This window comes from Paraburkholderia sp. J8-2, from assembly GCF_905220195.1.
Classification (GTDB): Bacteria; Pseudomonadota; Gammaproteobacteria; order Burkholderiales; family Burkholderiaceae; genus Paraburkholderia.
Genome location: NZ_CAJMZA010000042.1, coordinates 1 through 50871 on the forward strand (window position 1 = coordinate 1; position 50871 = coordinate 50871).

The following is a 50871-nucleotide window of genomic DNA, read 5'->3' on the forward strand; positions in this document are numbered from 1 at the left end:
CTTCGGGCGTTCGCGTAGGCCAGTAGTCGGCCAGGAGCGAACGCCTGGAAGGAGTTCACTTCACCTCGGGATTCTTGGTTCCATCTTCGGCCATGCCGCCATGGTCTATCGCATCTTCTTTCATCCCGTCTTTGGCCATGCTGTCGACACTCATCGCGTCTGATTCCGTTGCACTCTTTGCGGTGGTCTCCTGACTCGTCGCGTCTTCGGAATTCGCGTCGGTTGACGCACTATCAGCAGCGAAGGCGCCCGCAGCGGCGAACGACACGCAGCTGGCAAGAATGGTGGCAGTGAGCTTGTTCATGATGTGATCCCTCAGCGAACTGACGACGAAGCTGAAAATCTAGAGGAAAGTCGCTCGACGATGGGAACCCGGTCCTGCCGCGAACCCGTGGCGGGCATGGCACCTCCCGGCACTCTCGCTCGGCGACTGCCATGTCATTCTTTGCCTGGACGGATAGGAAAGGGAGTCGGCATGCACTCCAAACGGCCTGGGTAAAGTCCCCACATGCAAGCGAATCACTGGGGAGTGACGGTAAGTAGGGGCTGAAGGTCGCCCGGACGGTCCACCGACCGCGGCGATAAGGCAATGGCCACTGTACCTTCGAGAGGGGTCATCGCGGCAGCGGATGATCGAACGACGGCAGTGGGTCTGACGTGCGCCGCAGACTCCCAAAACAAAGAGGAAGAGCCGCAGCTCTTCCTCTCGTATTGCGCTCGACCCAAACCAATCAGTCGTAAAGCACCGCAGCGATCTTCGGGTCGCTCATATTGGTTTTGTCGTACCAGTAAAAGCCCGTGTCGATTTTCTTCGGCAGCGTTTCGCCCTTCAACGCCTTCGCCGCAGAATCGACCACACACTTGCCGATACCGACCGGGTTCTGCGTGATCGCGCCCGCCATCAGGCCGGACATGATCGCTTCCTTTTGCTCCTTGCCCGAGTCGAAGCCGATCAGCACCAGTTTCTTGCCCGACTCCTTCACGCCAATCGCCGCGCCTTCCGCCGAGCCCTCATTGGCGCCGAAAATGCCCTTGAGGTTCGGGTTCGCCTGAATCATGGCCTTGGCGATTTCCGCCGACTTCAGGTGGTCCCCCGCGCCGTACTGCACGGAAACGATCTTGATGCCCGGGTGCTTCGTCTTCATCTCGTTGAGGAAGCCGTCGCGCCGGTCGATACCCGTGCGGCTCGTCTGGTCATGCACGATCACGCCGACTTCGCCTGCGTTGCCGATCATCTCCGCCATTTTGTCGGCGGCGAGCGCGGCGGCGGCGAGGTTATCCGTGGCGCAGGTCGTGAGCGGAATATCGCTGTCGACGCCGGAGTCGAACGCGATCACGGGGATCTTGCTGGACTGCGCGCGTTTGAGCAGCGGAACGGCGGCCTTGCTGTCGAGCGCGGCAATGCCGAGCGCCTGCGGTTTCTTGGCGAGCGCGGCAGAGAGCATGTCGATCTGCTTGTCGACCATGGCCTCGGTTTCAGGGCCTTCGAACGTGATCCGGACGTTGTTCGCCTTCGCCGACTGTTCCGCGCCGGACTTCACGGCTTGCCAGAACTGATGCTGGAAGCCTTTCGAAATAATCGGAATGTAGGGTTCCTCAGCATAGGTCAGGCTCGACGCGCCCACGAGCGCGCCCACTCCGATTACGGCACTGATGAGTTTTCTTTTCAACATGACGTTTCTCCTCCTAAGGTGGGCCATAGACCTCCAGCCGTTGAGGGAGTCTTGTTTTACTCCCCGTTCTTTCCGTGCTTCTTCCGTCTCCTCTTTCAACGCTTCTTGCGCCGCAAGATATCCGCATACACCGCGAGAATGATGATGAGCCCCGTTACCACGATCTGCCATTCCTGCGCGACCGACATGATGCGCAGGCCGTTCGTCAGCACGCTCATGATGAACGCGCCGATGATGGTGCCGAGTATCGTGCCCGACCCGCCGCTCAGCGACGTACCGCCGATCACGACCGCCGCGATGGCCTCCAGCTCGTAACCCTGGCCGAGCGCCGGCTGTGCAGAATTCAGGCGCGAGGCGATCAGCAGCCCTGCAATGCCGCAAATCGCGCCCCCAAGGCCATAGATCGCGATCTTCCAGCGATCGACATTCACGCCCGAAAGTCGCACGGCCTCTTCATTGCTGCCGAGCGCGAACGTATAACGGCCAAGCGCCGTGCGGTTCAGCGTGATCGAACTCGCAATCGCGAGCACGAACAAAATCAGCACCGCGTTTGGCACGGGCACGCTGGGCAGGAAATAGCCGATCAGCGAGTCCTGCGAAATCATGTAGAAGTTTTCGGTGTCGGTGAAATAGATGGGCTTGTCCGACGAGACCACGAGCGAGAGCCCCTTGAGCAGCAGCATCATGCCCAGCGTGGCGATGAACGGCGGGATTTTCATCTTCGCCGTGAGCGTGCCCGAAATGGTTCCGCACAGCGCGCCCGTTACGATTGCGGCGAGCACGCCGATCCACATCGGCAAATGCCAATAGGTCAGGAATACGCCGCAAATCACGGCCGTAAACGTCATCAACGTGCCAACGGACAAATCGATGCCGCCCGTGATGATGACGAACGTGCTGGCAATGGCGAGCACGCCGTTCACAGCCGTTGCCTGCAGAATGCCGAGGATATTGTCCATCTGCATGAATGCAGGCGAAGCGAAGCTGAAAAAGATCAGCAGCAGGATCAAGCTGGCGAACGCGAGCATTTTCTGCAGCGCGGTAGGCGAGAAAATGCGCGCCTTTAAACCGGCCGACCGTTTCTGATCCGCCAGTGCTGCAGTATCCGATTGCATAGTCATGGATTCGACCTCTTGAGGCTCATGCCGCTTGCAAGGTTTCGCGCTGGGTCGCGAGATGCATGATGCGCTCCTGGCTCGCCTCGCTGGCGGAGAGTTCGCCAGTGATACGGCCTTCGCACATCACTACGATCCGGTCGCTCATGCGCAGGATTTCCGGGAGTTCCGACGAGATCATCACAATCGCCTTGCCTTGTTCCGCGAGCGCGCGCAACAGTTTGTAGATCTCGCTTTTCGCGCCAACGTCGATGCCGCGCGTGGGCTCGTCGAAGAACAGCACATCGCAGTTGCGCTCCAGCCACTTCGCAATGACGATCTTCTGCTGGTTGCCGCCCGAGAGCAGGCGCACCGGCTGCGTGGGGGAAGGCGTGCGAATGGCGAGGAGGCTGATGAAATGCGCCGCCGTCTTGCGTATCTGCATGCGGCGTAAAAACAGATTCAGCGAGAGGAATTTGCCGAGATTGGACATCACGATGTTCGATTCGACGTCCATGCCGGTCGCAAGGCCAAAGCGCTTGCGGTCCTCGGAGAGATACCCGATGCTGTGCGCGACCGCGTCGCTCGGCGTTTTGATCGACGCCTTTGCGCCTTTCACGAAGATCTCGCCGGATTCGACCGGGTCCGCACCGAACACCGCCCGCGCGACTTCGGTTCGGCCCGCGCCCATGAGTCCCGCAAACCCGAGTATTTCGCCTTTGCGCAACGTGAAACTCACGTCCTTCACGAGCGGGCCCGCGTTCAAATGCTTCACTTCGAGCGCGACTTCGCCCTGCTGCGCCGGCCCCTGATACGGCGCGACGTCGGCGAGCGTTCTGCCGACCATCATGCCGATGATGGCCTGCACGCTCGTATCGGCGGCGCCGACAGTGGCCACGTATTCGCCGTCGCGCAGCACGGTGACGCGATCGGCAATCTGCTTGAGCTCATCCATCTTGTGCGAGATGTAGACGACTCCCACGCCCCGCTCTTTCAACTGGCGAATGATGCGGAAAAGCTCGGCGATTTCCGCGTCGTTGAGCGCGGAAGTCGGCTCGTCCATGATGAGCACGCGCGAATCGTACGACAGCGCCTTGGCGATCTCGACCATCTGCTGGCTCGCGACGGTGAGCGAGCCGACCACGGTGCGCGGGTCGAGCTGCACGTGCATGCGCGCGAGAATCGCGCGCGCCTGCGCATTGAGTTTGTCTTCGTCGAGAAAGAGCCCAAGACGGCCGCGCGGCTCGCGGCCAATGAACATGTTCTGCGCGACGGTCAAATGATTCATCAGCTGGAGTTCCTGATGAATGATGCCGACGCCCACAGCCTGCGCCTCGCGCGGGCTTGCAAACGCGACATGCTGGCCATCGTAGAGAATGTCGCCCGAGTCGCGCGTATAGACGCCCGCGAGAATCTTCATCAAGGTCGACTTGCCCGCGCCGTTCTCGCCCATCAACGCGTGCACTTCGCCCGCCATGAGCTCGAATTGCACTTCGTGCAGCGCTCTCACGCCAGGAAAGCTCTTGCTCAGCTTGCTAACGGAAATGAGCGGCGTCATGGCGCAAATCCGCAAAGAAAAGCCAGACACATTACCGGGGCCCCTTGATTCCGTGCGCGGCGAAGCTTCCGGCGCTGCACGAAGGTGGTTGAAGTACGGTCGTTGCTTGACGTAAGGCCAGGCTGCTTAGGGTACGCAGGTACTTAAGGTGCTTATGGCGCAAAGAGATCCGGCCGTGCTTTCGCCGACCGGCGCAACTCCTCGATCACCTGATCGAGATGGTCGTGCATGGCTTTCGCCGCCGCGTCGGCACGGCCGGCGCGAATGGCCTCGAAAATCCGTTCGTGTTCGTCTAGCGTATGAGCGAGACGCTCCGGGCTCGCCAACAATTGCCTTGCGCGATCGAGCGCGTTGCGCGACACCGCGACGATCTCCTTCACGCGCGGCAGGTTCACCGCGTCGAGCAGGATTTCATGAAACGCGAGATCGAGCTCATGAAACACGAGTCGCTGACCGTTTCCCGCGACCTTGCGCTGCTCGTCGAGATTGGCGGCCAGTGCGTCGATCGTGGCGCTATTCTTCATGCGCGCGACACCGCGCACCGTTTCGACTTCGAGCGCGCTGCGAATGAACAGATGCTGGCGAATATCGTCGAGCGCGATCGGCTTCACGCGCGTACCGCGCTGCGGCAAAACTTCGACGAGCCCCGCGTGCGCGAGCTTCGCCAGCGCGGCGGAAACCGGAAAGCGCGACACGCCCATGCGTTCGCAGACCGCCATCTTGTCGATCATCATTCCGGGTTCCAGCGCGAGCGTCACAATCGCTTCTCTGAGCGCCTGCTCGACCGCGTCAGTCAGACTGCCGCGCTCGCCGCCCCTGATCTTTTGCAGTGCGACATAAGGATTGCCGGCGACACTCGCCACTTCGGATGAAGAGTTCACGGCGCGCTTGATTTTGAGAAGACATGCTAGCATGCTAGGTAGCAGATTCAGCGTTGTCAACGCGTGCAAACGCCTGGTTTTCCCCTACCCGAAAGCCGTCCCTTCCATAGGGAGTTCGAATGACCACGATCAGCAAGCTTTCCGTTCGCGACATCCGCTTTCCCACTTCGCGCTCGCTCGACGGTTCCGACGCCATGAACGCCGCGCCGGACTACTCCGCCACCTACGTCACGCTCGAAACCGATTCTCCTGACAAATTCACCGGGCACGGCCTCACGTTCACCATCGGCCGCGGCAATGAAATTTGCGTGACAGCCGTGAACGCGCTCGCGCCTCTGATTGTCGGCAAGCGGCTCGAAGACATCACCGCGAATATGGGCGCATTCTGGCGCGCATTTACTTCGGATAGCCAATTACGCTGGATCGGCCCGGACAAGGGCGCGATCCATCTCGCTACGGCGGCGGTCGTCAATGCGGTATGGGATCTGTGGGCCAAATCGGTTGGCAAGCCGGTCTGGAAACTGCTCGCCGACATGAGCCCCGAGGAACTCGTGCGGTGCCTCGATTTTCGCTATGTGACCGATGCGATCACGCCTTACGAAGCGTTAGCCATTTTGCACCGTCACGCGAAGACGAAGGGCGCGCGCGAAGCGGAAATGCTCGCACAGGGCTACCCTGCCTATACCACCTCGGCGGGCTGGCTAGGCTACGACGACGACAAGATTCGCCGCCTCGCGCGCGAAGGCGTCGCGCTGGGCTGGACGCATTTCAAGCAGAAAGTGGGCGGTAATCTCGACGAAGACGTCCGGCGCGCACGCATCCTGCGCGAGGAAATCGGCGAGAACCTGAAGCTGATGATGGACGCCAACCAGGTGTGGGACGTGGACGAAGCCGTGGCGAACATGCGGCGTCTCGCGGAATTCGACCCGTGGTGGATCGAGGAGCCGACGAGCCCCGACGATATTCTCGGCCACGCGGAGATTCGCCGGCGTTTGGGGTCGATTGGGGTCGCGACGGGCGAGCATTGTCACAATCGCGTGATGTTCAAGCAACTGCTGCAGGCGCAGGCGATCGATTTTTGCCAGGTCGATGCCTGCCGCTTAGGTGGACTGAACGAAGTGATCGTCGTGCTTTTGATGGCGGCGAAGTTCGGCATTCCAGTGTGCCCGCATGCGGGCGGAGTGGGATTGTGCGAGTACGTGCAGCATATTTCGTTGTTCGACTATCTGTGCGTTTCGGCTTCGCTGGAGAACCGGGTGCTCGAGTATGTCGATCATTTGCATGAGCATTTTGTCGATCCGGTCGTGATCCGCAATGGGCGGTATATGCCGCCGCAGCGGCCTGGCTACAGCATCGAAATGAAGCCGGAGTCGCTCGAGAAATATACGTTCCCTGATGGTGAGGGGTGGCGGCCTTAAAGACCTTTACTCGCTCTCTGGCAGCAACCCAAGCGCCGCCCCCAGCGCTCTGCCCCGCTCACCTGCCATCAACTCGGCCAGAAGCTCCGGCAGCGGCTTGCCGCCCCAATCGAGCGCCCGCTTGAGCATATAGGGCACCGGGCTGTGCGGCTCGTAGCGCATGAGGTAGTCCGCAACAACGGCCAGCAGCCTGTACGCCTCGTCGCGCGACTGAGGCGCATCGAGCCTTTTCGGCCCCGTCGGCTCCTGCGCCGCGCCAGCCGAAGCAACCTGAATCGCTGCGGGCTCGAGCGCCGCCGGTTCCTGAATCGATGCGGCCTCAACCATTGGTACGTCCTCCCATGCGGGATGCTTCGTGAGCCAGTCGCGCAACACGCCCTCCATGCGCTCCAGCGTGTCCACCACCGCCCCGAACGACGGCGCTTCCGCGCCGAGCCGCTGCGTGCACCACGCGTCCAGCTTCGCAATTGGCGCGCGGGCCGAGCGCAGCGCCTGCAACTGGTCGCGCAGCGCGGCGGGCGCCGCTTCGTGCGCGGCCTGCGTCAGCGCCTGCGCCAACCGTGCGGCTTCCTCGCGCTTCGCCGCAGGCACGTCCTTGCGGTCTTTCACCGCAACGGCCTCGCGCTGCGCGCCCTGCCAGCGCGCAAGCGTCAGTGGCGAGCCATCGGGCCCCGCGCACAGCGCAATACGCCCGGCGAGCAAGGTCGGGAACTGCTGGGCAACCCATGCGAGCGGCGCGGCACGAAAACCCATGTCGCCATCGCGCGGCAGCGGATGGATGTCGTCCGAATAGCGCGCACACAATTCGCTCAGCAATGCGAAGCAAGCCGGCAACGCAACACTGCCATAGCGTTGCAGCCAGCTTTCGCCGAGCCATGCGGCAAGCGTCAGATCCTTGCTCCGCCGTGCCAGGAGGTCCTCGCAGCCCGCTTCGACCGCAGCCCAGTCCGCGACCTTGAGCGTGGTTTGCCAGATACCCGCGGGCAGTGCCGGATCGTCCTCGCGGCGCGCCGCCTTGATCGCGTCGAACGCGGCATCGTGCAGCAGCGAGACGCCGGCGGGCGCATCGCCCGGTATGGGTTGAACGAGTGCTTCGATGTCGAATGCCGGGTTCATCCGTGCCCCGCCTGGGTGGTCGAGTTGCTCGACGGATACGGTCCATAAGTGACCGCAGGCGTGCCGTACACGCTGTAGCCCGGCGCCGCGTATGGCAGGTCGGGCCACGTGAGCGCCGTTTTCGCTGCGCCCGTCATGCCCACGCGCATGAACATGCGCGCGGTTTGCGTGCCGCCGTTGCGGTCGCGCACCGGCACGCTCAGCACCATGCGCGCGCTTCCCGCTCCGGCTCCCGTGCCGCCATCCGGGCCATCGTCCGGCACCACGTGCAGGCGCACGAGGCGCAACAGCGCCCATGTGTCGTTTGCCGCCCAGGTGGCGGCTTCGCCATCGACGGAAAGCGTCGGCTGCGAAGCGTCCTGCATCGGCCGCCACGGGCCGTCCTTCGCCCAGCGCAGGCTCAGCGCGGCGGGCTGGCCCGGCGCCCAGCGCAGCGGCGTGCCGGCTACAGCGGGCCAGGCGAGCGTCTGGCTGCCGCTTGCGAGCGACCACTGGATCACCTGGTCCGCGCCGGCTTCGTCCGCGCGGTCGATGCGCCAGTCCACCGCCACGTCCACGCCCACGAGCGCGCCGTCCGCGCCGCGCGCCACCAGCGCGTCGAGCCAGGGCTTCGCGCGCGCGAGCTTCGCGAGAAACTGCTGCGCGCCCGCTTGCTGGCCGCCGCTCGCCGCCGCGGCGCTCATGCCGCGTTGCGCGTCCGCGAGTTTCGCGTCGAGCAGCGCCACGAACGCCGCCGTCTGGCGCAGGTCGGCGGCCTGCGCATTCGCGTCCGCCGAGAACGGGAAGCGCCCGGCCAGATACCGCGCGAAATAGCCGCGCAACTGTTCATAGGCCTCGCCGCCGGTGCCGATCTGCAGCCGGTAGCAGCGCTCGCGCGCGGATGAGACGAGCCGCATGCCCGCGCTCGAGACGATGTCGCCCGCGCCCGGCACATCGACCTGCGCTAGCGAGGCGCTGCACGTGTCGAGGTCCATCTTGTCGAGCTGGTTCGAGATGATCGACGGCACCGCCACCAGCGCGCTGGCCGGGCTGCGCGCGCGGTATTGCGCGAGGTCCGCGAAGAGCGCCTTCCAGCGCGCAACGAGCCGCGCATCCGCCGTGGAGAGCGGCGGGTTCTGCGCCGTGAGCCAGTCGAGCGCGCTCGACGCGAGCGTGGCCGTGTCGGCCACCGCGCCCGCCTGGGCGGCGAGATAGGTTTGCAGCGCTTCGGGCGTCGCGGCCCCAAACGCGCGCATCGACCCGCCCGCGTTGCCGTTCCAGGCCGAGAAGTCGCCGCGCACGGGCCGGAACGGTTCGAGCGATTGCAACTGCGCATCGGTCGCGCGCAGCACGTCCAGCGCGGCGTCGCTCACGCGCAGGGCGACCGCCTGTGCGAGATCGGGGCGGCCGAGCGAGTCGAACGCTTCCACGAGATCGGTCGCGTTCTTGCGCAGCGTGTCGAACGGTGCGCCTTGCGTTTGCGGCGCATACGCGACGTTGCGCGCCCCATTCGGCGCCGCGGGCGCCGACAGCGCGGCGACCATGCTGTGCACGGTCGCGTTGCCTGCCGCAGCGAGGAGCGGCCCGCGCCACGCTTCGGGTGCCTGCGCCAGAAGTCCCGCTGAATATTGCTTGTAGGCCGGCAGGACTGCCAGCGCGCGCTGCGCCGAGTCCGCATCCACGCCGCGAATTTCGGCCATTGCACTGCCCGCGCCCGCAACGAACGACTGGCCGAGCAACGTGCGCAGCGCATCGCGCAGCGGCAGCAGGTCCGCCGCCAGTTGCAGCCCCGTGGCGGGATTGGAGACCAGCACGCCGGGCAGGTTGCCGCTTGCGAGCCAGCGTGCCGCGAATGCGCTTTGTTCGCTTTGCTCGTGCTCGAGCACGCTCGCCACCGGTGTCGCGCCGATCAGGCGCAGGCCTTTTGCCGTGTCGAAGGTCGCCGTGAGTCCCGGCACGAGTTCCTGGCCGTGGGTGCCCGCCCAGCCGTGGTCGGCGGTATCGACCTGGGTGGCGAGCGTGTCGATGCGCGTGGCCAGTTCGGAGAGCGAAGCGGTGGTGGGAACCGCGCCAGGCGCCTTGAGATCGGCGAGCATGGTCTGGATTTGCGCAGCGTTCGTCGTGAGCGAGGAGTCCTGATAAATGTCGTCGAACCAGCGGTCGAAGGTCTCCTCGAAGCACACGCTCGCCCGCGCTTGCGCGGCGCGCGCCTCGGTGCCGTCGAACGGCAGTTGGCCGCCTTCCACGGCGCTCGCGCGCACCGCGTCGTCGAGCCCAGCGCGGTCGGCCACATGATCGGGCGAAAAGCTCACGCCTACCGCCCCGCGCATGAGCTGCGCGAGCATGACGGTGTTGCCCGAGTCGCGCTCCACCAGCTCGTTGTAGTTTGTGATGAGCCGCTCGGTCTGCGCTGCGTTCGTGACGAGCCGCGTGCCCTGCGTATATTCGGGCAGGTCCTGGGGACGCCGCGCGGCGGCCGCGAGGCTCGCGTTGACGTCCGACCCAACGGGGGCGCCGGCGCAGTTCAGATCGGCGAGACGGCTGATGAGCCGCGTGCGCAGCGGTGTAAATACGAGCCCGCTCAGCACGTGGTATTGCGCTTCGTCGAGCCGCCGCCGCAGGCCGAAATACGACAGCGGCATGAACGGCGTGGCGAGTTGCCAGCGCGGCACCTTGACGAAGGCGTTCGCGGCGCTGCCCAGTGCGCCTGCCGCCGCCGCTTCGCCACCGCTCGCGCCCGTTTCGTGCCAGGCGGCGCTCGCGAGCGCCAGCGCGTCGTAGCTGCTGGCGAGCGCACGCGCGTCGCTGCGCACGTGCCACGTGGTCACGCCAAGCCCCACGCACCAGCACACGCCCAGCGCAATCGCGGCGAACGTGGCGATGCGGTAGCGGCGCATGCGCAGCGCGAGCACGCGCGGGATGGCGAGCGCGAGTCCCTGCCCCGGCATCAGCACGTCGTGCCACAGGCGCGACGCGAAGGCCGGTGCATCCTTGCGCGCCGCATTCGTGATGGCGGGCTCTTCGCGCTCCTGCGCCTGCGGCATCGCGCCCACGCACCAGATGCCGCGCAGGAGCGGCGCGGTGCCGTCGGCGGCGCCGCGCAAGGTCGGTTCGATGTGCTCGCGCAATGGCTCGCGCAGCGTGTCGATGCGCTGCGGCAGCAGGAACACGTCGCCGTCCAACGCGCCGTCGAGCGTACCCATTTCGGTGACAGTCGCCGCGAGCGCGCGGCTCATGTCCGCGAACGCTTCGTCTACCCAGGCGGGCTCGAAGGCGCGCCGCGGCGCATAGGGCGAGGCCCAGCCCAGCGGCGTTTCGATGCGCTCGCGACGCAGGCGTGCCGCGAGCGCGTCGAAGCCCGGCAGCGCGTCGCAGCCCGTGACCACCACGTAGAGCGGCAGCATCTGCCCGAGCTGCCGTTGCAGCGCGAGCACCGTGCGCGACGCTTCGAGCGCGGCATCGGTATCCGCACGCGCCGTGCCGTTTTCGTCGATGAGCGTATCGAGCGCGATCACCCACACGAGCGCGTCGAGCGGCCGCCCCGGCCGGTTGCGCAACAAGCCGCGCAGCAAACGCCCGCCGGTCGCGCCGCGCCGGCGCTCGGCGGCCGCGCGCGCGCCGAGCGAGTCGCCCGGCTCGGCAATCAGAATGCCTTCTGCGTCGTGCCAGAGCCTGCCGAACCAGGCCGGCTCGCCCACGCTCGCAAGGCGCCAGCCGCGTGCCAGCGCGTCGAGCGCCGCCGGTGTGCCCGTGGCCAGCACGCGCGGCACCGAGTACGGGTCGCGCACGCCCATCGCGTTGTGCGCCGCGCGCATCATGGCGGTGAAATTGCGCAGCGGCCTGCGTTCGTCGCGCGCGCGCACCCAGCGCACGACGAGCGCAGCCACGAGCCCCACGATCAACAGTGCGATCAGGACGATCAGGATAACGATGAGTGTGCTCGTCATGGACGGGCTCCCCGTGGCGCGCCGTCCGTGTTTTCTTCACTGGCTTCGTCGGCGCTTTGCACGCTCACCGGGACGATGCGGCGCGCCGCGAGCGCGAGCGTCGAGGGCGTCGAGAGCGGCGAAGTGGAAACCGTCTGCGCCGCGGGGGTGTCCTGCGTTTGCGGCGCGAGTTGCTGGTTGGCGGGCGGAGCCAGCGGCCGCAGTCTGCGGATCGTCCTCGCGTGCGGCAGCACCATGCCGGTGGTGCTCGTATGGTTGATCTGCGACGGACGCCCTTGCATCATCGACACGGTTTCGAACTGTTCGAGCGATGGACGCACAGGCGCTGTCGCGTAGAGCCACAGCAGTTGCGACACGCCGAGCAGCACCGCGAATCCGCCGCCCGCGAACAGCGCGAGGCGTGCGCGGTCTGGAAACATCTGCGTGAGCGGCCGGGTTTCGCGCGGCGCCAGCGCGGCGCGTTCGAGCGGCGCGCCAAGCCGGTTGGGCTCAGGGTCGCGCTGCATGGCGAAGGCGAACAGCGCATGGCGCAACTGGTCGTGGCGCAACGCGCCCGCTTCGCCGCGCAGGCGGCCTCGAAAGCCTAACGTGAGGCAGGCGAGATAGACATTGGCAAGATCGCGCTGCGCCGGATCGCGTTGCGCGAGCAGCGTTTCAATGGCGGCCGGAATGCGCTCGCCTGCCGCGCGCGTGCCGAAAATGCGCGCTTCGAGCGGCCATGCCTCCCATGCGCTCGCGCCATTCCACGCGGAAAACAGCAGCAATTCGTCGAGCAGCGCGACATAGGCGTATTGCGCGGCGGCAATGTCCGCTTCGCCGGCCGCGCCGGTCCACGCCATGGCGTCGCGCGCGAGCTTGCGCGTGGCGGACTGCAACTGCGTGGCAAGCGTGTCGGCCTCGCGCTGGGGATCGGCCGGTGGTTCGGCGTTGGCGGCGTTTGCTGCATTCGCCGTGCTCGCGGCCTGGGCCACGGCGCGCAGGCGCGCGTTCTCCGCAAAAGCGAACGCCACGACGAATGCGCGCATGAGCGGCAGGCGCTCGTCGTTCGGGTCGCCGGTGTCAAGCATTGTCGGCTCCCGTGGGGCGCGCGTCGTCGTCGGCGTCGCCCGTGGGTGTGAAAAGCTGCACGGCCCAGGGCGCGCGGCCTGGCACGCTCGTGCGCACCTCGATGCACAGCGGCTGCGCGCGGTCGAACCAGGCGTCCTCCACGCCCACCGCGAAGAGCGTGGTGTCGTCTCCGGTCGCGTAGGCGGCGCGCTCCTCGCGCGCGAGGCGGCGGCGCGCGAGCCCCCGCATGCGCTGCCGCGCGAGCGTGGGCACGTAGGGCCGCGACGCGACAACGGCATGATCGAGCCACACGCTCGCGTCGTGCTCGCCGGCGTCGGGCGGCATGCGCAAACCGATCACGAGTTCGCGCGCAACGTTGCCGCCGCTTTCGAATGGCGGTGCGATCCAGAAGCTGCCGCCCTCCTCGGTGAACGCACGTACGCGATAGCCCTGGCGGATCGTTGCGAGCGCTTCATCCGCCCATTCGAGCAGCGGATCGAACGACGCGAGCAGCGCCATGTAATCGAACGTCGCGAAGGCGGGCACCCCGCGCTCCGGGCGCAACGCCGCGAGCGCGCCCGTCATGCCGGCAACGGCGCGATACAGCTCGGCCGGGTGCGCGATGCCGGTGACGAGCGTCGCCTCCACTTCGGGCAGGCGGCTCCAGAGTGCGCAGAGCTGGCGCTCGATCTGCGCGGTGTCGTCGCGCTCCTCCGCACGCTGCGCCGCCTGCAGCCGCCCGGCCAGGAACACGCATTTCTCGCGTACGCGCAGCAGCAGCCGCATCACGCGCTGACCGAGCACCGAGTCGGCGCGCACGAACGGACACGGCGGCGCGTAGTCCGCAATCGCCACGCCGCCACCCTGCTGCCTCACACACATGAGCGGCAAGCGGTCGAATTCGTGACGGCCGAGATCGGTCATGAGGTGCAGGCGCGGCGACCATGTCGTGATCGAAGCGGGCTCGCCGCCCGAGACAAGATCGGGAACATCCGGACTCTCGCGCTGGGTGTAGCGCCCGGTCTGCGGATCGAGCTGCCCGCCGCGGTATAGCGGCGGCACCGCGAGATAGATCGTGACCGCTTCATCCGGCGCGCTGAACGCGTGGCTCACGTCGATCTCCAGCACCGGGTCGTGCGGCGTGTGGCGAATGGCGAGACCGTCGGCCATGATCGCCTCCAGCGCGCTGATGCGCACGAGCCCCTGGGCAAGCCCCGCGGCGTCGTGCTCGAGTGAAAGCACGCCCCAGTAATGCGCGCGTGCGGCGCTGGCCAGCAGCGCGGCGTGCCCCGCCGCGTGCAGCGCCTGAGTCTGGAAATGCTGCGGCAGCAAGGGCATGCCGTCGAACCAGCAGACCGGATCGGGAAACGAAGTTCGCATGATGTGTTTGCTTTCTATTGCTAAACGTTCCGTCGTTCAGTGTTGCCGCACCATTGCGCGACACCTTTACATGACACATTGGCGTCACATCAATGCGAGGCCTGCACGCTCAGATCCTGGTCGCCGAGCAGCAGCAGCGCGTGAGCGGGCCCCGTGTCGAGCCTCACGCGGTGCGCGCCCGGTGTCTGGTAGTCCGCGAACACCACGACGCCAGCGCCACGCTTGCCGCCAAACGGAAACGGCGCCGCGGCGATCTGCTGACCCGGCACCACTTCGAACGACACGACCGTAATGTCCTCGGGGTGATCGCGGCGCCATTGATCGCGCTGCGCGAACCACTTCGCCGAAGGCAGACCGAGCAGCGCGTCGAGCAACTGGGGATTGCGCACGAGCACGGCGTCCACGGCAATGGGCGTGTCCTGATTCGCTTGAATGGAAACGGCAATGGCCAGGGTATCCACCTGTACCTTGGGCAGCGACGAGCACGCCGCGAGCCACTGCGCGAGCGCAAGCAGCACGAGCGTGGCGGCGCGCCAGCCGTGCGGCTGCGCGGCGCGCGACGCGCCCGCGAATAACGTGGTGATCACTGCGCAATCCCCATTGTTTGCGTCGCCTCTTGTCTGCGATGCCTCCTGCCCGCGCGCAGGAGAATTCATGCTAGTTCGTATTTCTAATCAAGACGCATGTTCTGCTGCGCAAGGTGTTTTGCGCGTAGTCTACAAGCGCCCCACTTGTCATTGCAATAACGATTTTCTAATCGACCAATTCAAAAAGAATAAGTAAATAAACTTGAAAGGAATCCTGTATATGCGCCGTAAATATACTTTGAATTTCCCCGTTTACTGTTCTAAAGTCCTGACCGTCTATCTTCACGTCTCGCGCGACGAAGGACAAGCTGAGAACCAGGCAGCGCGACGCTTAGTGCCGTGAATGCTCTCGTCTGACGAATCCGGGGGCATGCTTTAGCTGTGCTTTTTTCTGAAGGACCGGGAGTGGATCGCGCAATCGTTTAATTACGTTTTGCGGCCCATTGTCGTCTTAAAGAAAATGCATCATGAAAAAGGCAGATTGACGACAAACGCGCATCTCCTCCCGTTGCACAACGCATTAGAAGAACGACCGCCACCGAGGTGACCATGGCCGACAGTACCCAGCACTGGTTCGAACGGAACCGACCGCCGCGTGTCCAGATCACGTACGACGTCGAAACGGGCAACGCCATCGAAAAGCGCGAGCTGCCGCTCGTCGTGGGCATTCTTGCCGACCTGTCCGGCAAGCCCGTCGAGCCGTTGCCGAAAATGACGGAGCGCCGCTTCGTCGACATCGACCGCGACAACTTCAACGACGTGATGAAGTCGATCGGGCCGCGCGTGACGCTGCAGGTCGACAACACGCTCGCCGCCGACGGCAGCAAGATCAACGTCGAGTTGAAGTTCGAGCATATCGACGACTTCGATCCCGTGAGCATCGTTCAGCAGATCGGCCCGCTCAAACAGCTTTACGACGCGCGGCTGCGCCTGCGCGACCTCCTCACCAAGCTCGACGGCAACGACGAACTGGACAAGCTCCTCCAGGAAGTGGTGCACGACCCGAAGGGGTTGAGCGAAATCCGCTCGGCGCACCCGCAGGACACGCCCACTGCGCAGTTGCCGCCGCCGGAGCCAGGCGACGCCCCTGCCCCTGCCAGCGACACGCCGGCGAGCTAAGCCCAACACGAGGAGACGATCATGTCCGACATTCAGGCCGCCGCGACCGCGCAGGCGGGTACGGTCACGCTGCTCGACCGCATCGTGCACGAAGGGCGCATGGCGCAATATGAGGAACAGCAGCAGCACGCGCGCGAGCTGCTCGCCGAGTTCGCCCTGCAGGTGCTCGACAAGAACATGACCATCAGCCGCGACACCGTGGCGATGATCAACGACCACATCCGCAAGATCGACGAACTGATCAGCGAGCAGCTCAATGAAGTGCTGCACCACCCCGACATGCAGGCGCTGGAGTCGTCGTGGCGCGGCCTGCACTTTCTCGTGAAAGGCTCGGAAACGGGCACGCGCCTGAAGCTGCGCCTCCTGAACGCTTCGAAGAAAGATCTGCAGAACGATCTCGAGAAGGCCATCGACGTCGACACCAGTGCGCTATTCAAGAAGATCTACGAAGAGGAATACGGCACCTTCGGCGGCTTTCCGTTCAGCGTGCTCGTGGGCGACTACTACTTCACGCGCCAGACACCCGACGTGAGCCTGCTCGAAAAACTCGCCTCCGTGGCCGCCGCCGCGCATGCGCCGTTCATTTCGGCGGCGCACCCGCAGCTCTTCGACATGTCGAGCTTTACGGAGCTGGGCGTGCCGCGCGATCTCTCCAAGGTCTTCGAGACGATCGACATGGCCCGCTGGCGCGAATTCCGCAAGAGCGAAGACTCGCGTTATGTCGCGCTCACGCTCCCGCACATCTTGATGCGGCGTCCTTATCATCCGGACAGCAACCCGGTTGAGGGCATGAACTTCTTCGAAGACGTCGACGGCACGGACCACTCGAAGTATCTATGGGGCAACTCCGCGTACGCGCTTGCGCAGCGCATTACCAACGCATTCGCCCAATACAGCTGGTGCGCGGCGATTCGCGGCGTGGAAGGCGGCGGCGCCGTCGAGCGCTTGCCGGACCATATCTTCCAGACGGCCTCGGGCGACAAAGCCATGAAGTGCCCCACGGAAGTGGCGATCACCGACCGCCGCGAAAAGGAGCTCGACTCGCTCGGCTTCATCGCGCTCGTGCACAAGAAGAACGAGGGCATGGCCGTGTTCTTCGGCGGCCAGACCGCCTGCAAGCCGGCGCTCTACAACACGCCCGAGGCCACGGCGAACGCGCGCATTTCGGCCATGCTGCCGTATATCCTCGCGGCTTCGCGCTTTGCGCACTACATCAAGGCGATCATGCGCGACAAGGTCGGCAGCTTCATGACGCGCGATAACGTGCGCAGCTACCTCAACACGTGGATTGCCGACTACGTGCTCGTGAACGACAACGCGCCGCAGGAAATCAAGGCGCAGTATCCGCTGCGCGAGGCGCGTGTGGACGTGACCGAGGTGCCCGGCAAGCCTGGTGCTTACCGCGCGACGGTGTTCCTGCGGCCGCATTTCCAGCTCGAGGAACTCACTGCGTCGATCCGGCTCGTGGCGACGTTGCCGCCGCCGGCTGCCGCCTGATCCAGCAGCGACGACAAACGATTCGATGAAGACACGACGGCCAGGCGGCGCATGAGCGCCCCTGGTCCCTGAACGCGCCTGGCGCCGCGCACGCGGCCCGTGTGTTCCTTTACTGCTTCGGGAGCAGCAAACCATGGATTCGATCATTCTCGACCTGGGCGCCGATATCAAAGGCGAGTGCACGCTGGAAGGCTATGCCGACAAGATCGAGCTGATGTCGTACAGCCACAATGTGGCGATGCAGGTGACGAACGACGTCAGCAATTCGGAGCGCACGTCGGGCAAGCCCCATATCGGCGAATTCACCGTGACGAAGTTCGTTGACGTCGCCACGCCCACGCTCAACGAATATTGCTGCTCGGGCAAACCCATTGCCAGCGCGTCCGTCGTAGTGGGCCGCAACGCCGCCGAAAGCGACGGCAAGGTCATGCCGTTCATCACCTATACGCTGAACAATGTCGTGCTGAGCAACGTGAGCGTCTCGGGCGGCGCGGGCGGCAAGCCCGTGGAAACGCTCTCGCTGAACTTCACGAAGATCAAGTGGGAGTTCACCGCGCAGAAAGACGACGCCACCAAGGAAGGCACCGCGGCTTCCACGTGGGACCTGGCCGCGAACAAGGTCGTGAAGGCGGCGGGCTAGCGCGCGCCTGTGGCGAACGTCCGCCCCTTCATCGCCGTCGCGCCCATGCCGCTCTTCGAGCGGCTGGCCGACGATGCGCCTTTCGACGCGCACGAGTCCGTCGACGAACTCGCCGCGCGCACGCTCGATGCGGCGGGCTTGCGTGCGTCGGTCCGCGCGGAGCTGCTGCGCCTGCTCAATACGCGCCGCGGCACGCCACGCGTGCCACGCGCGCCGGACGTGCTGCTGTATGGCCTGCCCGACTGGAGCGGACAAAGCGCGGCGCGCGCGGAAGACCGGGCCGTGATCGAGCGCGAAGTGGCCGAGGCTATCCGCGCGTTCGAGCCGCGCCTTCACGGCCCGCGCGTGAAAATCGAAGCGGACGCCGCTGCGCCGTGGCGCCTGTGCCTGCGCATTCGGGGAACGCTGCGCGGCAGCGACGGCGTGGAGCACGTCGTCACCTACGTCGCCGGGCAGCATGGCGACACGCAGTCCATCGGGATCGTCGATGAACGACTCGCTTGATGCGCAACTGCTCGATTACTACCAGCGCGAACTGACCTATCTGCGCCGCGCGAGCGAAGGCTTTGCGCAGCGCTATCCGAAGATCGCCCGGCGGCTCGAACTCGGCCCCGGCGAAAGCGCCGATCCGAACGTCGAACGCCTGATCGAAAGCTTCGCGGTGCTCACCGCGCGCATCCAGCGCACGCTCGACGACGAATACACCACGCTCACGGATGGCCTGCTCGAACAGTTTTATCCGTACGCGTCGCGGCCCGTGCCTTCCATGACGATCGTGCAGTTCGAGCCCGACCCCACGCAAGGCAGCATCGCCGCGGGGTTTCGCGTGCCGCGCGACACGCCCCTCATGCACGTGGACGCGAGCGGCACGTCGATCCACTGGCGCACGAGCAGCGACGTCATGCTCTGGCCGCTTACCCTCGCCGCGGCCCAGTTGCTCGACGCCGAGGAAGCGCAGGCGCTCACGAGCAATGCGTCGCTGCAATCGGCGCTGCGTCTCACGCTGCGCAGCACCGGGCCGCACAAGCTGGGCACGCTGCCGATCGAGCGACTGCGGGTGCGCCTCACGGGCTCGCCCGTTACGTCCGCTGCACTCTACGATCTGCTCGGCGCGCACAGCGCCGCTACCTGGCTGCAAGCACCCGACGCAACGTTGCGCGCGCAACGAGGTCTGCCGAGCCCGGTTGGCTTCGACGAGAACGACGCGCTCCTGCCGCTCGAAGACGGCGCGCATCCGGCCTGCCGTCTGCTGGTCGAGTACTTCGCGTTTCCCGAGAAGTTCGCGTTTTTCGACCTGCCGTTCAAGCCGCCTGCCGATGCCGGTGAAAGCCTCGATCTCGTGATCGGCTTCACGGCGGCCCCGCGCGGACGCTTTACGTTGCACACCGACGATATCCAGCTCGGCTGCGCTCCCGCGCTCAATTTGTTCGGGCGCACCTCCGAACCGTTGCGGCCCGACGGCACCGCGCGCGAAATGCGCGTGAGTCCCGACGCGCACCGTGAATCGAGCACCGAGATCTACGCCATACGCAATGTGCGCGCCGTGGCCGGCCGCACGGTCACCGACGTGCCGCCCTGGTACGGCTCGATGCACGGTGCGGATTCTGCTGTCTACTGGTACGCGCGGCGCGTGAGCGGCCTGCATGCGTCACGCCCCGGCAGCGATGTCATGCTCACTTTCGTCGACACGCGCTTCAATCCCGCCGCCCCTGCGGCGCGCACGCTCACCGCGGACCTGTTGTGCACCAATCGTCATCTGGCGCATCGGCTCGCGCCGGGCGCCGCGCTGTCGTTCGAAGTGCCCGGCCCCGTGGCGAAGGTGCGCATTGCGCATCGGCCCACGCCGCAGATCGTGGCCGCGCTCGACGGCACGTCGCGCTGGCGTCTCGTGTCGCAACTCGTGCTGAACCATGCGTCGATCGTGGAAGGCCCGCAGGCGCTGCAGTCACTGCGCGAAATGCTCATGCTCCACAATCTCGGTGCACATGCCCCCTCACAGCGCCAGATCGCGGGGCTCGTGGCGGTGTCGAGCGAACCCATCGTCGCGCATGTCGGCTCGGACCGCTGGCGCGGCTGGCGCAATGGCCTTGGCGTGCGTATCGAACTCGACGACGCGAGCTTCGTGGGCGCGAGCACCGTGCTCTTTTCTGGCGTGCTCGCGCAATTCTTCTCGCTCTATGCGAGCGTCAACCGTTTCGTACAGACCTCGCTCGTACGCGACGGTCGGGAGATCCGCACATGGCGGCCGACGATGGGCAGCCCGCTCGTTCTCTGACACAGCGGCTGTTCGACGAGCCGCATGCGTTCGAATTCACGCAGGCCGTGCGCCTGCTCGAATTGCTGCAGCCGCATGCCCAGCCGCTCGGCACCGGCCTCGACCCCGGCCAGGAAGCGCTCGCGCTGAGCGGCAATCTCTCTCCCGCGTTTCCCGCGAGCGCGCTCGGGCCATTGCGGCGCGGCCTGCCGCGTTCGCTCGCTTTTGAGCCGCATGCGGGCGAAGAACCCGCCGCGCAATCCGAACATGCCGGGCCGCCTCAGCTCCAGGTCAATGCGTTCGCGCTGGGCGGCCCGAACGGTCCTCTGCCCGGCGCGTGGCAGGAATGGCTGCAGGACCGGCTGCGCCGCAAAGACCGCTCGGCGGCGGCGTTTCTCGACATCTTCCAGCACCGGCTGCTGGCGCTGCTCTATCGCGCGCAGCGCAAGTACCGCAGCGCCGAACCGCTGCCGGCCACGGCACAGCGTTCGGCTGACGTCGTGCTGCGCGCGCTCACGGGCAACGCCTCGCTGAGTTTGCTCCCGTACGGCAACCATCCAGTGCAAGAGGCGCAAGCAGCACCGCCGCCACCCGAGCCGCTCGACATGCGCGCTGTACTGGCGCGCGCGGGCCTCTTTGCGAACCGCCGGCGTTCGCTCGCGGGTTTCGATGTCATGGTGCTCCATCACTTCCGCGTGCACGTGCGCTCCACACCGTTCGCAGGCGGCTGGCGCACGCTGCCGAGCGCGAGCCGCACGGCCATCGGCTCCGGCGGCCGCAACCGGCGGCTCGGCCAGGACGCCGTTGCGGGCACGAGGATCTGGGACGAACACCAGGGCATCCGCGTGCGCCTCGGTCCGCTCAGGCGTGAGCAGTACGAAGCATTCCTGCCGGGCGCGCCAGCCCACGAAGCGCTGCACTCGCTGGCCGCCGAGTGGTTCGGCGCCGAACTCAAGGTGCATCTCGAACTGCAGCTCGGCGCAGGCGAATTGCCGCGCGCACGCCTCGCACGGCACGCGCCTATGCGGCTAGGCTGGACCGCCTGGGCCGGCGCGGCGGAATCGGCGCCCGCGCGTCTCACGTGCCTTGCGCCCGACGACACTCAAGGGCGTACCGCGCCGTGACGCTCGATCTCAAGACGCTCGTTGCGCGCCTCGAGCGCGAGCCGCGCGAAGCACTCGAACGCGCCGCGCAACAATGCCTGCGCGAGACTCATTTCGTGGTTGAAATCGAGCACTGGCTGCTCGCGCTCGCCGAACCCGAGGGCGGCGACTTCGCGTGCGTGCTGCCGCACTTCGGCGTGGACCGCGCCGCGCTCGCCGCCGAAATCCGCATCGCCATCGCGCGCTTCAAGCGCGGCAACACCGGCATGCCGTCGTTCTCGCCCGACCTGCTCGTGTGGCTCCAGGACGCGCTCGTGCAATCCACCGTCGTGCTCCAGCAGCCACGCGTGCGTGCGGCGACGCTGCTCATCGCGCTGCTCGAAAACGACGCGCTGCGCGCTCGCACCGTACATGTTGCGCCAACGCTGCTGCGCGTGGCGAGCGCGGCGCTGCGCGCCAACTTCGCTGTGTGGCTTGCGCCGAGCGAGGCGGCCGCGCCGCTTGCTCCGCTTGCGCCGCTCGTGCCGGCGCCGCCTGACGCGCCGCTCGAAGCCGCTATGGACGGCAACGCGAGCATCCCCGCGCTAACGGGTGCACTGGAGCCTGCCACGCCCGCGCGCCCCCTGCTCGACCAGTACACGCTCGACCTGACCGCCGAAGCGCGGGCGGGACGCATCGACCCGATCATCGGGCGCAATGCGGAGATCCGCCAGACGCTCGACATCCTGTTGCGGCGGCGTCAGAACAACCCCTTGCTCGTGGGCGCGCCCGGCGTGGGCAAGACCGCCGTGGTCGAAGGCCTCGCGCTGCGCATTGCGGCGGGCGACGTGCCGCCGCCGCTTGCCGAGGTCTCGCTGCGCATGCTCGACCTCGCGCTGCTGCAGGCGGGCGCGGGCCTGAAAGGAGAATTCGAGCGGCGCCTGCGCGCGGTGATCGACGAGGCGCGGCACTCCCCGCGCCCCGTTGTGCTCTTCATCGACGAGGCCCACACGATGATCGGCGCGGGCGGCGCGGAAGGCGGCAGCGACGCCGCGAACCTGCTCAAGCCCGCACTTGCGCGCGGCGAGCTGCGCACGATCGCGGCCACGACATGGCTCGAATACAAGAAGTACTTCGAGCGCGACCCGGCGCTCGCGCGGCGCTTCCAGCTCGTGCAGATCGAAGCACCCGACGAGCCCACGGCCATCGCCATGCTGCGCGCGCTGGCGCAAAAGTTCGAGGCGCACCACAACGTGACGATTCTCGACGCCGCCATCGTCGATGCCGTGAAGCTCTCGCACCGGTACATCTCGGCGCGCCAGCTGCCCGACAAGGCGATCGCCGTGCTCGACACCGCCTGCGCGCGCGTGGCGCTCGCGCAGCACGACACGCCGCCGCAGCTCGAAGCGGCCCGGCACCGGCAGCGCGCGCTCGACGACGAACTGCTGCGCCTGCGCACGGAAACGGTGCTGGGCGCGAACCACTCGCAGCGCCTCGCCGTGCTCGAAACCGAACATGCGCACAACGCCGCGCTCGTCGAAACGCTGGAAGCGCGCTGGCACGATGAGGCGGCGACCGTGCGCGAGATTCTCGCGGTACGCGCGCGCCTTGCCGCCCTCGAAGCCGACCCGCGCGAGACTTCCAGCGCCGGCGCGCAGGAACCGCCAGACAGCGAGGATGCGAACGAAAGCAACGAGGCCGCCGATCCGCGCGAAGACCTCGCCGCCGAACTGGCGCGCCTTGAAAGCGGCCTCGAAGCGATTCGCGACGACGACCCCATGGTCCCGGTGTGCGTGGATTCGAAAACCATCGCTGCCGTGATCGCGAGCTGGACCGGAATTCCGGTCGGCAAGATGCTCGCCGACGAGGCCCACGCCGTGCGCACGCTCAAGGGCCGTCTCGCGCAGCGCATCGTCGGACAAGATGCGGCGCTCGACCGTATCGCGATGCGCATTCAGGCCTGGCGCGCGGGGCTCGCCGACCCGTTGCGCCCGGTCGGCGTGTTCCTGCTGGTCGGGCCAACGGGAGTCGGCAAGACCGAGACGGCCTACGCCCTCGCCGACGCGCTCTATGGCGGCGAGCGCAATCTCATCGTGATCGATCTCGCCGCATATCAGGAAGCGCATGCCGTCTCGCAGCTGCGCGGCGCGCCGCCGGGCTACGTGGGTTACGCGAGCGGCGGGCAGCTCACCGAGGCTGTGCGTAGGCGTCCTTATAGTGTCGTGCTGCTCGACGAGATCGAGAAAGCGCACATCGATGTGCTCGAGGCCTTCTACAACGTGTTCGACAAGGGCGTGATGGAAGACGGGACCGGGCTCGTGGTGGATTTTCGCAACACTGTGATTCTCGCGACCAGCAACGTGGGCGCGGAACTGCTGCTCAATACGCCAGCCGCGACACTCGCCACCGACGCCTTTGCGCGGCGGCTGCACGAAGAATTGCTGCACGCGTTTCGCCCCGCGTTCCTCGCGCGCATGACTGCCGTGCCGTATGCCGCGCTCGACGACACCGTGCTGCGCGCCATCATCGAAAAGAAGCTCGAGCAGCTGCGCATGCGTTACCGCGACGCCACGGGCAAGCAGTTCGCCTTCGACAGCCGGATCATCGACGCCGTGCTCGCGCGCTGCCGCGCTGCGGGCGGCGCGCGCGAAATCGACAACGTGCTCATGAACGAGCTGGTCGGCACGCTCGCGCAGTGGGCGCTCGAATGACGATGCATCCAACCCGCCACACCGCATACAGCCAAACCTGATCCACGCGATGAACCGCCCCATCTCAGTCGACACCGACGCGCGCATCAGCCTGAGCGGAAGTGCGTTCAGCACGCTCTTTCCCGCCAGTTTCGAAGCGCGCGAGGCGTTGGACGCCCCCACCGCGCTGACGCTTCACGCCCACGGCGGATTGCCGCCGCCCGCGCCCTCGGGCATGACCGGCAATCATGCGACGCTCTCGCTCGCATGGGGCGCGTCGCCGCGCCTTATCGACGCCGTGTGCACGCGCGCCGCGCAGTTGCCCTCGACGGTGGACGCGAGCCACTTCACGCTGGAGCTGCGTTCGTGGCTCTGGCTCCTCACGCTCTCGCGCAATAACCGCATATTTCAGGGCAAAAACGCGCAGGAAATCATCCAGGCCGTTTTGGCGGGTCATGGCTTGACGGACTACTCGTTCTCGGTCACGGGCACGCCCGCCACGCGCGAATGGTGCGTGCAGTACGCGGAGTCGGATTTCGCGTTCGTGAGCCGTCTGTGCGAAGAGGAAGGCTGGTTTTACTTCTTCCGTCACGATACCGGCAGCCATACGCTCGTCATTGCCGACAGCAACGACGCCTTCACGCCGCTGCCCGGCGACGCGACGCTGCACTACACGGGCGGCACGAGCGGCGCGCGCGAATCGACGCAGATCGTTCACTGCGAGATCGTCGAAGAAACGGCCTCCGGCCTCTTCTCGCATACCGATTACGCGTGGGAAACGCCGAGCGCTCAGCTCTACTCGCAGGCGCAAGCGGCATCGAACGGACACAGCGTGTACGAGTACCCGGGGCGTTACACCACCAGCAGCGACGGCTCCACGCTCTCCAAGCATCGCGTGGATGCACTGCGCGCGCCCACGCGGCTGCTCATCGGCGAAAGTGATTGCCGCGCGCTCGCGCCCGGCTGCCGTTTCACGCTGGCAGACCACGATTCCAGCGACGCCAACATCGAATGGGTCGTGCGCAGCGTGATTCACGAGGCCGATCACAGTCGCTATCGCAACCGCTTCGAAGCGTTTCCCTTCGCGACGACCTGGCGACCCGCGCGCACGACGCCGCGCCCCTTCATGCCCACGCAGACCGCGACGGTGGTCGGCAAGAGCGGCGAGGAGTTGTGGACCGATCAGTATGGCCGCGTGAAGGTGCAGTTTCACTGGGACCGCGACGGCCAGAACGACGAACAGAGTTCGTGCTGGATTCGCGTGGCGCAGCCCTGGGCGAGCAAGCGCTTTGGCATGCAGTTCATGCCGCGCGTGGGCGACGAAGTCGTGGTGAGCTTTATCGACGGCGATCCCGACCGGCCGCTTATCACGGGCAGCGTGTATAACGGCGCGAACCTCCCGCCCTATACGCTGCCCGACAACCAGACGCAATCCGGCATCAAGACGAACACCTCGAAAGGCGGCAATGGCTTCAACGAACTACGCTTCGAAGACAAGCAGGACAGCGAGGAAGTTTTCCTGCAGGCGCAAAAGGACCTGAACGCCAAGGTGATCAACGACGCCACGTGGACCATCGACCACAACGAAACCAGCACGATCAAGAACGATCGCACGCATACGATCAAGGAAGGCAACGATACCCTCTCGGTCGAACAAGGCAACCGCAGCACGACGGTGAAGACCGGCGACGAAACGGTCGACATCAAAGGCGCGCGCACCGTGAAAGCCGGCGGGAACGAAACGCGCACGGTGGGCGGCAATCTCGATCAGACCGTGACGGGCAACATGACGCTCACCGTAGACGGCAACCTCACCATCAAGGTAAGCGGCACGCTCACGCTGCAAAGCACGGGCAACCTCACGGCGAAGAGCGACGCGTCGCTCACGAATCAGGCTGCCGTGTCGCTCACGAATCAGGCCGGCACGTCGTTGACCAACAAGTCGGACGGTACGCTTTCGAACGAGGCGCAGAGCGTGACGAACAAGGGCGCCGTGCAGCAGACGGTGGACGGCGGCGGCATGCTGGTGGTCAAGGGCGGCATTGTGAAGATCAATTGAGGCGAACATGGAGACGATCCAGCCGGTCACGATAGAACGCGACGACACGCGCATTGAAGGCGCGACGCTGGGCGGCGCGCTGCACGGCCCGGTTCGCATCGAATCCGAAGGACGTCCGGTGGCAATGATTCGTTATGCCAATGGTGTGCTCAGCGGTCCGGCGACCTATTTCTATCCTGAGGGCAACCCCTCGGCACAGGTGCAATATGCGGGCGGCAAGCTCGACGGCAAGGCACTTTTCTATTTCCCCGACGGCAAGATCCAGCGCGAAGCGCACTATGCGCATGGCGTGCTGCACGGCATCTCGCGCACGTGGCTGGCCGATGGCACGCTGCTCGAAGAAGCGCATTACCGCAACGGAAAATTGCACGGAATCCTGCAGCGCTTCCATCCGAATGGTTGTCTTGCGTTGCGCCAACCGTTCAGCGCGGGCAAGCCGCTCGAAGCCGCGCAGCGCTATACCGACGACCGACGACCGATCGCGGCAAACGGCAAGCCGCTGCCGCACTGGAAGCAATGGTGGCAATCGCTCGCCAATCCGTCTTCGGCTTGATTTCAGCCTGCGATTTCCGTACGACCGCGACGTATAAGGAGCCACACGATGACCAGTCCGCAAGTCTGCGCCGGCGCTACGCTGCAATGTTCCTTTGGCGGTGCGCCGGGCACGCTCAACGTGATGCCCGTTAATCGTGTGCTCGTGAGCGGCGTGCCCGCCGCAACGATTGCCGACTCGATTCCCATCGCCAATGTCACGCCGTTCGCCCTGTGCCAAAGCCCGGCGAACCCCACGGTAATCGCTGCGACAGCCGCGGCGCTGGGCGTGTTCACGCCCATGCCCTGTGTTCCGGCCACGCCGTCGCCCTGGATTCCCGGTGGCGCACCCACCGTCACGCTAGGCGCGATGCCGGCGCTGGATGCTCAGGCTACGCTCGTGTGCATGTGGGGCGGCGTGATCAAGGTGGTTCAGCCTGGGCAGGTCTCTACGCTAATTCCATAGGGCACGCCCGCGATCGTTTCGATTCGGTCTGAATGTCAGCCCGGCGTTGCGTGCGCCGAGCCAAGGCCGAGCATGTATAGCGCGAAGTCGCGCATGATGTTCTGCACCGCGTTGGTCAGAACACCCGTGAAACTGGCACTGAAGACTTTCTGGGATTTTTTTCCGAGTATCTCGACTTTGCTTGAGTGTGAAAACACGACATTCGGCACGGGACCGCCGCTAATAATGAAATCGTAATACGCGCTCGGCTTGTTCTTCACGGTGTATGTCGTTCCGGCCTTCTTCCCTTTGCTTGTGTCGAGATGAACAGGTGTTGGCCGCTCGGCGGTTACGTGGCAGGAATTCGCCACGCCCCCGCTCGCAATGGGTACCGTGATGTGATACTTCTCGTTCTGGAGTTCGAACGGCAAGTAAATGAGCGTACCGCCATCGTCTGTCGCGTCCTCGTAGGTGGCCGCCACAGGAAGAATTCCGCCTGCGTTTATCGCATTGTCCCAGTCCGTCTTGATGTTCGAGAAAACGAGAGGCATGGCTAGTCTCCTGGTAATTGGCCGTGAGATCCTTCTGACTAAATACTAGCCTGTCGGCCCTCAATTCGCCTCTTTGTTTGATGTGCGATAGACGTTTAATTACATGAAATCGCAGCCGACCATAAAGCGCGAGTGCCAATTCTTCTTAAAGCGCTTCACTGGAAAATTGTTCCCGCAACAAGTAGCAATCCGCGATTCTGTTTACCTATACTCGTTTGACTCTGCAAGGCAGCCCCATTTTCCGAACACCAACAAGAACGGAGCGTGAAATGCGAGGAGCGATGCTTAAGACGGGTTGGGTACTGCTGACGCTCTTTTTGTCGAGTGCCAGCAATGTCGTGCAGGCCGGTTCGACCTGTAGCGGGTTGAGCTGCTTTTTCCGCGGCCAGTTGGTCGAGCAGAGAACGAGCCTGCGCCTGAGCGCGGCTGACTTCACGAAACTGCTGGGAACGAACGCAACGGGTCAGCAATTGCTGCAGGTTGCAGGCACGCCGCGCTGCGACATCGAAATCAAGTACTTCCGCTACCTCACGATAGGCGGCGCGGGCGAACCCACGATGTCGAGCGCCGCGCTGATGATTCCAGGCGGCGGCGCCTCGTGCACCGGTCCGCGCCCACTCATGCTGTATGCGCACGGAACGACGACCTACCGCAACTACAACATCGCCGACATAACGCAAACGGACCCGGCCAACGGCGACGGCGCAGGTGAAGGCATTGCCGTGGCGGCGATCTACGCCGCGCAAGGCTATGTCGTGGTGGCGAGCAACTATGCCGGCTACGCCGGCTCGCCATTGCCGTACCACCCGTATCTGAACGGCGACCAGCAATCGGCCGATGTAATCGATTCGTTGCGCGCGGCCCGCTTTGCAATGGCGCTTCCCGGCCCGGCAAACAAGACACGTGAGAACGGCAAGCTGTTCGTGACCGGCTATTCGCAGGGCGGCTACGTGGCGCTCGCCACGCATCGCGCGCTACAGGCCGCCGGCATCAATGTGACGGCTTCTGCGCCGGGCTCCGGTCCGTATGCGCTGGGCGCCATGGCGGACGCGCTGGTTCAGGGCGAGGTCGACCTCGGCTCGACGATCTTTACAGTGCTCGTAACCACGAGCTACCAGCATGCGTATGGCAATATCTATCGCAAGCCAGGCGACTTTTTCGAAGCGGCCTACGCCCCCGGTATAGAGGATCTGCTGCCGAGCGTCACCTCATTGGACACGCTGTTCGCCGAAGGCAAATTGCCTGCAACGCAGCTCTTCAGCAGCACGCCGCCTGCGGCACAGTTCGCTTCGTTGACGCCGCCGCTTGCACCGCCTCTCGCGCCGGCTCAATTGACGCCGCTATTCGCGTTGGGATTCGGCACGGCGAATCTCGTGCGCAATAGCTATCGTCTGAGCATGCTCGAAGATCAGATCGTCAATCCGGACGGCGCGTACCCCTCGCCGACCGCTGCGATGGCTCCGGCTGCCAGTCCGGCGCAGCCGCTGCGGCAGGCGTTCAAGCGCAACGATCTGCGTAACTGGGTGCCGCGCTCGCCCGTGCTGCTATGCGGCGGCCACCTCGACCCGACCGTGTTCTTTTTCAACGCGGCAATCGAGCAGGCCTACTGGAAAAACGCCAACGTCGCGCCTGGCCTGACGAGCGTGCTGGATGTCGACTCCGCACCCGGTGCGAACGACCCGTTCGCCGCAGTGAAGGCCGGCTTTGCGCAGGCCGAAGCGGCAGTCGCCGCACAGGCGGTCCAGGCCGGCGCAAAGGACGGCGGAATGTCCGCCGTCCTCCAGGCCTACCACGCCGACATCGTCGCGCCGTTCTGCATGGTCGCGGCGCGCGGCTTCTTCGGCAACTTCTGATTGGCGGGCCGGTATCGGGTTGCCGCGATAGATCACGAAACATTAACGCGCGCGTAGCGAACCTACGCATTAAGCGGAAAGCCGGGAGGATTGCAAATCAGGCTTTTGCATTCCTCTCGGTGTTTCACTGCCCCAAAAATTCGCTTGACCCGACTACCGTAGTCACCTTCACCATCGGCACTCTGTTCAACGAACATTGTGTCGAAACACATGGAAACGACCCGGCATCTCACCGACGACGCCTTCCTCGAAGCCTTTCTCTCTTGCCAGTTGCCGCCCGCGGCGTTCAATCATCGCAATCATCTGCGCGTAACGTGGATTTACTTGCAGCGTCACCCGCTTGAAGAAGCCATTGAGCGGACCTGCGCCGGCATTGCGCACTACGCCGCCCATCTCGGCGCACAAGATCGATACCACCGTACAATGACCGAAGCGCTGATCCGGCTCATGGCGCATGCGGGCGCTGCGAATCCGTCGCGTTCGTTCGAGGCATTTCTCGCCCATGCACCGGTATTTACCTGCGATTGCCGCACGCTCGTCGCCGAACACTACTCGCCCGAATTGCTGGCCCGCTCCGAAGCGCGCTGTGGCTTTCTCGAACCCGACAGACTGCCCTTGCCGTCATGACACGCATTACTCTCGGAAGACTGGCACGCGAGGCAGGACTCTCGCGCTCTTCGCTCCTGCACTACGAAGCGCTTGGCCTGCTGATGCCGAGCGCACGCAGCACCGCAGGCTACCGGCTCTATGACGAGACACAACACGAGCGCCTGCGCGCGATTTGCGCCTACCGGGCCGCGGGGCTGCCCTTGGCCGCGATACGCGACCTGCTCGCACGCGAGGGCAATGCCGCCGCACACATCCTCGAAGCGCATTTGATGCGATTGACCGCCGAGATCGCGCGCCTGAAGGAACGTCAGAAAGCTATTGCAACGTTGCTCGCGCAACCATCTTTTAGACGGCGTGGCAAGCAGCGCGGGAAAGACGCTTGGGTTGCGATGCTGCGCGGCGCGGGCTTCGACGAGGCGGAGATGGACAACTGGCATGCCGGGTTCGAGGCAGAAAACCCCGACTCGCACGCGGCATTTCTGGTTTCGCTCGGACTGACACGCGAAGAGGTAAAGGCAATCCGCCGGCGCGCGAAACTCGCGGGCAACCCTGCCGCAGGCCATTCGGGCTCGTGAAAGTCGTTGACCGTCAAAGCCGGGAATGTGCGCCACCGCACGTTCTCGCGCGACTCCAGCGCACGCCGTTGCGCGTGCGAGCCTACTCTGCAGCAACCGGCTTCCCCTTCCACTCTTCGCCAGCCAGGAGGCGTTCATCCCATGCACGACACTAGCGGTTTGGTTCGCGCGTTTATCGAAGAAGTCCTCAACCGTGGGCAGCTCGACGCCGCGGACCGGTTCTTCTGGGAAGACATGGTCGAGCAGGTGCCGTTTCCCGGCCAGGGTCCCGGTATCGAGGGCCTCAAGGATGTCGTGCGTGGCATGAGAGCCGCGTTCCCGGACATGCATTGGCGCGTCGAGGAACAACTCACAGAAGGGGATCGCGTGCTAACGCGCTTCGAGTGGACGGGCACGCACCAGGGCGCATTTCTCGGCGTGGACGCTACGGGGCGCGCCGTCAAGGTATGGGGCATGGTCATCGACCGCTTTCAGGACGGCCGGATCAAGGAAACCCGCCTCATCATGGACACGCTCGGGTTGATGATCCAGCTAGGCGCGGTTCGGCCACCGGGCCAATGAAACCGCGCATGCCGGGTTGGCCCCGCGTCCCACCGCAGGTACCCAACCGGCAAGCGGGCTTTCGTCGATCGCTACATGGACCGCATGCACGCCTCGTGCAGCACGTTGAGCCTGCGCACCGGGTCCGCCACGTAAGGATTGCTCTCGTCCCACGCATAACCGGCAAGCACCGAGCTAATCATCCGACGGATCAAGGGCGTCTGGCGCGGGTAGTAAATGATGTCCTGCAGCTCGCCCGTGTACCAGCGCTCGACGAACGCGCGGAACGTGTCGATACCCTTGCGCAGCGGCACGTCGTATTCGGTCTGCCAGTCCACCGCCGCGCCGCCGAGCGCGCGCTCGACCACCTTCACGGCCAGGTGCGCCGAACGCAGCGCAATCGTCACGCCGGAAGAAAACACCGGGTCGAGAAACTCGCCAGCGTTGCCGAGCAGCGCGTAGCCTGGGCCATGCAATCGTTCGACGTTAGCCGAATAACCGCCGATCTGGTTCACGGGCATGAGAAACGGCGCGTCGCCGATCAGGCGGTTCAGGGTCGGTTCCTCGCGAATGAGCGCGCGCAGCCGCGCCTCGCGTTCCGCCTGGGACACGTCGAGGAAGGCAGCGTGCGCGACACAGCCAACCGACGAGCGGCCGCCCGCGAGCGGGATCATCCAGAACCACACGTCGCGGTGTTCGGGGTGAGTCGCGATGCAGATCTTGTTGCGATCGAAGGCGTCGAGCGGCAGGCCGTCGCGCACATGGCTGAAGATCGCGGCACGCGTGGGCAGGCCGGTCGGCGCTTCGAGGTTCAGCAGGCGCGGCAGTACGCGGCCAAAGCCGCTCGCGTCGAGCACGAAGCGAGCGTGCACTTCATAGCGCACCTCGTTTTCGTCGACGACTTCCAGCATCGGCGCGTCGCCCGTGCGCATCGCAACCACGGTGTGGCCGAAGCGCACTTCGGCGCCCTGCTGTGCGGCACAGTTGATCAGCAGCTCGTCGAATTTCGCACGCTCCACCTGGTAGGTCGTGCCCCAGCCCGCCGAATGCTTGTCGCGAAAGTCGTACGCCGTCGCGTGATCGCGCCATACGAAATGCGCGCCGTTCTTGTACTGAAAGCCCGCTTCCACGACCGCCTGCAACATGCCGGCCTCTTCGAGGTACGCCATGCTTTGCGGCAGGAGGCTCTCGCCAATCGAAAAGCGCGGGAAATGCTGGCGCTCGAGCACGAGCACCGAACGCCCGGCCTTGCGCAACAAGGCGGCCGCCACGGCGCCCGAGGGGCCCGCGCCGATGATCGCCACGTCGACGGCTTCGCGTCGCGCGGATGGGGTCATAACTGCTTCTCCAGTGCTCTTTTCCATAGTCCTGTCCCTTCACTGCGTCCTGACGCGACCTGTTACGTTCTGTCACGTCCTGTTACGTCTGTATGCCCAATGCAAGCGCACTGCGCTGCGCGAAACCGTGATTTTGACACCCCTCGCGCTGCCCTTGCATTTACAATCCCCATTCTCGTCCACGACCGCATTCGCAACGGATAAAAAAATATGTCGGTTTCCGAAACAAATGACGTGCCGTTCGTGCCGGAAACGGCCTTCGGCATCTGGTTTCTGCGCACGCATACGTGGGAGCACCACGTGCTGCGCGTGGCGATCAACGACCTCAAGCGTCTCGTGGACGTGCCCTTGCCCGCCGCGCCTGAAATCGTCGATGTCGGCTGCGGCCAGGGCAAATCGTTCCGCCTGCTGGCCGAGGCTTTCCGGGCTCGCCGCATCGTCGGGATCGACTATCACGAGGCGTCGCTCGAACTGGCTGCGCGCGCCGCGCGCACGTGCCAGGACACATTGAAAACGCACACCGCATTCGAGCTGCTGCACGGCGACTGCGCGAACCTGCCGCTACCCACGGCCAGCGCGGACATCGTCTTCTGCCACCAGACGTTCCATCATCTGGTCGAGCAGGAACGCGCGCTCGCGGAGTTCCACCGCGTGCTCAAGCCGGGCGGCGTGCTGCTGTTCGCCGAATCCACCGAGGCGTATATCCGCTCGTGGGTGATCCGGCTGCTGTTCCGCCACCCCATGCACGTGCAGAAAAGCGCCAACGGCTACCTCGAAATGATCCGCGCGGCGGGCTTCCGCTTTTCGGAGCGCAATGTTTCGCTGCCCTATCTGTGGTGGAGCCGTGCAGCGGATTTCGGTCTCTTCGAGCGCCTCGGCCTGCATCATCCCAAGCCTGGGAAGCGGCGCGAAACGCTCGTCAACGTAGCCGCCGTCAAGGCGGCGTGAGCCGGGTGGCCCGCCGCCGCCTGCCGCGGGTTACTTGCCGCCCTTGAGCGTCACCACGTCGCCAACGAGCGCCACGCCGGCGATCATCGCGCCCGCGCCACACGTAAATTCGGTGGCGCTCTCTCGAAGTTCGTTCTTGTAGTTGCTCTTGATGTTGATCACCGCGTTGCCGCCTTCCTTGCGCGCGCGTTCCTGCAACTCGGCCACGGCCGAAAGGAACACGTGCTGGCAGGCCGCTTCGTCGCTCTTGCCGAACGCGTTCGTCTTCTTGTTCGTGGAGTACTGGCCCAGCGTCTTCTTCACCGCCGGATGAGACTGGCCCGCAAAGTACAGCGCGATATCGTCGCTCACCTTGCCGGGCTCGCTCTTGAGCGCTGCATCCACCTGGTAGGTGTCGACCGTATTGCGTGCGTTCGCTTGCGACGTCGCAAAGGCCGCGCACAGCGCGGCGAGCATCCACAGTTTCTTCATCGTTCTTCTCCGTTGGTTCAATTGGCCCGCAGCACCACGAGGTCGCCCGTGACGGCAATCGCCGCCGCGCTCGGGCTCACGCCGCAGGTGTACTCGGTGGCCGATCCGGTTTCCGTGCCGTGAAAGCGCGTGGTCACGTTGATGACAGCGTTGGCGCCCTTGTTCTGGGCGTCCGCGCGCAGCTTGTCGAGCGCGCTGGCGAGCGCCTTGTTGCAGGTGGCCTCGGCGCCGTCGGTCGCACGGGCGACCCGCAGCGAATGCGAGGCGTCACCTACGTGGCGGACCACTTCCGGGTGCGGCTGCGCGCCGAAGTACACGTCGATCTTCGTGGCGGGGTTCGCGCCCGACGCGGCTTTGCCCGTTGAGAGCGCAGCGGCGGGCTGGATCGGCAGCGTGAGGCGTTGCGATCCGCAACCAGCCAGCGTCAGGCTGACGATGGCGGCCGCGCTCAGCGTGAGGTAAGTCTTTTTCATTGGAATCCTCATTATTTTCAGGGTTGCCCGAAACTTCAGACTGCATTCCAGGCGCGAAATACCAGGCTCGCGCAACTGCCGCCGAACCCGAATGAAACCGACATTGCCGTATCGATGCGCGCGTCGCGCGTTTCCCGCACGAGCGGCATGCCGGCGGCGGCGGCATCGAGCGCTTCGATGCCCACGGCGCCCGCAATCCAGCGATCGCGCATCATCAGCAAGGTGTAGATCGCTTCGTGCGCACCGCACGCGCCGAGCGGATGACCGCTGAGCGCCTTCGTCGAGGAGAACGCGGGCACCTCGCCGCCAAACACGGCGCGCAGCGCGAGCAGCTCCTCGATATCGCCCGTGGGCGTGGAAGGCGCGTGGGTGTTGATGTAGTCCGGGCGCGTGCCGGCTTCGGCCAGCGCCTCGCGCATGGCGCGCGCAATGCCCCCCGCCTGCGGCGCGACCATCTGCGCGCCGTCGGTGCCGTGGCCGTAGCCGGTCAGCTCCGCGTAGATGCGCGCGTTGCGTGCCTGCGCATGCGCGAGCGATTCGAGCACGAGGATGCCAGCCCCCGAGCCGATCACGAATCCGTCGCGCAGCGCGTCATAGGGCCGCGACGCGCGCTCTGGCGTGTCGTTGAAGCCGCGCGAGAGCGCACCCATTGCGTCGAACATCAACGTCATGTTGTCGTGCAAGCCCTCCGCGCCGCCCGCGAGCACGATGTCCTGTCGGCCCGTCTGGATCAGCTGCATGGCCTGGCCGATGGCGAGCGCGGAAGTCGTGCACGCCGATGAAGGCGAGTACGTCACGCCTTCCATGCCGAACACATGCGCCAGATTCGCCGATGTCGTGCTGCTCATCGCCTGCGGCACCGTATACGGTGGCACGCGGTCGACGCCGCGCGCGTTTGCGCTCTCCATGGCCGCGTCGTAAGCGGACATCGTGCCGACGCCCGAGCCCACCACCGCGCCGGCCCGAGGCGTGCGCAACGCGTGCGCGTCGATATGTGCGTCGGCGATGGCGCTGCGCGCGGCGTGGCAGGCAAAGCGCGCCGTGTCGCCCATGAAACGCTCGGCTTTGCGCTCGAACGGCGCTTCGCCTGCCACCGAAGCCACTGCCGCCACCTGGCTCGCGAAACCGCGTTCGCGCCACGCCTGAACGCGTGTGATGCCGCCGCGTCCGTCACGCAACCTCCCGGCGACGCTCTCGAGCGTGTTGCCAAGGCACGAGACGATGCCCATGCCCGTCACGACCACGCGCCGCAAGCCGCTCGCGGAAACTGTCTGCATGCTCAACGCGCGCGCCGGAAGATCAGCGACGTGTTCACGCCGCCAAACGCGAAGTTGTTGCTCATCACGTACTCGGCGTCCAGGGTGCGCGGTTCGCCCATGATGTAGTCGAGCGGTGCGCAGGCCGGATCGACCTCGGTCAGGTTGAGCGTGGGCGCATACCAGTTGCGTTTCATCATCTCAATCGTCCACCATGCCTCGATCGCGCCACACGCGCCGAGCGTATGGCCGATATAGCTCTTGAGCGAGCTGATCGGCATGCGCGCGCCGAAGGTTTCCGCCGTGGCCTGGCTCTCGGCCACATCGCCGCGATCCGTGGAGGTGCCGTGCGCATTCACATAGGCGATCGCTTCGGGGGCCAACTGGGCGTCGGCCAGCGCCTGGCGCATGGCGACCGCCATCGTCGCCGCCGTGGGCTGCGTGATATGCGCGCCGTCCGAATTGCAGCCGAAGCCCACCACTTCCGCATGAATGCGCGCGCCGCGCGCCATGGCATGCTCGTATTCCTCGAGCACGAGCGTAGCCGCGCCCTCGCCCACCACGAGGCCGTCACGCGCGGCGTCGAACGGACGCGGCGTGAGTTGCGGCGCGTCGTTGCGCGTGCTCGTGGCGTAGAGCATGTCGAACACGGCTACGCCCGGCCCCGAGAGTTCCTCGGCGCCGCCCGCGAGCATCAGCGTCTGCTTGCCGTTCGCGATCATCTCGTACGCGTAGCCAATGGCCTGGCTGCCCGAAGCGCACGCGCACGAGGTCGGCACAATGCGCCCCTTGAGGTCCCAGAAGAGGCTTACGTTCACAGCCGTGGTGTGCGGCATCATCTGCACGTAGCTGTTCGACGTCACGTCGCTCATCGAGCCCGTTTCGAGCATCTTGCCAAACGCGCGCACCGGCTCCACCGAACCGGCCGATGAACCGTAGGCCACGCCCATGCGGCCGTCCTTGATCGACGGGTCGTCGAGCAGGCCCGCGTCTGCCAGCGCGTGTTCACTCGCGCGCACCGCGTAGAGCGAGACCGGCCCCATCGAGCGCGTCTTCTTGCGCGGATAATAGTCAGGTGTATTGAACGCCGGCAGCGGGCACGCAAGGCGCGTATGCAGCGACTCGATATAGTCCCAGTCGTGCACGCGCTTGACGGCGTTGACGCCGCCTTTGAGTGCGGCTTCGACCTGATCCCACTGCTCGCCGAGCGCGGTCACGCCGCCCATGCCGGTAATGACAACGCGTTTCATCAGACCATCCCGCCGTTCACGCCAATGACCTGGCGCGTGACATAAGACGCCGCGTCGGACATCAGGAAGCCGACCACGGCCGCGACTTCGGCCGGTTGTCCCACGCGGTTCATCGGCACCGCCTTGAGTGCGTGATCGAGCGGTACGTCGTCGAGCATGCCGGTATCGACGAGCCCGGGCGCCACGCTATTGACCGTGATGTTGCGCGTGGCCAGTTCCACCGCGAGCGCCTTCGTCGCGCCGATCAGTCCGGCCTTGGCCGCGCTGTAGTTCACCTGGCCGCGATTGCCCGTGACCCCCGACACCGAGGCCACCGTCACAATGCGGCCGCCCTTGCGCGCCCGCACCATCGGCATGACGAGCGGGTGTACGACGTTGTAGAACGCGTCGAGGCCGGTTTCGATCACGATGTCCCAGTCTTCGTCGGTCAACGCGGGGAACGCGGCGTCGCGCGTGACGCCCGCACAGCAGACGATGCCGTAGTACGCGCCGTGCGCCGCGACGTCCTCTTCGAGCGCCGCGCGGCACGCGGCCCGGTCGCGCACGTCGAATTGCAGCACGCTGGCGGTGCCGCCCTGCGCGACGATGCCGGCCGTGACGGCATCGGCTTCGTTGCGGCCCGTACGGCAATGCACGGTGACGGCAAAGCCGTCCGCGGCGAGATGATAGGCGATCGCGCGACCAATGCCGCGGCTCGCGCCGGTAACGAGAACACGCCGGCTCATGATCTGGAATTCTCCTCGATGAATGTCTGAAAATCGCGCGGCTGGTACACCTTCACGGTGGCTTCCGCTAATAGTTCGTTATCCTGCTTGATCGTGCAGCCGTACGCGCCGTGGCCCTCTTCGCTGCGCAGCAGTTCGCTGACCGTGACACTGAGCGGCGCACCGCTCGCGAATGCCGTCTGCGCCGCCTCATAGCGCCGCGTTCCGAGCAGCACGCCCGGGCGCGCGGTCTTGCCTTCGCGCATCGACAGCAGGCCTACGTGGGCCGCAATGGACTGCGCCATCAGTTCGATGCCGATCCACGCGGGCATCGCGCCCTGCGCGTCGGCGTACCACGCGTCGGTGCGCACGCTCGCAAGCGCCGTGAGCGACTCGTCGCTGCATGCCGCGACCGAGTCGAGCAGCAGCATCGTGCCGCGGTGCGGGATGATGGTTTCGATCGGCGGGAACGCGTCCATCGTTGATGAAAGAGCAGGATTCATGGTCTCGATCACCGTCCGAGTATGAGTGAGGCGTTGCTGCCGCCAAACGCGAATGAATTGCTCATCGCGTATTGGCGCGCGCCGCTGCGTGGCAAGTGGCGCACGTTCTGAATGAGGTCGAGCGCGGGCAGCGCCGGGTCGGCTGCTCCGTCCCACACGTGGCGCGGTAGCGCAACGTCGTCGCGGGCGAGCGTGAGCCACGCGAGACCCAGTTCGGTTGCGCCTGCCGCGCCGAGCGTATGCCCCGTGAGCGGCTTCGTGCCGCTCGCGGCCACGCCGTCGGGAAACACGCGCGCCATGAGATGCGCTTCCATCTGATCGTTCTTGATCGTGGCCGTTGCGTGCAGGTTGACGTAGCCGATCTGGGCCGCGCTTATGCCCGCGTCGGCGAGCGCCGCGCGCAATGCGAGTTCGCCGCCCGCGCCTTGCGGATCGGGTGCCGAGATATGGTGGGCGTCGCTCGACTCGCCCGCGCCCGCGAGCACTACCGGCCCTTCCTCGCGGCTCATGAGGAACACCGCCGCGCCCTCGCCGATGTTGATGCCGCGGCGCTGCGCGCTCATCGGATTGGTCCGCACGGGGCTCGTCGATTCGAGCGAGGCGAAACCTTGCAGCGTGAGTTCGCAGAGCGAATCGACGCCGCCTACGACGACCGCATCACACAGTTGCGCGCGCAACAGGCGGCGCGCGGTGACGAAGGCCTTGGCGCTCGACGTGCATGCCGTGGAGATCGTGTAGGCCGGCCCGCGCAGATCGAGCGCCGCAGCGGCGAACGGCGCGGTGGTCCCGATTTCCATCTGGCGGTAATCGAAGGTCGAAGCCGCTGCCGGCTGCGTGAACGATATTTCCGCCGCGCTGATGCCCGACGTGCTCGTGCCGAGCACGACACCGATACGCCCCGCGCCAAAACGTTCGCGCGCCGCCTCGATGGCCGGACGGATTTGCGCCAGCGCGGCGAGCAAAAGCCGGTTGTTGCGGCAGTCGTAGTGCGCAAGCGATGCGGGCGGTGCAACGTCGAGCGGCGCCTTCACGCTGCCCGCAAAGGCGGTGCCGGTGCGTGTCGTAATCGGCCCCATGCCGGGCGCCTCGCCGCGCGCGAGTGCGCCGACGATCGACGCCACATCGTCGCCGAGTGCGTTGACCATGCCGAGCGCGTGCAAATAGACAGGGAGCGCCATCAGGCCTTTCTCCGTGGTGTAGTGTGCGTGCCCGAGGGCATGCCGATAGGCGCGAGCATCACGGACACCATGATGCCGAGCGACAGCGTGGCGCCAAAGCTCTTGAGCGCGGGCATGGAACTCATGGCGAGCATGCCGAACGAGAGCAGCGTGGTCGCGGCCGAAAGCAGCACACCGGTCCACACCGCGCCGCGATCGGTGGAAGCGCGCATCGCGCCTTCGCGCAGAAAGACGGCGTAGTTCGCGCCCACGCCGAGCACGAGCATCAGCGCCAGCATGTTGAAGAGATTGATGCGAATGTGTGCGTAGCCGAACGCCGCGAGCGTCACGCCGATGGCGAGCCACACCGGCAGCGTGACCGCGATGGCGCCACGCCAGCCGTAGCGGAACATCAGCAGCGCGAGCACGAGCGTCAGCGCACCCGCGAGCCAGATCGCACCGTCCTGCCGGTACACGCCAAAAAGGCGCGACACGCTCGCCGCCTTGTCGACGAAGCTCACGCCGGGCGACGCGTACGCAACGTCGAGAAGCGCGGGCTCGTTCGCAGCCGACACGCCCTGCGGAATCACGATCGCCGCGAATGCGCCGGGCGTGCTCACCGAGCGGCCGAGCCACAGATGGCGGAACGGCTGCGACCACGGTTCGGCGAGCCAGGCGTCCACGTGCAACACGGAAGCGCCCGAGTGCGCCCACGCATCGAGCCACGTTTGCGCCACCTCGTCACGAAAGCCCGCTGCGCCGAGCAGCGCGCGCAAGGCGGCGGGATCGGCGAACACGTGCGCGCCGAGCAGCGTGCGATCGGCCCGCTGCCGCGCTTCGGACGGCACGAACGACGTCACCGATTGCCAGCCGCTCAGCGCGGACGTGCCCGTCAGCGCGCCGAGCCGCTTGCACAGCGTCTCGGTGCGCTGAAGTACGGCCTCAGGCGACGCGCCGCGCACGACGAAGAACTGGGCGCTGTTGTCGGCTCCTACTGCGCTCGACACCACACGCTCTTGCGCGACCAGCGCCGGGTCCCGCTGGATCAGCAAATGAATGTCGTCGTCGCTGCGCAGTTGCAGCCAGCCCGGCACGGCGGCAATCACGAGCACGAGCGCGACGCCCCACGCACGCCGGCCGCCGATCAGCGCCTGCCATTTCGCAAGCGACGCCGCGGCGACCGCGAAGAGCGTCTGGGGACTGCGGCGCGCGGGCTCGGTCATGAGACTCGGCAGCAGCCAGATGACGGAGGCGAACGCGGTAAAGATGCCGACGATGGCAAAGCATGCAATCTGCCTGAGCGCCGGAAACGGCGCGAACGTGAGAATGGCGTAGCCAAGCAGGCTCGTGCTGAGCGCCACCGTGAGCGCGGGCAGCACTTCGCGCGCGCCGCGCCGGGAATCCCAGCCGTGCCGCGCGCCCAGGTAGACGACGAAGTACTGAATGGAGTAATCGACCGCTTCGCCGATCAGGCTCGCCCCGAACACGAGCGTGAGCAGATGCAGCTTGCCGAAGACGAGCATCGTGGCGGCCAGCGCGCACACGATGCCGAGCGCGGTGGAAACGAAACCGAGCAGGATGAGCCGCGGCGAGCGGAAGATCCACAGCATGAGCAGCGCGATGCCGACCGCCGAAACGACGCCGATTACGTGTACGTCGCGCTCCGAGGCGCGCCGCGCCGATTCGGCATAGAACACGGCGCCCGTGCGCGCGACCGAGACATCGGGCCACGCAGCCTTGAGCGCCGCTTCGCCGTGAGCGACGGCAAGCAGCACGCCGCGCTGAACCTCGGATTCGTAGGCGGAACCCGGCAGCGTGCCGATCACGAGCACGCTCGTGGTGTTAGCGCGGTGCGCCACGAGAAAGCCGTCCTCGAGGGTGAGATTCGATGCCGCCAGCGGCAGCCCCGCGAGCCAATGCTGAAGCCAGCCGAAGGGATCGTCGGCGAGTGGCGTGGCGAGACCCGCGTTCGGCAGGCCATAGAGGCGTTCAGCGAGCGCGCCGCGCAGCGTTTCGGCGCTCCCGCCAGCCATCGCACGGTCTTCCGCCGTGAGCAGCCCGAAGCGGTAAGGCAGGTAAAAACGCGTGATGCGGCCGAGATCGAACGGCGGGACTTGCGCCGTCACCGAAGCAAACGCATGACTCGCGCTCAGTACCGCGCCCAGTTGCCCCGCCGCCGCTTTCGCGTGTGCCGCGTTCTGGCTCGACACGAGCAGCACGGCGCGATTGCCGAGCGCGCCCGCAAGCTGGTCCACGGCCTCTTCGGCAACAGGGTCGGCCTCGGTCGCGGGCAAGAGCGCCAGCAGGTTCGTCTGCAAGGGCGTCGGACCCGTAAAGCGCCAGGCGCAATACAACGTCGCCGCGAGCGCGAGCAGCACCCACGCGGCACGCAGCGTCCACTGCCGCCACCAGGGCGTTCCGGTGCGAAGCTCGGAAGCACTCACTGCGGCGTTCCGAAAAGCTTTTCATCGGCGGGCGCGAGCCCGGACACCTGCGCGCTGCCGCTGAATTCGTACTGCGTGACGTCGCCGTTGGCGAAGGTGATGCGCAAACTGCTCAGAAAGTCGCCACCTTCCATCTCGATGCCGCGCAGCGCCTGCGCGATCTGCGGCTGGCGCGGCACGAGGCGCATCTGCCATTGGGAAGGCGTACCGCGCGCCTCCACGCCGAATTGCGAGTACAGCCCGCTCAGGTCGCCGCCAAGCATGGCCCGCATCATCTTCGCGATCTCCGCCGCGCCGCGCGCACCTTGCGCGCCGCCGTTCGCGGTGCGCTGACCGGCAGCATCGATCACGGTGACGCCGCCCTCGCGCATGATCCACGTTTTCTTGTATGGCGTTTCGACCTGCCAGATCACGCCGCGCTCACGATAGAACAGCAGCGAGCCCGTGCTCACGAGCGGCGCTTTCATCGCGGCAAGGGTCTGCGTTTGCGTGAAGTGCGAACGCACGCCGTTTGCGCGTGCGAGACGGGATGTGATCTGCGAGACGAGTGCCGCGTCGCTCGTGCTCGTGCTCGCGTTCGAGGGGGCTGTCACGGCCTGCGCCGCAGTGCCCATCGACTGAACCACAATCAGTGCGGCGGCGGCCGCGCATCGTTTCAACGCGCCCATGCACGCTCCAGCTTGTCGAGCATGATGGGCGGCGAAACGAACTGCAGCTCCTGGGTGGCGGCATTCACGGCGACCTGGATCGTGTAGCCCTTCGTGAGCCGCGTGCGCGAGTCGCGATCGTAAATTTCGTAGCCGATTTTCAGGCGGTTTTCGTATTCGAGCAGATGTGCGCACACCTCGAGCTGCTGCCCATACACCGCGGGCCGCACATATTTCAAATGCGCCTCGACAACGGGCCACACGTAGCCCGACGCCTGCATCTCGCGATAGTCGTAGTCGAACTTGCGCAGGAGCGCCGCGCGGCCGAATTCGAAATACTTCAGGTAGTGGCCGTGCCAGCAGACGTTCATCGCGTCCACGTCATGGAACGGCACTTCCACGTTTGCGCTCGCGCTCAACGCCGGCGCAGGCTTTCGTGATTCGCTCATGGCCGGCCCTCCGTTGTTTGCGCGAGGAAGCCGCCGGCCGCGATCCGTTCGGTCATGGCGCGCAGTTCGTGTTCGAGTGCGCGGTCTTCATCGACGAACGGCGACGTCGCGGCGACTTCGTCCATGAACGCGGCAAGCGGTTCGGGAATCACCGTCGCGGCATTGGCGCGCAACCGCAGGCGCGCGGCCTGCACGGTGGCGAGCGCATGCGCGGCCGCGACCTGCTCGGTGAGTTGCAGCACGCGCAAACAGTCGCGTGCGGCGATCGTGCCCATGCTCACCTTGTCCTGGTTGTGCGCCTCTGTCGAACGCGAGAACACGCTCGCAGGCATCGTGTGCTTGAGCGCCTCTGCCGTCCACGCCGACGACGAAATCTGCACGGCCTTGAAACCGTGATTGATCGGCGCGCGCGCGCTCGTCGCGCCCGTGAGGTTGCGCGGCAGGCCGTTGTTGAACTTGTCGTCGACGATCAAGGCGAGCTGCCGGTCCATCAGGTCGGCAAGATTCGCCACCGCCGTCTTGAGACCGTCCATCGCGAACGCGATATGGCCGCCGTAGAAGTTGCCGCCGTGCAGCACGCGCTCGCCGTCGGGATCGATCAACGGGTTGTCGTTGGCGCTGTTCAGTTCGTTTTCGATGTCACGGCGCATCCACGTGAGCGCGTCGTTCGCCACGCCGATCACGTGCGGCGCGCAGCGGATCGAATAGCGGTCCTGCAGCCGGTGGCCGGGCGTATCGGGACGGCCCGCCAGATCGGCGCGGATCCACGCCGCCGCCTCGCCCTGCCCGGCATGCGGCTTGGCTTCGAAGATGAACGCGTCGAAATGCGCGGCGCGCCCGTCCAGCGCCACCGTCGCGAGCGCGGTGAGGCGCGCGCTCAAGCGCACGAGCTGCGCCGCGCGCGTGAACGCGAGACAGGCGAGGCCCGTCATGACCGCCGTGCCGTTCATCAACGCGAGGCCTTCCTTGGGCGCGAGCGTGAGCGGTTCGCGGCCGAGCGCGAGCCACGCGTCGCGCGCCTCGCATGGCGCGCCGCGAAACTGCACATCGCGCTCGCCGACCAGCGCCGCGGCGACGTACGAAAGCGGCGTGAGGTCGCCGCTTGCGCCCACCGACCCTTCGGCGGGAATGCGCGGCAGTACGCGATGATTGATGAGATCGGCGAGACGTTCGAGCAGCACCGGGCGCACGCCCGAGAGCCCGAAAGCCAGCGAGTTCAGGCGCGCGGCGATCACGGCGAGCGCCGAGGCATCGTCCAGATACTCGCCCATGCCGCAGCCGTGATAGCGCGTGAGCTGCAACGGCAGCGCCTCGACGAGCGCCATCGGCACGTCGACGACGCAGGCGTCGCCGTAGCCCGTATTGACGCCGTACACGGTCGCACCGGCTTCGAGATGCCGACGCAGAAACTCCGCGCCGCGCGCGATGCGCTCGCGCCAGGCGGGGTCGTCGTTCAGGCGCACAGCGGCGCCGCCACGCGCTACCGCCACGACGTCCTCGATCGTCAGATGGCGGCCGCCGAATACCACGGCATCCGGCTTCACTTCGGCATCCTTCAGGTCAGTCTCGGCCATTCGCTCCCCCACTGGGGCGCGCCCAGAAATCGTAGAAGTTGAACCATTGGTAAGGCGCCTTGCGGCAATAGTGTTCGAGGCGCGCGGCAAAGCGCTGCGCCCATGCCGCAATATGCTCGGCGCGGCCACGGCGCGGCAGATCGATGCGTTCCGCAAACGGCTCGAAGTAGAGGCGGTAGCCCGCGCGCTCTTTCAGGCAGAACAGTAGATAGACCGGGCAAGCGAGCGCGTGCGCCAGCACATAGGGCCCCTGGGCAAACGCGGCGGTCTCGCCGAGGAACTGCGCCTCGGTGGTACGGCCGGTTTCGCGCGCAGGCGTGCGGTCGCCGACGATGACGAGCAACTCGCCGCGCTCGATGCGCTCTTGCATCATCAGCGCGGTTTGCGGGCCGAAGTCGCTCACGGGCACGAGATGCTGCGCGAAGTCGTGATGCGCAGAAGCCAGCACGCTGTTGAAGCGTTTCGCGTGCTCCGTGTAGACGATGGCCGTCACCTTCGTTTGCGCGCCTCGCACGGCCAGCGCCCGCGCCATTTCGAGGTTGCCGTGGTGCGAGCCGATTACGAGCGCGCCGCGGCCGCTTGCCAGCAGCGCGTCGAGCGCGCGCGGGTCGTCGATCTCCACATCGGTCTGATCGACGCGGCCCGTCCACGCGGCCAGTTTGTCGAAGCCCGACTGCGCGAACGAAAGCATATGGCGGTAAGCGGTGAGCCAGCCGGGGCGCGGCGTCTCGCGTTCCGGCGAGCACTGGCGCAGCCGGTCGAAATAGCGCCGCGAGGCTTCACGCGCGGGCCGGCCCGTGAGCAGAAAGTAAGCGACGATGGGGTGCAGCCAGAGGGTAGTGAAACGCCGCCCGAACACACCGCAGCTCCAGGCGAGCAAGGCCATGCCGAGCCGGCTGCCGCGTTCGGCCCTGCGCCACCATGCTTCGTTGCCCTCGCCCGCTTGCGCGCGCTTCGGCAAAACCTTGTGCGCGAGCAGGAGCGGCAGGCGCGCGAGCATGCCCGCGACCAGCCGCGTATGGCTGCGGCTGATGCGCACGTTGTCCCACAGCACGTCGAAATGCGACACGCCATCGGCCGCGTAGGTGACGGCGGTCGGAATGGAGACGAACGCCACGCGCCGCCAGTGCAAACGCACGAGGATCTCGATGTCAAAGTCCATGCGCTCGGGCAGCTTCACGCTGTCGATCAGCGCGCAAGCGAGGTCGAGCGGATAGAGGCGAAAGCCGCACATCGAATCGCGGATCGTGAACGAGAGCGTCTCGATCCAGACCCACACGTGGGTCAGATAGCGCCCGTAGAGGCGCGATTTCGGCACGCTCTCGTCGTACACCGGCTGGCCGATCACGACCGCGCGCGGGTTCGCCTGCGCGGCGGCGAGAAAGCGCGGCACGTCCGCGGCGTCGTGCTGGCCGTCGGCGTCGATCTGCAGCGCGTGCGTATAGCCCGCGTCGCGCGCGGCGCGCAGCCCCGCCATCACCGCCGCGCCCTTGCCGCCGTTCACGGGCAGGCGCCGCAGCGTGAGCTTGCCGGCGTAGCGGCGCGCGAGGTCCGCCAGCACCTGCTGGGTGGCTTCGTCGCTGCCGTCGTCCACGACGATGAGCGGCAGGCCGTGAACGATCAGGTTCGCCACGGTGCCGCCAATCGCGTCCTTGTGGTTGTAGATCGGAATGACGATACAGGCCGCGAGGCTCATGCGGGCTCCCGGTACACGAAGGCGCCGGACGCGCAGTCGCGCTCGCCAACGCGCCACGCGAACGCCACGCGGCGGCGCACCGCATCGTGCCTGAGCACGAGCTTGAGCAGCGCGCCCGGCGGCACCGGCATGGTGAATTTCAGTTGATCGACCGAGGCGAGCGCGCGCACGCCGGGCACCCACTCGCGCGCGAAGCGCATCGCCCAGTCGACCTGCACGACGCCCGGGAGAATCGGCAAGCCTGGAAAGTGGCCCGCGAAATGGACAAGCGTGTGCGGCACGCGCAACTCGAATACGCGCGCTTCTGCGTCGTCCCACTGAGCGAGCAATTCGAATCCTTCAACGCTTGCCGCGAACGCGTGAGCGACCGCTCGCGCCTGAATCTTGCCGCGCGAGTCGACGGGCAGCGCGCGCTGAATGCGCCAGTGGCGCGGCAGCACGACCGTGTCGAACCACGCTGCGAGATGGCGGCGCAACGCTTTGAGCAGCAGCACGCGGCCGTCGCGGCGCAGCGTTTCGCGGCCCTCTGTGGAGAGCACAACGAGCGCGCCGATGCGCTCGCGCGAGCCGCCTTCGAGCAGCACGGTTCTCACTTCGGCAACGCCGGGATGCAGCAGCAGTTTGCTCTCCATCTCGCTGAGCGACACACGCTTGCCGGCGAGCTTGACCACGCGGTCCAGACGCCCTTGCAGCACGAAGCGGCCGTGCTCGTCGAACGCGGCTTTGTCGTCGGTGCGATGCCAGTCATCGTGACCCAGGTGCGGCGAGCGTACTTCGAGCGCGCCGCCCTCTTCCACAGCACCCGCGCGCACGGCGATGCCCGGCATGGGCGTCCACGCTTGCATTTCATTTTGCCTGCGCCAGGCGACGCCGCCCGTTTCCGTGCTGCCGTAGATCTCCAGCGGCGCAGCGCCAAACGTGGCGGAGTATTGCTTCGCGGTGTCGAGCGGCAGCGGGCCGCCCGACGAGAAGAACGCGCGCGGCTGCGGACTGAGCGCGGCAAACCCCGGCAGATCGGGCCAGCGCGAGAGTTGCGCAGGCGTCGAGACGACGACCGTCGCGCCGCACTGCGCCGAACACTCAGTAATGCGCGCCTGTAGTTGCGCGGGATCGGCGCAGGTCGCGCGGGCAAACGGCCTTCCTGCCGCAAGCGGCCAGAACACGCGGAACAGCAAGCCGTAGATGTGGTGATGCGGTACGCTCGCGAGCACCGCCGCTTTGCCCAGAAGCGCGCCCCAGGCGGCTTCCAGCGTATGCACCTCCGCGTCGAACTGCGCCAGTGTCTTGTGGACGGGCTTCGGCGTGCCGCTGCTGCCGGAGGTGAAGAGCGTGAGCAAGGCGTTCGCGTCGATCGACACGTCGGCTTTCGCAGGTTGAACCGCAGGGATCTCGGCACACCAAGCGGCGAGCTCGTTTTCGTCGAGCACCGCATCGTACGCATCGCTCAGTTCAGCGAGATAGCCCGCCGTCGCGTTTGCGGGAATCACCGGCACCTTGCCAGCCGCAAGCAGTCCGAACAAAGCGCAGGCGAACTCATACGGGTCGTCGCTCCATAGCACAACGCGCTGGCCCGGCCGCGCGCGCATGCGTGCGGCGATGCCAAGCGCATGTGCGCGGAACGTCGCGAAGTCCGTCACGTTTGCGCCATCGATGCAAACCGCGCCGCGCGGCTCGCGGTAACGCGCCACGAGAAGCTCGTGCAATGCGATCACGCCGCCTCCCGTCGCGCAGCGCGCGGGAGCATGATCCATTTGCGCCACGCAAACTCGCCAGCAAGCAGCGCGCCGATGATCCCATAGGCAATCGCGCCGTTGTAGAGCGACCAGGCACGGGCTGGCAAGGCGAGCGCCGTCCAAGCGGAAAACACGCTGTTCACTGCGAAGAAACCACACCAGATCTGCGTGACGCGGCGCGTATAACGCACGATGTGTGCGGGCGGATCGGCATAAGTCAGACGTGCGAATTTCTCGATCATCGACGGCCCTTTGACGAGGGTCGCGCCGAATGCGACGAGCAGACCGAGATTCACGAGCGAGGGATACAGGCGCATGAGGCGTTCGCTATTGGTGAAGACGATGGTCACCGAGGCGGCATTGAGCATGACGGCCACGGCCCAGTCCACCGGCGTGAGCTTGCGCAGGGTCGCGGCGAGCGCGCCCGTGCCGGCCACGCGCTGCATCCACAGCAGCACGAGCAGCAACAAGCCCACGAAGCGCGGCGAATCCCAGCGCCACGCGCAAAGAATCACGACCGGGTAGGCGAGACTGGCAATCAGCCGCCACTTGCCGCGTGCCCGGCCGCGTGCGCCGTCGTCTGCCGTGCCGCTTTCACCTGCACCGGCAGGCTCAGCCGAGCCGTGCCCGCGAAGCACCGTCACGTATGGCCTCAAGCCTGGGTCACGAGCAGCGACTCGACCGCGGCGATCACGTCGCCCACCGTGCGCACCTGCTTGAACTCTTCCGGTTTGATGCGGCGGCCCGTCATTTCCTGCAGTTTGATCGCCAGATCGACCGCGTCGATGCTGTCCAGATCCAGTTCCTCGAACAGATGCGCCTCCGGCGTGACGCGTGCCGGATCGATATCGAAGTTCTCGTGAAAGATCTCGCGGATACGGTCGAGAATTTCAGCTTCGCTCATGATTCAATCCCCTTTCCCTGCAGTGGCTTCCAGCGCCTCGTTTTCGTTTGCGTGGCCCGCGACGAGCGCCGCAAGCGTGTTGATCGACCGAAAGTAGCCGCGCACGTTTTCGTCGTCGGCGTTGATGGTCAGTTGATAGTGCTGGCGCAGCACGATGCCGATCTCCAGCGCGTCGATCGAGTCGAGTCCCACGCCGTCGGTGTCGAACAGCGGCGCGTCGTCGTCGATATCGGCGGGCGTGAGATGCTCGAGATCGAGCGCCTCGATCAGGAGCCGCTTAATTTCCAGTTTTAAAGTATCCATAGTCAAACAGGTGCTGTGTGATTTGCGCCTCGATAGTGCGCGTGACGTTGCGCGCGGCGAGTGCGGAGGGCATGTCGCGCGGCGCGAGCGGCTGGACGCCGATGGGCGCCAGCACGTTCACGGTCATGCGGAAAGGTCGCTGCGGAACGTGGTACCAGTGCATCTGCTTGGTGAAGGCGGGCGGATCGCAGTGCATGAGCACGGGCAGCACCGGCGCGCCGGCCTCCAGCGCCGTATGCGCGAAGCCGCGCGAGAACGCATGCAGCCGATTTGGCGCCGGGCTGCGCGAGCCTTCGGGAAAAATGATCATGCTGTAGCCGTTCGCGAGCTGGCGCGCGCAGTCCTGCACGAAGCCTGCGGGATCGGCGTTGCTCACGTATTCGGCCGCACGCACGATGCCCCAGAAGCACGGGTTGCGCCAGTGCGCGTTCTTCACGACGCAACAGGCGGAAGGCGTGAGCGCGAGGAGCACCACCACGTCGAGATAGGTGGGATGGTTCGCCACGACGATGGCGGGCGCGCCCGAACGCAGCGCGTTCGCGCCGGCCACGTCGAGCGTCATGACGCCCGCGCGCTGCAAAGCGGCCACGAGCGCGCGGAAAAACCAGTGGATGACGGTGGTGATCGCGCGCTGCCGCGAAGCACGATGCGGCCAGACCCACGCGAGCGGAAACACGATCACCGAGAAGAGCAGCCCGCATGCGCCGAACAACGCGAAGGCGAAGCCGGTGGCGAAGAGCCGCCAGCCGTAATCAAGCCGAGCCGACATGCCAGCTCCATTGCCAGGTGCCGCCACTGCCCTGCCACGCGGCGCGCCCACCCTCGCTCAGACAGTGATGCAACGCTTCGCTTTGCGTGGCGAATTCGCGTGCCTGTGCCTGTGCGGCCGTGTCCGGCTTGTTTTCTGTGATGGAGCATGCGAGCCGGCCTTGCGGCGCTGCGCTCGCGTCGAGCAGCAATGCGAACGCGCCGCGCTGCACTTCCTGTTCGATTGCGCCGTAGCGCGCGTCGGCGGGTTCGTCGGCGTAGACGACCAGCACCGGGCTGCCAGGGTCTTCCGAATAAAGCGCATGGCCTTCGAGCAGCGCGTAGCCCAGCGTTTGCGCGCCTGCGGAGAGCGCCGTAGCCGGCGAGCGGTCGCCCCGCACGATGCCGAACAGCCCCGTCATCGCGTTGAGCACGGAAAGGCTGAACGCGTTAGGCGAAACGGGCTGCTTTGCCTCGATGTCGCGCAGAATGTCCGTCGTGCGGCGCAACTCGCCGTGCCGCGATGCGAAGACCACGCGTGCCCGGGTTTGCGCATCGACGCAGTCGCCCGCCACCTTCAGCGCCATCCGCGAAAGCGCGCTCAGGCGGCGGCGCATCATCGGATCGACGAACGCAACCTCAGGCAAACTTTCCGCTGCGGAAGACCAGAAGGACCAACGCGCTACGGGCATGGTCCACGATAAATCGGGCATAACGGGTTGACGGTGTCCACGGCCGCGGCGTGCGGGCTCTCAACCCCGAACGGCGTATGTTTATTTTTCCTCGGCCCGCAAATGCTCTGGGCGGAGTTCTCGTGCGTACTTTAACGGCTTGGTTCCCGAATTATTTAGGGTGGTTCGTGAAATATTTTGAAATGACTTGTTGAGCATCAAGAAATTCCTTGAAATCAAATGCTTAAGCATGGGGCTAATGCGCGCATCTGCCTAAGCAGAACCGATTTCACAGGGAGGAATCCAGGCCGATGGTTTCGCGCCCGCCACTCGGTCGAAATAGGCATCTCCCCTTGCAGGCCGTAGAATGCGGGCACCGAGGGCCAGTTTCGGTCATTGACTGCCATCCCTCAGCTTTCAGTCATCCGAGCACTTATTCTTCCAGTCGCCCCACCATGCTTTCCCTTTCCACCATCGGA

At 65.8% G+C, this 50871-nt stretch carries 46 protein-coding genes; 16 read left to right on the forward strand and 30 right to left on the reverse strand.

All coding sequences use genetic code 11. The annotated features are described in order from the left end of the window. Positions 1–55 precede the first annotated feature (55 nt). The 5 genes from U5A52_RS39220 to U5A52_RS39240 form a co-directional block, all read right to left on the reverse strand. Positions 56–304, reverse strand: coding sequence for a pentapeptide MXKDX repeat protein (locus tag U5A52_RS39220; protein WP_321939560.1), 249 nt, complete (start codon positions 302–304; stop codon positions 56–58). 427 nt (positions 305–731) lie between these two features. Beyond that, complete coding sequence (locus U5A52_RS39225) at positions 732–1673, reverse strand: ABC transporter substrate-binding protein (protein WP_233885521.1); 942 nt, start codon at positions 1671–1673, stop codon at positions 732–734. Positions 1674–1768: 95 nt separating this feature from the next. Beyond that, entirely contained in the window at positions 1769–2794 is a 1026-nt protein-coding gene (locus U5A52_RS39230) for an ABC transporter permease (protein WP_321915772.1), read from the reverse strand. A 19-nt stretch (positions 2795–2813) separates the two neighbouring features. Continuing rightward, on the reverse strand, positions 2814–4325 hold the full coding sequence (locus U5A52_RS39235) for a sugar ABC transporter ATP-binding protein (RefSeq protein WP_321939562.1): 1512 nt from the start codon (positions 4323–4325) through the stop codon (positions 2814–2816). A gap of 152 nt (positions 4326–4477) precedes the next feature. After that, positions 4478–5239: a GntR family transcriptional regulator gene (locus U5A52_RS39240; protein ID WP_321915770.1), complete on the reverse strand. Its 762-nt coding sequence runs from the start codon at positions 5237–5239 to the stop codon at positions 4478–4480. Between the two features lie 86 nt (positions 5240–5325). Here U5A52_RS39240 and U5A52_RS39245 point away from each other — a divergent pair, with 86 nt between their 5' ends. Then, entirely contained in the window at positions 5326–6624 is a 1299-nt protein-coding gene (locus tag U5A52_RS39245) for an L-fuconate dehydratase (RefSeq protein ID WP_321915769.1), read from the forward strand. 6 nt (positions 6625–6630) lie between these two features. Here the strand turns inward: U5A52_RS39245 and tssA are convergent, their stop codons facing one another. The 5 genes from tssA to U5A52_RS39270 all read right to left on the reverse strand — a co-directional run bounded on the left by tssA (position 6631) and on the right by U5A52_RS39270 (position 14680). Then, a complete protein-coding gene (tssA, locus tag U5A52_RS39250; protein WP_321939564.1) occupies positions 6631–7740 on the reverse strand; it encodes a type VI secretion system protein TssA in 1110 nt (369 codons plus the stop codon). After that, positions 7737–11666, reverse strand: a complete 3930-nt coding sequence (locus U5A52_RS39255) for a type VI secretion system protein (RefSeq protein ID WP_321939566.1) — start codon at positions 11664–11666, stop codon at positions 7737–7739. Before U5A52_RS39255 ends, tssA begins: the two co-directional genes overlap by 4 nt. Beyond that, complete coding sequence (locus tag U5A52_RS39260; protein WP_321939567.1) at positions 11663–12733, reverse strand: DotU family type IV/VI secretion system protein; 1071 nt, start codon at positions 12731–12733, stop codon at positions 11663–11665. The genes U5A52_RS39255 and U5A52_RS39260 overlap by 4 nt, the downstream gene beginning before the upstream one ends. Continuing rightward, a complete protein-coding gene (gene tssK, locus U5A52_RS39265; RefSeq protein ID WP_321915765.1) occupies positions 12726–14093 on the reverse strand; it encodes a type VI secretion system baseplate subunit TssK in 1368 nt (455 codons plus the stop codon). The genes U5A52_RS39260 and tssK overlap by 8 nt, the downstream gene beginning before the upstream one ends. An 89-nt stretch (positions 14094–14182) precedes the next feature. Next, the gene (locus U5A52_RS39270; protein WP_321915764.1) at positions 14183–14680 is read right to left on the reverse strand and encodes a hypothetical protein; all 498 of its coding nucleotides are present in this window, start codon (positions 14678–14680) and stop codon (positions 14183–14185) included. 549 nt (positions 14681–15229) lie between these two features. Here U5A52_RS39270 and tssB point away from each other — a divergent pair. The 10 genes from tssB (at position 15230) to U5A52_RS39320 (ending at position 27018) form a co-directional block, all read left to right on the forward strand. Then, on the forward strand, positions 15230–15799 hold the full coding sequence (tssB, locus tag U5A52_RS39275; protein WP_321915763.1) for a type VI secretion system contractile sheath small subunit: 570 nt from the start codon (positions 15230–15232) through the stop codon (positions 15797–15799). A 21-nt stretch (positions 15800–15820) separates the two neighbouring features. Then, a complete protein-coding gene (gene tssC / locus U5A52_RS39280) occupies positions 15821–17296 on the forward strand; it encodes a type VI secretion system contractile sheath large subunit (RefSeq protein WP_321915762.1) in 1476 nt (491 codons plus the stop codon). A 133-nt stretch (positions 17297–17429) separates the two neighbouring features. Continuing rightward, on the forward strand, positions 17430–17936 hold the full coding sequence (locus tag U5A52_RS39285) for an Hcp family type VI secretion system effector (protein ID WP_321915761.1): 507 nt from the start codon (positions 17430–17432) through the stop codon (positions 17934–17936). Positions 17937–17945: 9 nt separating this feature from the next. After that, on the forward strand, positions 17946–18440 hold the full coding sequence (gene tssE / locus U5A52_RS39290; protein WP_321915760.1) for a type VI secretion system baseplate subunit TssE: 495 nt from the start codon (positions 17946–17948) through the stop codon (positions 18438–18440). After that, entirely contained in the window at positions 18424–20211 is a 1788-nt protein-coding gene (gene tssF, locus U5A52_RS39295) for a type VI secretion system baseplate subunit TssF (protein ID WP_321915759.1), read from the forward strand. The genes tssE and tssF overlap by 17 nt, the downstream gene beginning before the upstream one ends. Further along, the gene (tssG, locus tag U5A52_RS39300; RefSeq protein ID WP_321939569.1) at positions 20175–21314 is read left to right on the forward strand and encodes a type VI secretion system baseplate subunit TssG; all 1140 of its coding nucleotides are present in this window, start codon (positions 20175–20177) and stop codon (positions 21312–21314) included. Before tssF ends, tssG begins: the two co-directional genes overlap by 37 nt. Continuing rightward, positions 21311–23983 (forward strand): type VI secretion system ATPase TssH, encoded by a 2673-nt coding sequence (gene tssH, locus U5A52_RS39305; RefSeq protein WP_321939571.1) that lies wholly within the window; start codon positions 21311–21313, stop codon positions 23981–23983. Before tssG ends, tssH begins: the two co-directional genes overlap by 4 nt. 49 nt (positions 23984–24032) lie before the next feature. Beyond that, entirely contained in the window at positions 24033–26021 is a 1989-nt protein-coding gene (locus U5A52_RS39310; RefSeq protein ID WP_321939573.1) for a type VI secretion system Vgr family protein, read from the forward strand. Between the two features lie 7 nt (positions 26022–26028). Next, positions 26029–26574 carry a toxin-antitoxin system YwqK family antitoxin gene (locus U5A52_RS39315; RefSeq protein ID WP_321939578.1) on the forward strand — a complete coding sequence of 182 codons (546 nt, stop codon included), beginning with the start codon at positions 26029–26031 and terminating at the stop codon, positions 26572–26574. A gap of 48 nt (positions 26575–26622) precedes the next feature. Then, entirely contained in the window at positions 26623–27018 is a 396-nt protein-coding gene (locus tag U5A52_RS39320; protein ID WP_321915754.1) for a DUF4280 domain-containing protein, read from the forward strand. 35 nt (positions 27019–27053) lie between these two features. Here U5A52_RS39320 and U5A52_RS39325 read toward each other — a convergent pair whose 3' ends face one another. Continuing rightward, entirely contained in the window at positions 27054–27548 is a 495-nt protein-coding gene (locus tag U5A52_RS39325) for a hypothetical protein (protein WP_321915753.1), read from the reverse strand. 281 nt (positions 27549–27829) lie between these two features. Here U5A52_RS39325 and U5A52_RS39330 point away from each other — a divergent pair, with 281 nt between their 5' ends. The 4 genes from U5A52_RS39330 (at position 27830) to U5A52_RS39345 (ending at position 31146) form a co-directional block, all read left to right on the forward strand. Then, complete coding sequence (locus U5A52_RS39330; RefSeq protein ID WP_321915752.1) at positions 27830–29401, forward strand: alpha/beta hydrolase; 1572 nt, start codon at positions 27830–27832, stop codon at positions 29399–29401. 210 nt (positions 29402–29611) lie between these two features. After that, positions 29612–30028, forward strand: a complete 417-nt coding sequence (locus U5A52_RS39335; protein WP_321939581.1) for a hypothetical protein — start codon at positions 29612–29614, stop codon at positions 30026–30028. Continuing rightward, a complete protein-coding gene (locus U5A52_RS39340) occupies positions 30025–30585 on the forward strand; it encodes a MerR family transcriptional regulator (protein WP_321939583.1) in 561 nt (186 codons plus the stop codon). The genes U5A52_RS39335 and U5A52_RS39340 overlap by 4 nt, the downstream gene beginning before the upstream one ends. A gap of 141 nt (positions 30586–30726) precedes the next feature. Then, positions 30727–31146: an ester cyclase gene (locus U5A52_RS39345; RefSeq protein ID WP_321939586.1), complete on the forward strand. Its 420-nt coding sequence runs from the start codon at positions 30727–30729 to the stop codon at positions 31144–31146. A gap of 71 nt (positions 31147–31217) precedes the next feature. Here U5A52_RS39345 and U5A52_RS39350 read toward each other — a convergent pair whose 3' ends face one another. After that, positions 31218–32462: an NAD(P)/FAD-dependent oxidoreductase gene (locus U5A52_RS39350; protein ID WP_321915748.1), complete on the reverse strand. Its 1245-nt coding sequence runs from the start codon at positions 32460–32462 to the stop codon at positions 31218–31220. Positions 32463–32672: 210 nt separating this feature from the next. Here U5A52_RS39350 and U5A52_RS39355 point away from each other — a divergent pair, with 210 nt between their 5' ends. Beyond that, positions 32673–33410 (forward strand): class I SAM-dependent methyltransferase, encoded by a 738-nt coding sequence (locus U5A52_RS39355; RefSeq protein ID WP_321939587.1) that lies wholly within the window; start codon positions 32673–32675, stop codon positions 33408–33410. Positions 33411–33440: 30 nt separating this feature from the next. On the opposite strand, the gene U5A52_RS39360 is transcribed toward U5A52_RS39355, so the two are convergent. From U5A52_RS39360 to U5A52_RS39445, 18 genes are read right to left on the reverse strand one after another with little or no spacing between them, the layout of a single operon-like run. Further along, a complete protein-coding gene (locus tag U5A52_RS39360) occupies positions 33441–33881 on the reverse strand; it encodes an excinuclease ABC subunit A (RefSeq protein ID WP_321915746.1) in 441 nt (146 codons plus the stop codon). Between the two features lie 17 nt (positions 33882–33898). Then, positions 33899–34354 (reverse strand): signal peptidase, encoded by a 456-nt coding sequence (locus U5A52_RS39365; RefSeq protein ID WP_321915745.1) that lies wholly within the window; start codon positions 34352–34354, stop codon positions 33899–33901. 35 nt (positions 34355–34389) lie between these two features. Next, positions 34390–35631: a beta-ketoacyl synthase N-terminal-like domain-containing protein gene (locus U5A52_RS39370; RefSeq protein ID WP_321939591.1), complete on the reverse strand. Its 1242-nt coding sequence runs from the start codon at positions 35629–35631 to the stop codon at positions 34390–34392. 2 nt (positions 35632–35633) lie between these two features. Further along, on the reverse strand, positions 35634–36860 hold the full coding sequence (locus tag U5A52_RS39375; RefSeq protein ID WP_321939592.1) for a beta-ketoacyl-ACP synthase: 1227 nt from the start codon (positions 36858–36860) through the stop codon (positions 35634–35636). Further along, positions 36860–37585, reverse strand: coding sequence for a 3-ketoacyl-ACP reductase FabG2 (locus tag U5A52_RS39380; RefSeq protein ID WP_321939594.1), 726 nt, complete (start codon positions 37583–37585; stop codon positions 36860–36862). Before U5A52_RS39380 ends, U5A52_RS39375 begins: the two co-directional genes overlap by 1 nt. Further along, the gene (locus U5A52_RS39385; RefSeq protein WP_321915741.1) at positions 37582–38067 is read right to left on the reverse strand and encodes a hotdog family protein; all 486 of its coding nucleotides are present in this window, start codon (positions 38065–38067) and stop codon (positions 37582–37584) included. The genes U5A52_RS39380 and U5A52_RS39385 overlap by 4 nt, the downstream gene beginning before the upstream one ends. A gap of 8 nt (positions 38068–38075) precedes the next feature. Continuing rightward, complete coding sequence (locus tag U5A52_RS39390) at positions 38076–39248, reverse strand: beta-ketoacyl-[acyl-carrier-protein] synthase family protein (protein WP_321939610.1); 1173 nt, start codon at positions 39246–39248, stop codon at positions 38076–38078. Next, positions 39245–41668, reverse strand: a complete 2424-nt coding sequence (locus tag U5A52_RS39395) for an MMPL family transporter (RefSeq protein ID WP_321939596.1) — start codon at positions 41666–41668, stop codon at positions 39245–39247. The genes U5A52_RS39390 and U5A52_RS39395 overlap by 4 nt, the downstream gene beginning before the upstream one ends. After that, entirely contained in the window at positions 41665–42336 is a 672-nt protein-coding gene (locus tag U5A52_RS39400; RefSeq protein ID WP_321939597.1) for an outer membrane lipoprotein carrier protein LolA, read from the reverse strand. The genes U5A52_RS39395 and U5A52_RS39400 overlap by 4 nt, the downstream gene beginning before the upstream one ends. Further along, positions 42324–42764 (reverse strand): thioesterase family protein, encoded by a 441-nt coding sequence (locus tag U5A52_RS39405; protein ID WP_321915739.1) that lies wholly within the window; start codon positions 42762–42764, stop codon positions 42324–42326. The genes U5A52_RS39400 and U5A52_RS39405 overlap by 13 nt, the downstream gene beginning before the upstream one ends. Then, positions 42761–44338 (reverse strand): aromatic amino acid ammonia-lyase, encoded by a 1578-nt coding sequence (locus U5A52_RS39410; protein WP_321939599.1) that lies wholly within the window; start codon positions 44336–44338, stop codon positions 42761–42763. Before U5A52_RS39410 ends, U5A52_RS39405 begins: the two co-directional genes overlap by 4 nt. Continuing rightward, on the reverse strand, positions 44325–46034 hold the full coding sequence (locus U5A52_RS39415; protein ID WP_321939601.1) for a glycosyltransferase family 2 protein: 1710 nt from the start codon (positions 46032–46034) through the stop codon (positions 44325–44327). The genes U5A52_RS39410 and U5A52_RS39415 overlap by 14 nt, the downstream gene beginning before the upstream one ends. Continuing rightward, positions 46031–47746 (reverse strand): AMP-binding protein, encoded by a 1716-nt coding sequence (locus tag U5A52_RS39420; protein WP_415774125.1) that lies wholly within the window; start codon positions 47744–47746, stop codon positions 46031–46033. Before U5A52_RS39420 ends, U5A52_RS39415 begins: the two co-directional genes overlap by 4 nt. Then, positions 47743–48405 carry a hypothetical protein gene (locus U5A52_RS39425; protein ID WP_321915833.1) on the reverse strand — a complete coding sequence of 221 codons (663 nt, stop codon included), beginning with the start codon at positions 48403–48405 and terminating at the stop codon, positions 47743–47745. The genes U5A52_RS39420 and U5A52_RS39425 overlap by 4 nt, the downstream gene beginning before the upstream one ends. 14 nt (positions 48406–48419) lie before the next feature. Further along, on the reverse strand, positions 48420–48671 hold the full coding sequence (locus tag U5A52_RS39430) for an acyl carrier protein (RefSeq protein ID WP_158759959.1): 252 nt from the start codon (positions 48669–48671) through the stop codon (positions 48420–48422). A 3-nt stretch (positions 48672–48674) separates the two neighbouring features. Next, positions 48675–48974: a phosphopantetheine-binding protein gene (locus U5A52_RS39435; RefSeq protein ID WP_321939605.1), complete on the reverse strand. Its 300-nt coding sequence runs from the start codon at positions 48972–48974 to the stop codon at positions 48675–48677. Further along, the gene (locus U5A52_RS39440) at positions 48949–49743 is read right to left on the reverse strand and encodes a lysophospholipid acyltransferase family protein (RefSeq protein ID WP_321939607.1); all 795 of its coding nucleotides are present in this window, start codon (positions 49741–49743) and stop codon (positions 48949–48951) included. The genes U5A52_RS39435 and U5A52_RS39440 overlap by 26 nt, the downstream gene beginning before the upstream one ends. After that, complete coding sequence (locus U5A52_RS39445) at positions 49727–50434, reverse strand: beta-ketoacyl synthase chain length factor (protein WP_321939608.1); 708 nt, start codon at positions 50432–50434, stop codon at positions 49727–49729. The genes U5A52_RS39440 and U5A52_RS39445 overlap by 17 nt, the downstream gene beginning before the upstream one ends. Between the last annotated feature and the right edge of the window lie 437 nt (positions 50435–50871).

Bases quoted from the DNA above. Each gene is read 5' to 3' on its own strand.
- U5A52_RS39220 (WP_321939560.1), bottom strand. From the start codon at position 304: ATGAACAAGCTCACTGCCACCATTCTTGCCAGCTGCGTGTCGTTCGCC.
- U5A52_RS39225 (WP_233885521.1), bottom strand. From the start codon at position 1,673: ATGTTGAAAAGAAAACTCATCAGTGCCGTAATCGGAGTGGGCGCGCTC.
- U5A52_RS39230 (WP_321915772.1), bottom strand. From the start codon at position 2,794: ATGACTATGCAATCGGATACTGCAGCACTGGCGGATCAGAAACGGTCG.
- U5A52_RS39235 (WP_321939562.1), bottom strand. From the start codon at position 4,325: ATGACGCCGCTCATTTCCGTTAGCAAGCTGAGCAAGAGCTTTCCTGGC.
- U5A52_RS39240 (WP_321915770.1), bottom strand. From the start codon at position 5,239: ATGCTAGCATGTCTTCTCAAAATCAAGCGCGCCGTGAACTCTTCATCC.
- U5A52_RS39245 (WP_321915769.1), top strand. From the start codon at position 5,326: ATGACCACGATCAGCAAGCTTTCCGTTCGCGACATCCGCTTTCCCACT.
- tssA (WP_321939564.1), bottom strand. From the start codon at position 7,740: ATGAACCCGGCATTCGACATCGAAGCACTCGTTCAACCCATACCGGGC.
- U5A52_RS39255 (WP_321939566.1), bottom strand. From the start codon at position 11,666: ATGACGAGCACACTCATCGTTATCCTGATCGTCCTGATCGCACTGTTG.
- U5A52_RS39260 (WP_321939567.1), bottom strand. From the start codon at position 12,733: ATGCTTGACACCGGCGACCCGAACGACGAGCGCCTGCCGCTCATGCGC.
- tssK (WP_321915765.1), bottom strand. From the start codon at position 14,093: ATGCGAACTTCGTTTCCCGATCCGGTCTGCTGGTTCGACGGCATGCCC.
- tssB (WP_321915763.1), top strand. From the start codon at position 15,230: ATGGCCGACAGTACCCAGCACTGGTTCGAACGGAACCGACCGCCGCGT.
- tssC (WP_321915762.1), top strand. From the start codon at position 15,821: ATGTCCGACATTCAGGCCGCCGCGACCGCGCAGGCGGGTACGGTCACG.
- U5A52_RS39285 (WP_321915761.1), top strand. From the start codon at position 17,430: ATGGATTCGATCATTCTCGACCTGGGCGCCGATATCAAAGGCGAGTGC.
- tssF (WP_321915759.1), top strand. From the start codon at position 18,424: ATGAACGACTCGCTTGATGCGCAACTGCTCGATTACTACCAGCGCGAA.
- tssG (WP_321939569.1), top strand. From the start codon at position 20,175: ATGGCGGCCGACGATGGGCAGCCCGCTCGTTCTCTGACACAGCGGCTG.
- U5A52_RS39310 (WP_321939573.1), top strand. From the start codon at position 24,033: ATGAACCGCCCCATCTCAGTCGACACCGACGCGCGCATCAGCCTGAGC.
- U5A52_RS39315 (WP_321939578.1), top strand. From the start codon at position 26,029: ATGGAGACGATCCAGCCGGTCACGATAGAACGCGACGACACGCGCATT.
- U5A52_RS39320 (WP_321915754.1), top strand. From the start codon at position 26,623: ATGACCAGTCCGCAAGTCTGCGCCGGCGCTACGCTGCAATGTTCCTTT.
- U5A52_RS39325 (WP_321915753.1), bottom strand. From the start codon at position 27,548: ATGCCTCTCGTTTTCTCGAACATCAAGACGGACTGGGACAATGCGATA.
- U5A52_RS39330 (WP_321915752.1), top strand. From the start codon at position 27,830: ATGCTTAAGACGGGTTGGGTACTGCTGACGCTCTTTTTGTCGAGTGCC.
- U5A52_RS39335 (WP_321939581.1), top strand. From the start codon at position 29,612: ATGGAAACGACCCGGCATCTCACCGACGACGCCTTCCTCGAAGCCTTT.
- U5A52_RS39340 (WP_321939583.1), top strand. From the start codon at position 30,025: ATGACACGCATTACTCTCGGAAGACTGGCACGCGAGGCAGGACTCTCG.
- U5A52_RS39345 (WP_321939586.1), top strand. From the start codon at position 30,727: ATGCACGACACTAGCGGTTTGGTTCGCGCGTTTATCGAAGAAGTCCTC.
- U5A52_RS39350 (WP_321915748.1), bottom strand. From the start codon at position 32,462: ATGACCCCATCCGCGCGACGCGAAGCCGTCGACGTGGCGATCATCGGC.
- U5A52_RS39355 (WP_321939587.1), top strand. From the start codon at position 32,673: ATGTCGGTTTCCGAAACAAATGACGTGCCGTTCGTGCCGGAAACGGCC.
- U5A52_RS39360 (WP_321915746.1), bottom strand. From the start codon at position 33,881: ATGAAGAAACTGTGGATGCTCGCCGCGCTGTGCGCGGCCTTTGCGACG.
- U5A52_RS39365 (WP_321915745.1), bottom strand. From the start codon at position 34,354: ATGAAAAAGACTTACCTCACGCTGAGCGCGGCCGCCATCGTCAGCCTG.
- U5A52_RS39370 (WP_321939591.1), bottom strand. From the start codon at position 35,631: ATGCAGACAGTTTCCGCGAGCGGCTTGCGGCGCGTGGTCGTGACGGGC.
- U5A52_RS39375 (WP_321939592.1), bottom strand. From the start codon at position 36,860: ATGAAACGCGTTGTCATTACCGGCATGGGCGGCGTGACCGCGCTCGGC.
- U5A52_RS39380 (WP_321939594.1), bottom strand. From the start codon at position 37,585: ATGAGCCGGCGTGTTCTCGTTACCGGCGCGAGCCGCGGCATTGGTCGC.
- U5A52_RS39385 (WP_321915741.1), bottom strand. From the start codon at position 38,067: ATGAATCCTGCTCTTTCATCAACGATGGACGCGTTCCCGCCGATCGAA.
- U5A52_RS39400 (WP_321939597.1), bottom strand. From the start codon at position 42,336: ATGGGCGCGTTGAAACGATGCGCGGCCGCCGCCGCACTGATTGTGGTT.
- U5A52_RS39405 (WP_321915739.1), bottom strand. From the start codon at position 42,764: ATGAGCGAATCACGAAAGCCTGCGCCGGCGTTGAGCGCGAGCGCAAAC.
- U5A52_RS39410 (WP_321939599.1), bottom strand. From the start codon at position 44,338: ATGGCCGAGACTGACCTGAAGGATGCCGAAGTGAAGCCGGATGCCGTG.
- U5A52_RS39415 (WP_321939601.1), bottom strand. From the start codon at position 46,034: ATGAGCCTCGCGGCCTGTATCGTCATTCCGATCTACAACCACAAGGAC.
- U5A52_RS39430 (WP_158759959.1), bottom strand. From the start codon at position 48,671: ATGAGCGAAGCTGAAATTCTCGACCGTATCCGCGAGATCTTTCACGAG.
- U5A52_RS39435 (WP_321939605.1), bottom strand. From the start codon at position 48,974: ATGGATACTTTAAAACTGGAAATTAAGCGGCTCCTGATCGAGGCGCTC.
- U5A52_RS39440 (WP_321939607.1), bottom strand. From the start codon at position 49,743: ATGTCGGCTCGGCTTGATTACGGCTGGCGGCTCTTCGCCACCGGCTTC.
- U5A52_RS39445 (WP_321939608.1), bottom strand. From the start codon at position 50,434: ATGCCCGATTTATCGTGGACCATGCCCGTAGCGCGTTGGTCCTTCTGG.